This is a genomic window from Pseudomonas cichorii, from assembly GCF_019719005.1.
GTDB classification, from domain to species: Bacteria; Pseudomonadota; Gammaproteobacteria; order Pseudomonadales; family Pseudomonadaceae; genus Aquipseudomonas; species Aquipseudomonas cichorii_E.
Map to the genome: position 1 here is coordinate 57672 of NZ_JAIGPJ010000020.1, position 43009 is coordinate 100680.

At 59.2% G+C, this 43009-nt stretch carries 42 protein-coding genes, 3 tRNA genes and 2 pseudogenes (1 of these 47 running past the window's edge); 43 read left to right on the forward strand and 4 right to left on the reverse strand.

Features of this window, described 5'->3' with window-relative positions:
* The 6 genes in view from K5D32_RS15625 to murB are tightly spaced (at most 34 nt apart) and all read left to right on the forward strand, a layout consistent with a single transcriptional unit that may run on beyond the window.
* Positions 1-286: the end of a MotA/TolQ/ExbB proton channel family protein gene (locus K5D32_RS15625; RefSeq protein ID WP_025261023.1), read on the forward strand. Its footprint begins 389 nt before the window's first position; only the last 286 of its 675 coding nucleotides appear in the window; the start codon falls outside the window, past its left edge; the stop codon is at positions 284-286.
* Positions 283-714 (forward strand): biopolymer transporter ExbD, encoded by a 432-nt coding sequence (locus K5D32_RS15630; RefSeq protein ID WP_025261022.1) that lies wholly within the window; start codon positions 283-285, stop codon positions 712-714. Before K5D32_RS15625 ends, K5D32_RS15630 begins: the two co-directional genes overlap by 4 nt.
* Positions 714-1709: a tetraacyldisaccharide 4'-kinase gene (gene lpxK, locus K5D32_RS15635; protein ID WP_221600941.1), complete on the forward strand. Its 996-nt coding sequence runs from the start codon at positions 714-716 to the stop codon at positions 1707-1709. The genes K5D32_RS15630 and lpxK overlap by 1 nt, the downstream gene beginning before the upstream one ends.
* 17 nt (positions 1710-1726) lie before the next feature.
* Positions 1727-1912 carry a Trm112 family protein gene (locus K5D32_RS15640; RefSeq protein ID WP_095067411.1) on the forward strand — a complete coding sequence of 62 codons (186 nt, stop codon included), beginning with the start codon at positions 1727-1729 and terminating at the stop codon, positions 1910-1912.
* On the forward strand, positions 1909-2673 hold the full coding sequence (kdsB, locus tag K5D32_RS15645; RefSeq protein WP_221575606.1) for a 3-deoxy-manno-octulosonate cytidylyltransferase: 765 nt from the start codon (positions 1909-1911) through the stop codon (positions 2671-2673). The genes K5D32_RS15640 and kdsB overlap by 4 nt, the downstream gene beginning before the upstream one ends.
* 34 nt (positions 2674-2707) lie before the next feature.
* Positions 2708-3727, forward strand: a complete 1020-nt coding sequence (murB, locus tag K5D32_RS15650; RefSeq protein WP_221575607.1) for a UDP-N-acetylmuramate dehydrogenase — start codon at positions 2708-2710, stop codon at positions 3725-3727.
* Positions 3728-3820: 93 nt separating this feature from the next.
* Here murB and rne read toward each other — a convergent pair whose 3' ends face one another.
* Positions 3821-6943 carry a ribonuclease E gene (gene rne, locus K5D32_RS15655; RefSeq protein WP_221575608.1) on the reverse strand — a complete coding sequence of 1041 codons (3123 nt, stop codon included), beginning with the start codon at positions 6941-6943 and terminating at the stop codon, positions 3821-3823.
* A 722-nt stretch (positions 6944-7665) separates the two neighbouring features.
* Between rne and rluC the strand changes: the two genes are divergently transcribed.
* From rluC to sppA, 3 genes are read left to right on the forward strand one after another with little or no spacing between them, the layout of a single operon-like run.
* Positions 7666-8622, forward strand: coding sequence for a 23S rRNA pseudouridine(955/2504/2580) synthase RluC (gene rluC, locus K5D32_RS15660; RefSeq protein WP_221600943.1), 957 nt, complete (start codon positions 7666-7668; stop codon positions 8620-8622).
* Positions 8612-9274, forward strand: a complete 663-nt coding sequence (locus K5D32_RS15665) for an HAD-IA family hydrolase (protein ID WP_221600945.1) — start codon at positions 8612-8614, stop codon at positions 9272-9274. The genes rluC and K5D32_RS15665 overlap by 11 nt, the downstream gene beginning before the upstream one ends.
* A gap of 25 nt (positions 9275-9299) precedes the next feature.
* Positions 9300-10301 carry a signal peptide peptidase SppA gene (gene sppA / locus K5D32_RS15670; RefSeq protein ID WP_221594094.1) on the forward strand — a complete coding sequence of 334 codons (1002 nt, stop codon included), beginning with the start codon at positions 9300-9302 and terminating at the stop codon, positions 10299-10301.
* A 52-nt stretch (positions 10302-10353) separates the two neighbouring features.
* Here the strand turns inward: sppA and K5D32_RS15675 are convergent, their stop codons facing one another.
* Positions 10354-10932 carry a nucleoside triphosphate pyrophosphatase gene (locus tag K5D32_RS15675; protein WP_221600947.1) on the reverse strand — a complete coding sequence of 193 codons (579 nt, stop codon included), beginning with the start codon at positions 10930-10932 and terminating at the stop codon, positions 10354-10356.
* 106 nt (positions 10933-11038) lie between these two features.
* Here K5D32_RS15675 and K5D32_RS15680 point away from each other — a divergent pair, with 106 nt between their 5' ends.
* The 32 genes from K5D32_RS15680 to K5D32_RS15835 all read left to right on the forward strand — a co-directional run bounded on the left by K5D32_RS15680 (position 11039) and on the right by K5D32_RS15835 (position 39549).
* The gene (locus tag K5D32_RS15680) at positions 11039-11566 is read left to right on the forward strand and encodes a YceD family protein (RefSeq protein ID WP_095067405.1); all 528 of its coding nucleotides are present in this window, start codon (positions 11039-11041) and stop codon (positions 11564-11566) included.
* Between the two features lie 12 nt (positions 11567-11578).
* Positions 11579-11761 (forward strand): 50S ribosomal protein L32, encoded by a 183-nt coding sequence (rpmF, locus tag K5D32_RS15685; RefSeq protein WP_003179396.1) that lies wholly within the window; start codon positions 11579-11581, stop codon positions 11759-11761.
* 4 nt (positions 11762-11765) lie between these two features.
* Positions 11766-12788, forward strand: coding sequence for a phosphate acyltransferase PlsX (plsX, locus tag K5D32_RS15690; protein WP_122320458.1), 1023 nt, complete (start codon positions 11766-11768; stop codon positions 12786-12788).
* A gap of 118 nt (positions 12789-12906) precedes the next feature.
* Entirely contained in the window at positions 12907-13845 is a 939-nt protein-coding gene (gene fabD, locus K5D32_RS15695) for an ACP S-malonyltransferase (RefSeq protein ID WP_221575613.1), read from the forward strand.
* Between the two features lie 15 nt (positions 13846-13860).
* A complete protein-coding gene (gene fabG / locus K5D32_RS15700; protein WP_025261009.1) occupies positions 13861-14604 on the forward strand; it encodes a 3-oxoacyl-ACP reductase FabG in 744 nt (247 codons plus the stop codon).
* Between the two features lie 191 nt (positions 14605-14795).
* Positions 14796-15032, forward strand: coding sequence for an acyl carrier protein (acpP, locus tag K5D32_RS15705; RefSeq protein ID WP_004884578.1), 237 nt, complete (start codon positions 14796-14798; stop codon positions 15030-15032).
* A gap of 109 nt (positions 15033-15141) precedes the next feature.
* Entirely contained in the window at positions 15142-16386 is a 1245-nt protein-coding gene (gene fabF / locus K5D32_RS15710) for a beta-ketoacyl-ACP synthase II (protein ID WP_221575614.1), read from the forward strand.
* Entirely contained in the window at positions 16386-17201 is an 816-nt protein-coding gene (gene pabC, locus K5D32_RS15715; RefSeq protein WP_221600949.1) for an aminodeoxychorismate lyase, read from the forward strand. The genes fabF and pabC overlap by 1 nt, the downstream gene beginning before the upstream one ends.
* Before the next feature lie 3 nt (positions 17202-17204).
* Positions 17205-18332, forward strand: coding sequence for an endolytic transglycosylase MltG (gene mltG, locus K5D32_RS15720; RefSeq protein WP_221575616.1), 1128 nt, complete (start codon positions 17205-17207; stop codon positions 18330-18332).
* A gap of 19 nt (positions 18333-18351) precedes the next feature.
* Positions 18352-18984 (forward strand): dTMP kinase, encoded by a 633-nt coding sequence (gene tmk, locus K5D32_RS15725; protein WP_221600951.1) that lies wholly within the window; start codon positions 18352-18354, stop codon positions 18982-18984.
* Positions 18977-19963, forward strand: a complete 987-nt coding sequence (locus K5D32_RS15730) for a DNA polymerase III subunit delta' (protein WP_198727202.1) — start codon at positions 18977-18979, stop codon at positions 19961-19963. Before tmk ends, K5D32_RS15730 begins: the two co-directional genes overlap by 8 nt.
* A 33-nt stretch (positions 19964-19996) precedes the next feature.
* Entirely contained in the window at positions 19997-20353 is a 357-nt protein-coding gene (locus K5D32_RS15735) for a PilZ domain-containing protein (RefSeq protein WP_025261002.1), read from the forward strand.
* Positions 20354-20367: 14 nt separating this feature from the next.
* Positions 20368-21156 carry a TatD family hydrolase gene (locus K5D32_RS15740; protein WP_221575617.1) on the forward strand — a complete coding sequence of 263 codons (789 nt, stop codon included), beginning with the start codon at positions 20368-20370 and terminating at the stop codon, positions 21154-21156.
* Positions 21157-21516: 360 nt separating this feature from the next.
* On the forward strand, positions 21517-22161 hold the full coding sequence (locus K5D32_RS15745; RefSeq protein ID WP_221575618.1) for a LysE family translocator: 645 nt from the start codon (positions 21517-21519) through the stop codon (positions 22159-22161).
* A gap of 121 nt (positions 22162-22282) precedes the next feature.
* Positions 22283-22936 (forward strand): TetR/AcrR family transcriptional regulator, encoded by a 654-nt coding sequence (locus tag K5D32_RS15750; RefSeq protein ID WP_200992455.1) that lies wholly within the window; start codon positions 22283-22285, stop codon positions 22934-22936.
* A gap of 172 nt (positions 22937-23108) precedes the next feature.
* Positions 23109-23711: a DUF4823 domain-containing protein gene (locus K5D32_RS15755; RefSeq protein WP_216703631.1), complete on the forward strand. Its 603-nt coding sequence runs from the start codon at positions 23109-23111 to the stop codon at positions 23709-23711.
* Positions 23712-23720: 9 nt separating this feature from the next.
* On the forward strand, positions 23721-24281 hold the full coding sequence (locus K5D32_RS15760) for a DUF1285 domain-containing protein (RefSeq protein ID WP_221575619.1): 561 nt from the start codon (positions 23721-23723) through the stop codon (positions 24279-24281).
* Between the two features lie 83 nt (positions 24282-24364).
* Positions 24365-25375 carry an aspartate-semialdehyde dehydrogenase gene (locus K5D32_RS15765; protein ID WP_221575620.1) on the forward strand — a complete coding sequence of 337 codons (1011 nt, stop codon included), beginning with the start codon at positions 24365-24367 and terminating at the stop codon, positions 25373-25375.
* A gap of 108 nt (positions 25376-25483) precedes the next feature.
* Entirely contained in the window at positions 25484-28330 is a 2847-nt protein-coding gene (locus K5D32_RS15770; RefSeq protein WP_221600953.1) for a FimV/HubP family polar landmark protein, read from the forward strand.
* 143 nt (positions 28331-28473) lie between these two features.
* Positions 28474-29298 (forward strand): tRNA pseudouridine(38-40) synthase TruA, encoded by an 825-nt coding sequence (gene truA / locus K5D32_RS15775; RefSeq protein ID WP_221575760.1) that lies wholly within the window; start codon positions 28474-28476, stop codon positions 29296-29298.
* Positions 29299-29358: 60 nt separating this feature from the next.
* Positions 29359-29979 carry a phosphoribosylanthranilate isomerase gene (locus tag K5D32_RS15780; protein ID WP_025260993.1) on the forward strand — a complete coding sequence of 207 codons (621 nt, stop codon included), beginning with the start codon at positions 29359-29361 and terminating at the stop codon, positions 29977-29979.
* A 239-nt stretch (positions 29980-30218) separates the two neighbouring features.
* The gene (accD, locus tag K5D32_RS15785) at positions 30219-31139 is read left to right on the forward strand and encodes an acetyl-CoA carboxylase, carboxyltransferase subunit beta (RefSeq protein ID WP_025260992.1); all 921 of its coding nucleotides are present in this window, start codon (positions 30219-30221) and stop codon (positions 31137-31139) included.
* Entirely contained in the window at positions 31136-32443 is a 1308-nt protein-coding gene (folC, locus tag K5D32_RS15790) for a bifunctional tetrahydrofolate synthase/dihydrofolate synthase (RefSeq protein WP_221600955.1), read from the forward strand. Before accD ends, folC begins: the two co-directional genes overlap by 4 nt.
* Positions 32427-33104, forward strand: a complete 678-nt coding sequence (locus tag K5D32_RS15795) for an SPOR domain-containing protein (protein WP_221600957.1) — start codon at positions 32427-32429, stop codon at positions 33102-33104. Before folC ends, K5D32_RS15795 begins: the two co-directional genes overlap by 17 nt.
* Positions 33105-33190: 86 nt before the next feature.
* Positions 33191-33778 (forward strand): CvpA family protein, encoded by a 588-nt coding sequence (locus K5D32_RS15800; RefSeq protein WP_025260989.1) that lies wholly within the window; start codon positions 33191-33193, stop codon positions 33776-33778.
* A gap of 12 nt (positions 33779-33790) precedes the next feature.
* Positions 33791-35299, forward strand: a complete 1509-nt coding sequence (gene purF, locus K5D32_RS15805; RefSeq protein WP_025260988.1) for an amidophosphoribosyltransferase — start codon at positions 33791-33793, stop codon at positions 35297-35299.
* Between the two features lie 19 nt (positions 35300-35318).
* Entirely contained in the window at positions 35319-36530 is a 1212-nt protein-coding gene (locus tag K5D32_RS15810; RefSeq protein WP_221600958.1) for an O-succinylhomoserine sulfhydrylase, read from the forward strand.
* An 11-nt stretch (positions 36531-36541) separates the two neighbouring features.
* Entirely contained in the window at positions 36542-37306 is a 765-nt protein-coding gene (locus tag K5D32_RS15815) for an SDR family oxidoreductase (protein ID WP_221575625.1), read from the forward strand.
* A gap of 389 nt (positions 37307-37695) precedes the next feature.
* Positions 37696-38967, forward strand: a complete 1272-nt coding sequence (locus tag K5D32_RS15820) for a family 16 glycosylhydrolase (protein WP_221600960.1) — start codon at positions 37696-37698, stop codon at positions 38965-38967.
* A gap of 175 nt (positions 38968-39142) precedes the next feature.
* Positions 39143-39218 (forward strand) — tRNA-Val (locus K5D32_RS15825).
* Between the two features lie 55 nt (positions 39219-39273).
* Positions 39274-39350: transfer RNA gene (locus K5D32_RS15830), tRNA-Asp, on the forward strand.
* Positions 39351-39472: 122 nt separating this feature from the next.
* A tRNA-Asp gene (locus tag K5D32_RS15835) sits at positions 39473-39549 on the forward strand.
* A gap of 129 nt (positions 39550-39678) precedes the next feature.
* Here K5D32_RS15835 and K5D32_RS15840 read toward each other — a convergent pair.
* The gene (locus tag K5D32_RS15840) at positions 39679-40557 is read right to left on the reverse strand and encodes an MBL fold metallo-hydrolase (protein ID WP_221575627.1); all 879 of its coding nucleotides are present in this window, start codon (positions 40555-40557) and stop codon (positions 39679-39681) included.
* Between the two features lie 106 nt (positions 40558-40663).
* On the opposite strand from K5D32_RS15840, the gene K5D32_RS15845 reads away from it, so the two are divergent.
* Together K5D32_RS15845 and K5D32_RS15850 are read left to right on the forward strand one after the other, a co-directional pair.
* Positions 40664-41566, forward strand: a complete 903-nt coding sequence (locus K5D32_RS15845; protein WP_221575628.1) for a LysR family transcriptional regulator — start codon at positions 40664-40666, stop codon at positions 41564-41566.
* A gap of 149 nt (positions 41567-41715) precedes the next feature.
* Positions 41716-42453 (forward strand): annotated as a pseudogene (locus tag K5D32_RS15850) (DUF2242 domain-containing protein); the annotation flags it as partial.
* A gap of 70 nt (positions 42454-42523) precedes the next feature.
* On the opposite strand, the pseudogene K5D32_RS15855 reads toward K5D32_RS15850, so the two are convergent.
* Positions 42524-43009: pseudogene (locus K5D32_RS15855) on the reverse strand (threonine dehydratase); the annotation flags it as partial.

The following is a 43009-nucleotide window of genomic DNA, read 5'->3' on the forward strand; positions in this document are numbered from 1 at the left end:
CGATATCTTCGGCTCGTTCAACAGCTCGGGTGCCACGGCCAATGCCGGTGCGCTGGCGGGCGGTATTTCCAAGGCGCTGATCTGTACGGCATCTGGCCTGATCGTCGCGATTCCTGCGATTTTCTTCCATCGCTTCCTGCAAAGCCGCGTCGATGAGCTGGTGGTCGGCATGGAGCAACAGGCCATTCGTCTGGTGGAAGTGGTGCAGGGCGATCGTGATGTCGATCTGGTGGATGCGCCGGTCGATCTGAAATCCCAGGCCCGTGCCGGGGGCAAGAAGAAGTGAAATTTCGCCGCCGCAAGCCTCGGGAGAACATCGACATCAACCTCGTGTCGTTGATCGACGTGGTGTTTATCCTGCTGCTGTTTTTCATTGTCACCACGACATTCACCCGTGAAACCCAGCTGCGCGTGGATCTGCCCCAAGCAGTGACCGGCACTCCGGATACCGAGGCCAACCTCAAGCATCTGGACATCGCCATCAATGCCGACGGTCTGTTCTCCCTCAACAACCAGTTGCTGCCGAAAAACGATCTGGCGACCCTGATCGAAGCACTGCAACGCGAGTCTGCGGGTGATACCAGCCTGCCGCTGTCGATCAGTGCCGATGGCAAGACTCCCCACCAATCGGTCATTACGGCCATGGACGCCGCAGGCAAGCTGGGTTTCAGCCATCTGCGCATGACCACGGTCGAGGCCAACCAGGCTAACTGATGGCACTTACCGATCGCTTGCTTGATGCCTGGTACAAAGGCCATCCGGCGCTTGCGCTGTTGCGTCCCCTTGAGAGTCTTTACCGGCGTGTCGTGAACGGCAAGCGCGAGCGCTTTCTGGCCGGTGAGGGCGATATCTACCGGGCACCGGTGCCGGTGGTGGTAGTGGGCAACATTACCGTGGGCGGTACGGGCAAGACGCCGCTGATCCTGTGGATGATCGAACACTGCCGAAGCCGCGGGCTGCGGGTTGGCGTGGTCAGTCGTGGCTACGGTGCCAAGCCGCCGAGCCTGCCTTGGCGGGTCTTGCCAGAGCAGAGCGCCGACGAGGCGGGCGACGAACCGCTGCTGATCGTGCAGCGTTGCGGCGTGCCGCTGATGATCGACCCTGATCGCAGCCGTGCCGTGCGCGCCTTGCTGGCTGCCGAGCCGCTGGACCTGATCCTCAGCGATGACGGTTTGCAGCATTATCGTCTGGCCCGTGATCTCGAACTGGTGCTGATCGATGCTGCACGCGGGCTGGGCAATCGCCGTTGCCTGCCTGCCGGCCCGTTGCGCGAGCCGATCGAGCGGCTGAACAGTATCGATGCCTTGCTTTATAACGGTGCTCTTGAAGATCGTGACGACGGCTATGGCTTTGTGCTCAAGCCCTCGGCACTGATCAACCTGCGCAGCGGCGAGCGTCAGCCGGTGGGTCATTTTCCGCCCGGTCAGGCGTTGCATGCCGTGGCCGGCATTGGTAACCCGCAACGTTTCTTCAATACCCTCGAAGGATTACACTGGCGGCCCGTACATCACCCTTTTGCCGACCATGCGGTCTACAGCGCTCAAACGCTCACTTTCACGCCATCGCTGCCCGTGGTCATGACCGAGAAGGATGCTGTGAAGTGCCGATCCTTCGCCGCCGATGACTGGTGGTATCTGGCGGTGGATGCGGTGCCGGGCGCTGCTTTCGTCAACTGGTTCGATGAGCAACTGACACGTCTTTTTCCCTAATTGCTTCAGGAGTCTCCATGGACACCAAACTGCTCGATATCCTCGCTTGCCCGATCAGCAAGGGACCGCTGAAGCTCAGCGCCGACAAGACCGAACTGATCAGCAAAGGCGCAGGCCTTGCCTACCCGATTCGTGATGGCATCCCGGTGATGCTGGAAACCGAAGCGCGCACCCTGACGGCCGAAGAGCGCCTGGATAAATGACAACGGCTTTCACGGTGGTCATCCCGGCACGTTTCGGCTCCAGCCGCTTTCCCGGCAAGCCCCTGAAAACGATTGCAGGCAAGCCGATGATCCAGCATGTCTGGGAGCAGGCCTGCAAAAGCAGTGCTGAACGTGTCGTGGTTGCCACCGATGACGGACGTATTTTCCAAGCCTGTCAGGCATTCGGTGCCCAAGTCCTGATGACACGTGACGATCACAACTCCGGTACCGACCGTCTGGCCGAAGTGGCCGGGCAGTTGGGGCTGGCGGCTGATGCCATTGTGGTCAATGTCCAGGGTGACGAGCCGATGATCCCCCCAGCGGTCATCGATCAGGTAGCGGCCAATCTTGCGGCGCATCCTGAAGCGGGGATTTCGACCCTGGCCGAGCCCGTGGACGATGTGGCTGCACTGTTCAATCCCAATGTGGTCAAGGTGGTCGCGGATGTAAACGGTCTGGCCCTGACGTTCAGCCGGGCGCCATTGCCCTGGGCGCGTGATGCTCTGGCCAGCAGCCGGGAGGTATTGCCTGAAGGCGTGCCTTATCGCCGACATATTGGTATCTATGCCTACCGTGCCGGTTTCCTGCATGACTTCGTCAGTTGGGGGCCGTGCTGGCTGGAGAACACCGAAAGCCTGGAGCAGTTGCGAGCGCTCTGGAATGGCGTGCGCATTCATGTGGCCGATGCCGTGGAAACGCCGCCTGCCGGTGTCGATACGCCAGAAGACCTGGAGCGTGTAAGGCGCTTGCTGGAGATTTGATGTCAGTCTGTCTTGTTCAATCGAAGGTAAACCCATGACCTTGCAGGTGCAGTCCGGGGTTTCCCTCAAACCCTTCAATACCTTTGGCGTTGATGTACAGGCGCAACTCTTCGCCGAGGCCCGTGACGATCAGGAAGTGCGTCAGGCTCTGGCGTATAGCGCCGAACATGATGTGCCTTTGCTGGTGATTGGCGGCGGCAGCAACCTGTTGCTGACTGACGATGTCCGGGCGCTGGTGCTGCGCATGGCCAGTCGCGGGATTCGCGTCATCAAGGAAGATTGCGCTCAGGGCATTATCGAAGCAGAGGCGGGCGAGCCCTGGCATCCATTCGTGCAGTCATGCCTGCAACTGGGCTTTTCCGGTCTGGAAAACCTGAGCCTGATTCCCGGTACGGTGGGCGCTGCCCCCATGCAGAACATCGGTGCCTATGGCGTCGAGATCAAGGATGTTTTCCATAGCCTGACGGCGCTTGATCGCCAGAGCGGCGAGTTGTGCGAGTTTTCCCTGGAAGACTGCCGGTTCGGCTACCGCGACAGCGTATTCAAGCAACAGCCTGATCGCTGGCTGATCCTGCGGGTGCGCTTTACCTTGCAGCGTGCGCCTTCCCTGCATCTGGAGTACGGGCCGGTTCGCCAGCGCCTGGACGATATGGGCATCAAGGAGCCAAGCCCCTTTGATGTCAGTCGTGCCATCTGTGCGATCCGCAGTGAGAAGCTGCCGGACCCTGCGGTACTGGGTAATGCCGGGAGCTTCTTCAAGAACCCGTTGGTGACGGCCGGGCAGAGCGAAGCCATCAAGCGCAATTATCCGGGCGTGGTGGGTTATCCCCAGGCCGATGGTCGCGTGAAACTGGCGGCTGGCTGGTTGATCGAGCAGGCTGGCTGGAAGGGGTTTCGTGAAGGTGACGCTGGCGTGCATGCGCTTCAGTCGCTGGTGCTGGTCAATCATGGACAGGCCACAGGGCTGCAATTGCTGAGCCTTGCCCGTCGCATTCAGGCGGACATTGTCGAGCGTTTTGGCGTGGAGCTGGAGATGGAGCCCAATCTGTATTGAGGCTTTGCTTTCGCAAGAGCGTGCTGCGCTGAAACGGCAGATACAAAAAAGCCCTACCTGCTCACACAGGTAGGGCTTTTTCATGGGAGAGGATCAGACGAGCGGTTTAGGCTCGGTCTCTTCCTCGGCTTGAGGCTGTTGCTGTGCAGCAACGGCTTCTTCAGCCTTTTCTTCGGTTGCCGCCTGGGCAGGTGCCGCAGCCTGTTCGGCTTCCTGGCGACGACGCTCTTCTTCCTCGCGCTTGCGGCGACGAACTTCGCGTGGATCGTTCGGTGCGCGACCATTGCTGCTGACCGGCAGGGCTGGAGTTTCAGCGACTACGGCAGGAGCAGGCTCTGCTTGCGGTGCCGGCTCTGGCTCCACGGCCTGTGCTGCTGCATAAGGAGCAGGCTCCTCCTGAACAAGCACAGGCTCGGCGGCTGGTGCGGGCACTGGCAGCTCGGCGGATTCGGTAGCGGGTACTTCTGCCGGAGCAGGCGCTTCTACCGCAACTTCCGGGGTCGGCTCTGGTGTCGGCGTGAACGGCACGACATTTTCAGTCTTTGGCGCTTCGAACAGTTCAGCCTGGGCCGCACGTACCGGGGCTTCGACTGCTGCTGGTTGCACTTCGACTTCAGGCGCGGCTTCGGCTTTTACAGCGGTTTCGGCAACAGGTGCTTCAACGGCCGGGGCTTCTACAGCCTGAGCTTCTGCAGCAGGTGCTTCGACAACAGGCGCCGGTGTTTCTTCGGCAGTTGTCTCGGCAGGTGTTTCAGTTGCTGCGTTGGCAATTTCTGCCTGGCGGTTGGCTTGCGCCTCGGCCGGAGCACTGATTACGCCAGCAGCGACCGCAGCAGTCACGACCTGATCAGCATCGTCATTGCCTTCGTTTTCTTCGGAGCCTTCGATCACGTTGCCGTTTGCATCACGCTGACGCTCGCGACGGTTGCTGCGACGGCGCTGACCGCGGGAGCGACGACGAGGGCGTTCGCCTTCGCTGCCTTCCTGGTTGTCTTCGCTGGCCAGTTCTTCGTTGTTCAGCAGTTCTTCTTCGCTGACCGCTGCTGCGGCCTGCTCTTCGCGTGGCTGACGCTCTTCACGAGGCTGGCGTGGCTGGCGTTCTTCACGTGGAGCGCGCTCAGGGCGTTCTTCACGGGCGGCGGCTGGCGCTGCATCCAGAGGTTCACGCAGTTCGCGTACCGGACGGTCTTCACGTGCTTCGCGTGGCTTGCGCTCACGAGGTGCGCGTTCTTCGCGTGGTGCGCGAGCCGGACGCTCTTCGCGTGGCGCCGAATCGTCACGGACTTCGCGAGGCTCGCGTGGAGCGCGTTCTTCACGAGGGGCACGTTCTTCGCGTGGGGCGCGCTCGGCACGCTCTTCACGTGGCGCACGTTCTTCACGCGGCTTGCGCTCTTCGTCGCGACGATTGTTGCGGCCACGGCTCTGTTGGCGACCGTTGCGACGCTCTTCGTTGCGGGCAGGGCGCTCGGCGGCCGGTTTTTCCACGACAACCGGTGCGGCAGGCTCTTCCTTGGTAGCGAACAGGCTCACCAGAGATTTCACCAGGCCCTTGAACAGGCTTGGCTCGTGAGCGACAGGTGCTGCAACCGGAGCGGCAGCCTGGGCTGGAACCGGTGCATTGGCGCGGGCTGGTGCAGTCTTGACCGCTGCTTCCTGGCGAACCAGGGTGCGGGTGGCAGCAGCTTGTGGTGCAACATCTTCCACTTCGGCAGCGGCAGCGGCGATTTCGTAGCTGGTCTGGTTGTTGTGGGCTTCCGGGCTGTCATCGCGCAAACGCTGGACTTCGAAGTGCGGCGTTTCCAGATGATCGTTCGGCAGGATGATGATGCGGGCGCGAGTGCGCAGCTCGATTTTGGTGATCGAGTTGCGTTTTTCGTTGAGCAGGAAGGCGGCGACCGGGATCGGCACCTGGGCGCGTACTTCGGCAGTACGGTCTTTCAGGGCTTCTTCTTCGATCAGGCGCAGGATAGCCAGCGACAGGGACTCGACGTCACGGATGATGCCGGTGCCGTTGCAACGCGGGCAGACGATGCCGCTGCTTTCACCCAGGGAAGGGCGCAGGCGCTGACGGGACATTTCCAGCAGACCGAAACGCGAGATGCGACCAACCTGAACGCGGGCGCGGTCGGCTTCCAGGCTTTCGCGGACTTTCTCTTCCACGGCGCGCTGGTTCTTGGCAGGGGTCATGTCGATGAAGTCGATGACGATCAGGCCGCCGATGTCGCGCAGGCGCAACTGACGGGCGATTTCTTCGGCGGCTTCAAGGTTGGTCTGCAGGGCGGTTTCTTCGATGTCGCTGCCTTTGGTGGCGCGCGCCGAGTTGATGTCGATGGACACCAGGGCCTCGGTCGGATCGATGACGATGGAGCCGCCGGAAGGCAGTTCGACAACGCGCTGGAAGGCGGTTTCGATCTGGCTTTCGATCTGGAAGCGGTTGAACAGCGGAACGCTGTCTTCGTACAGTTTGATCTTGCTGGCGTACTGCGGCATCACCTGGCGGATGAAGGTCAGGGCTTCTTCCTGGGCTTCGATGCTGTCGATCAGGACTTCACCGATGTCCTGGCGCAGGTAGTCGCGGATGGCGCGGATGATGACGTTGCTTTCCTGGTAGATCAGGAATGGCGCGGCACGGTCCAGGGACGCTTCCTTGATGGCGGTCCAGAGTTGCAGCAGGTAGTCGAGGTCCCACTGCATTTCTTCGCTGCTGCGGCCGAGGCCGGCAGTGCGAACGATCAGGCCCATGTCGGCCGGTGCGATCAGGCCGTTGAGGGCTTCACGCAGTTCGTTGCGCTCTTCGCCTTCGATGCGGCGCGAAATGCCACCGGCACGCGGGTTGTTGGGCATCAGGACCAGATAACGGCCAGCCAGGCTGATGAAGGTGGTCAGGGCGGCGCCCTTGTTGCCACGCTCTTCCTTTTCGACCTGGACGATGACTTCCTGGCCTTCGCTCAGGACGTCCTTGATGTTCACGCGGCCTTCAGGAGACTTCTTGAAGTATTCGCGGGAGATTTCCTTGAGGGGCAGGAAGCCGTGGCGCTCAGAGCCGAAATCGACAAAGGCAGCCTCCAGGCTTGGCTCGATGCGGGTGATCCGGCCTTTATAGATATTGGCCTTCTTCTGCTCGCGTGCGCCGGACTCGATGTCCAGGTCGTAGAGGCGCTGGCCGTCTACCAGAGCAACACGCAACTCTTCGGGTTGAGTTGCGTTAATCAGCATTCTTTTCATGTAGTACCGTCGGTTTCCGGGCTGCCGGAAACGGCGTTCGGCACACACGACTTCTCACGGTCGGTGTCAGGGCGCGTCAAGAGTGTGTGGACACTCCATTGTCTAGCGATGTTCTCGATAAGGAATCGAAGAGTCGCGACGACGTTTCCTGTTTGCTGGGGTGACAAAAGGCACCCTTTACAGCAAAAACTTTGTCAGGAGGAGGAATCGACCATCGGTAGCGGACGAGATGAAGCGTCTAGAACAAGCCTTGTGCTACACAGTCCGATGGTTGTGCATCTCCACCCTACACGTATCCCTGATAATTCGGGTGCTGCCGTGCGCAGAATCCGCAGCGGGTTGGCATTTACCGCGAGCTTCTATGGGAAGTTCGCGCATCATTGCTTGAGGCGTTGTTCCCGAAACATTCGCTCGTAGCGTCTGGAAGCGACTGCACTTTGTGAACTGGCCGTGAATTGTGCGCGCGGAAGGCGAGTGGTTGCTCTGCGATCTGGCGTGTTTCAGGCCTCATGTCACCTGCGCTCGTTACGTTTCCAGCGTGCTCCGTTGTCACCGAACGCCTCGTAGGACGGCCTCCCGTCCTCGTGAATTGCGTTGGTCAGGGCCGGTTGTCAACCGTTTGTCCGCTGTCCGGCCGCTTTTGGCGGCGTTCGCGACTATAGCAGCAATCATTAAGTGCTTCAAATCCATAAAAAATTGTTATGATTTGCCGCATGACGAATATTGCCCCCCCAACCCCCGGCGTTCAGCTGGTAGAGGTTGCCCCGGAACTTGCCGGTCAACGCATCGATAACTTTCTGATCACTTATCTCAAGGGTGTGCCCAAGACCTTGATTTACCGCATTTTGCGCAAAGGCGAAGTGCGTGTGAACAAGGGGCGGATCAAGCCCGAGTACAAGTTGCAGGCGGGCGACATCGTGCGCGTTCCGCCTGTGCGTGTGCCTGAGCGTGATGAGCCTGTACCGGTTGCACAAGGTCTTTTGCAGCGCCTCGAGGCAGCCATTGTCTACGAAGACAAGGCCCTGATCGTGCTCAACAAGCCGGCCGGCATTGCCGTGCATGGCGGCAGCGGCCTGAGTTTCGGTGTCATCGAAGCCTTCCGCCAGTTGAGACCCGATGCCAAGGAACTGGAGCTTGTACACAGGCTGGACCGCGACACTTCCGGTCTGCTGATGATCGCCAAGAAGCGCAGCATGTTGCGCCACCTGCATGCTGCCCTGCGCGGCGACGGTGTCGACAAGCGCTACATGGCGCTGGTTCGCGGGCACTGGGCGACCGCCCAGAAGCAGGTCAATGCGCCGCTGCTCAAAAGCAACCTGCGTTCCGGTGAGCGCATGGTCGAGGTCAATGACGAAGGCAAGGAGGCCCTGACGATTTTCAAGGTCCTGCGCCGTTTCGGTGACTTTGCGACCATGGTCGAGGCCAAGCCTGTCACGGGGCGTACCCACCAGATTCGTGTTCACACATTGCATGCCGGGCATTCGATTGCCGGCGATACCAAGTATGGCGATGAAGATTTCAGTCGCGAGATTCGCGACCTGGGCGGCAAGCGCCTGTTCCTGCATGCCTATATGCTTACCGTGCCATTGCCCGATGGTGGCGAACTGAAGTTGCAGGCTCCGGTCGATGAGATGTGGGCCAGGACCGTGGAGCGTTTGAGTGCGTCGTGATTATGATCTGCTGATTTTCGATTGGGACGGTACGTTGGCCGATTCGGTCGGTCGTATCGTTCAGGCCATGCGTACAGCGGCAGAGCAGGGCGCGATGGAGGTCCGTGACGATCCGGCGATCAAGGGCATTATCGGCCTTGGCTTGCCGGAAGCGATTCGCACGCTGTACCCGCACATCACGCCGAGCGATCTGCTTGAGTTTCGCCAGCGCTATGCCGACAGCTACATGGAAATGGACAAGGTGCCGTCGCCTCTGTTTGAGGGCGTGCGCGAGTCCATCGAGGCCTTTCGCGAGGAGGGCTATCGCATTGCCGTTGCCACGGGCAAGGCGCGTCGCGGTCTTGATCGGGTCCTGAAGTCCAACGACTGGCTGGATTACTTCGATATCACCCGGGCTGCCGATGAGACCGCCAGCAAGCCGGATCCGTTGATGTTGCATGAGATCATGGCTCATTGTGGTGTGGGGCCGGAGCGTTCGCTGATGGTGGGTGATTCGTCCTTCGATCTGCTGATGGCGCGCAATGCTGGCATGGATTCGGTGGCGGTCGGTTATGGCGCTCAGTCCATGGCTTCGCTGCGCGAGTTTCAGCCGCGTCTGTCCATTGAGAGTTTTCCTGAGTTGCGCACCTGGTTGAGTGGGCGTGGCGTTTAGTCTTTGCGGTTGGAGTGAGTGAGATATGTCTGACGAATGGAAAGCGCCTGCCTCGCAAAAAGCGGATGACGCCGCTGGCAAGGAAGATGCAAAAAGCTGGAAGCTACTGGAAAAGACGCTGCTGGCGGGTGTTCAGGAGCAGCGTCGAGCGCGCCGCTGGGGCATCTTCTTCAAGTTTCTGACCTTTACCTATCTGTTCGGCATGTTGCTGCTGTTCACGCCGCTGCTGGATATGGAAAAGAGTGCTTCGCGCGGGGCAAGCCACACCGCACTGATCGAGGTGCAGGGCATGATCGCGGACAAGGAGTCGGCCAGTGCCGACAATATTGTCGGCAGCCTGCGCACCGCTTTCGAGGACGCCAAGACCAAGGGTGTGATCCTGCGCATCAACAGCCCGGGCGGCAGTCCTGTGCAGTCGGGTTATGTCTACGACGAAATCCGTCGTCTGCGTGCCGAGAAGCCGAATATCAAGGTCTATGCGGTCATTACCGATCTGGGCGCTTCGGGTGCCTATTACATTGCCAGTGCCGCTGACCAGATTTACGCCGACAAGGCCAGTCTGGTGGGCTCCATTGGTGTGACGGCAGCCGGTTTCGGTTTTGTCGGAATCATGGAAAAGCTGGGTGTGGATCGTCGGACCTATACCTCGGGCGAGCACAAGGCATTTCTTGACCCGTTCCAGCCGCAGAAGGCTGACGAAACGCAGTTCTGGCAGAGTGTGCTGGACACGACGCATCGCCAGTTCATCGCCAGCGTCAAGCAGGGGCGTGGTGACCGCCTGAAGGACAAGGAGCATCCTGAGCTGTTCTCGGGGCTGGTCTGGACTGGCGAGCAGGCTCTGGCGCTGGGTCTGATCGACGGCCTGGGCAGTTCGAGCTATGTGGCGCGTGAAGTGATTGGTGAGAAAGAGATCGTCGACTACACCATTCAGGAGTCGCCTTTTGACCGGTTCTCCAAGAAGCTGGGCGCCAGTATCGCGGAGCGGATTGCAATGTGGGCCGGCTTCAACGGGCCGACGTTGCGCTGATCCCTGATGTGCCAGACAGCCCGGCCAATGGTCGGGTTGTCTGTTTCTGGCATCAGGGAATGCTCACGCCTTCATTTATAAGCATGTCCACCAGGCGAATCAGTGGCAGGCCTATCAGGCTGGTGGCGTCGCTGCCTTCGGTGCTGCGAAACAGGCTCACCCCAAGCCCTTCGGCCTTGAAGCTGCCTGCGCAGTCGAAAGGTTGTTCGGCGTGCAGATAGCGCTCGATGCTGGTCTGGTCCAGGTTGCGCATGTGGACGCTGAATGGCACGTAGTCGATCTGGCAGTGGCCGGTCCTGCTATTGAGCAGGGCCAGGCCTGTGAAAAAGGTGACGGTGTTGCCGCTGGCGGCTGACAGTTGTTCCAGGGCGCGCTCGAAGGTGTGAGGCTTGCCCAGAATCTGGTCGCCGAGTACGGCAATCTGGTCGGAGCCGATGATCAGGTGGTCCTGATATTCGCTGGCAAGTGCCTGTGCCTTTTCCCGGGCGAGACGCTGTACAAGGTCGATTGCGCGCTCTTCGGGATGACGGCTTTCGTCGATATCCGGTGATTTGCAGACGAATGGCAGGCGCAGGCGACCCAGCAGTTCGCGGCGATAAGGGGAGCTGGAGGCGAGAAGCAGGGATGGCATACGGTTCTCCTTGGGCTGAGTGCCAATTCTAATGAGAGGCCTGAGTTGCGAACAGGCCTGAATTTCCTTTGACATGCCAAGGGGGCATCCCTAGAATGCTGCGCCTATGTTGAATGACCCGATTCCACCTCACGTTGACCCGCGCAAATTGGCTGATCGTGGCACTACCCTTCAAGGTGAAGTGCTTCTGGCCGATTTGGAGAGACTCTGCGACCCGCTTTCCGACAATGTCGGTACGGTGCAGGCTAAATTCGTTTTTGAGCGTGACGAGCGCCGGTCTGTGGTTATCCACAGTTCCATCGACGTCTCGGTCAAGATGGTTTGCCAGCGTTGTCTTGAGCTGGTCACCCTGCCGATCCACAGCGAGTGCAGTTACGCTGTAGTGAAGGAGGGTGCGAATACCCAGTCGTTACCGAAAGGTTATGACGTGCTGGAACTGGGCGAAGATCCATTGGATCTGCTGGCATTGATCGAGGAGGAGCTTTTGCTCGCCTTGCCGATTGTGCCTGCTCATCATCCGGAAGAATGCCAGCAACCGGCGGGTCTCGATGAGCCCGAACCGAGCGTGGACGAGGTAACGCGGTCCAACCCGTTCAGTGTATTGGCGCAGTTAAAGCGTGACCCAAACGTTTAGGAGTTAATCATTATGGCTGTTCAGCAGAACAAAAAATCCCGCTCTGCCCGTGACATGCGTCGTTCGCACGACGCTCTTGAGGCAAGCACTCTGTCCGTAGAAAAGACCACTGGTGAAGTTCACCTGCGTCACCACGTATCGCCAGAAGGCGTATACCGTGGCCGTAAAGTGATCGACAAGGGCGCTGACGAGTAATTTCTTGTCCGCTCCGATCATTGCGATCGACGCAATGGGCGGGGACTTCGGTCCCCGCAACATTGTTCAGGCAAGCCTCGCGTGTCTGACTGCTACGCCCTCGCTTCATCTGGCCCTTGTCGGCCAAGCTCCCTTGATTGAAGAACTGATAGCCCGCCATTCCGGTGTGGATCGCTCGCGCCTGCATATTGTCCATGCAAGTGAAGTGGTCACCATGGATGAGCGTCCGTCCCAGGCATTGCGTGGCAAGCCTGATTCCTCGATGCGCGTGGCGCTCGGGCTTGTGGCTGACGGTCAGGCTCAGGCCTGTGTCAGTGCGGGCAATACTGGTGCATTGATGGCGCTGTCGCGTCTTGTGCTCAAGACCTTGCCGGGTATCGACAGGCCGGCAATGGTCGCCGCCATTCCCACGCGCAGCGGCTATTGTCAGTTACTGGATCTTGGGGCCAACGTCGATTGTTCGGCCGAGGCTCTTTACCAGTTCGCAGTCATGGGTGCTGTCACGGCCGAGGCGCTCGGGGTTGCAAGCCCCAGGGTCGCCTTGCTCAATGTCGGCACCGAGGACATCAAGGGCAATCAGCAGGTGAAGCAGGCTGCCGTCTTGTTGCAGGCAGCCAGAGGAATCAACTACATCGGTTTCGTCGAGGGTGATGGCCTGTATCGCGGCGAAGCTGATGTGGTGGTCTGTGACGGCTTTGTTGGCAATGTGCTGCTCAAGTCCAGCGAAGGGCTGGCGACCATGATTGTGGCGCGAATGGATGAGCTGTTCAGGCGCAGTCTGATGGCCAAGGCGGTCGGGGTTCTGGCGATGCCTTTATTGAAGCGTCTGCAGACCGAGCTGGCGCCTGCAAGGCACAACGGCGCAAGCCTGCTGGGTTTGCAGGGCATTGTGGTCAAGAGTCATGGTTCGGCGAGCGCCCAGGGGTTCGAGAGTGCGATCCAGCGGGCGCTGATCGAGGTTCGGGAAAACCTGCCGCAACGCCTGCGAGGGCGGCTTGAAGTGTTGCTGCAAAGTAGTGATTCCTGAAAATGTGACGCAATTGACTGGCCAGTCATCCAAACGTGCAGTCATGCAAATTTGAATTCCTGCGTTCGGCATGCCCGGACGCCTATTTTTCGACGACAACAATTCAGGGGCCTGTTACATGTCTGCATCCCTCGCATTCGTCTTTCCGGGTCAAGGATCGCAATCGCTCGGCATGCTCGCCGAGCAGGGCGCACAGCATCCGTTGATCCTCGACACTTTTGAACAGGCATCCGATGCCCTGGGCTATGACCTCTGGGCATTGACCCAGCAAGGTCCGGTCGAGTCTCTCAACCAGACCGACAAGACCCAGCCTGCCATCCTGACGGCGTCCATTGCCCTGTGGCATGTGTGGCTGGCCGAAGGTGGTGCGGTTCCGGCGTTCGTGGCCGGTCACAGCCTGGGCGAATACAGTGCGCTGGTTGCTGCGCAGAGCCTCAGTCTTGCCGATGCGGTCAAGCTGGTGGAGCGTCGCGGTCAACTGATGCAGGAAGCGGTCCCGGCCGGTCAGGGCGGCATGGCTGCCATCCTGGGTCTGGACGATGCCGATGTTATCGCGGCCTGCGCCGAAGCTGCGCAGGGCGAAGTGGTCAGTGCCGTGAATTTCAACTCGCCAGGCCAGGTCGTCATTGCCGGTGCCGCCGAGGCGGTGAAGCGCGCAATGGAGCTGTGCAAGGCCCGTGGCGCAAAACGTGCATTGCCTTTGCCGGTCAGCGTTCCTTCCCACTGTGAGCTGATGCGTCCGGCGGCCGAGCGCTTTGCCCAGTCCATCGAGGCTATCGAGTGGCAAGCGCCTGTCATCTCTCTGGTGCAGAATGTCAGCGCCGCTGCCGTGAACGATCTGGCTACGCTCAAGCGTGATCTGCTGGAGCAGCTGTACAAGCCGGTACGCTGGGTGGAATCCATCCAGAGCCTGGCGAGCCATGGTGCGACCCAGTTGGTGGAATGTGGGCCGGGCAAGGTGTTGGCTGGTCTGAACAAGCGTTGCGCCGAAGGCGTGATTACCTACAACCTGGATACCCCGGACGCCTTTGCCGCCGCTCGTGCGGCACTGGCCTGATTAGGAGAAGCTTGCATGAGCCTGCAAGGTAAAGTTGCACTGGTGACTGGCGCCAGTCGTGGAATTGGTCAAGCCATTGCCCTGGAGTTGGGCCGCAATGGTGCAGTCGTTGTGGGTACCGCGACCTCTGAGTCCGGTGCCGAGCGCATCTCTGCTACATTCAAGGAAAACGGCATCGAAGGCTTCGGCCTGGCGCTGGATGTGTGCAATGCCGAGTCCGTGGATTCGGTGCTGTCCACCATTCAGGAGCGTGTCGGTGCGCCGCTGATTCTGGTGAACAATGCCGGTATTACCCGGGACAACCTGATGATGCGCATGAAAGATGACGAATGGCATGATGTAGTAAACACCAACCTGAACAGTCTGTTCCGCCTGTCCAAGGGCGTATTGCGTGGCATGACCAAGGCTCGTTGGGGTCGTATCATCAGCATTGGTTCGGTTGTCGGTGCCATGGGTAACGCAGGTCAAGTAAACTACGCATCTGCCAAGGCCGGTCTGGAAGGTTTCAGCCGTGCTCTGGCTCGTGAAGTCGGCTCCCGTGCTGTGACCGTGAACTCGGTAGCGCCAGGCTTCATCGATACGGACATGACGCGCGAGCTGCCTGAAGCTCAGCGTCAATCCCTGATCACTCAGATCCCTCTGGGACGTCTGGGTCAGGCTGAAGAGATTGCACATGTTGTCGCTTTTCTTGCGTCGGAAGGCGCAGGCTACGTTACCGGGGCTACAATCCCGGTCAACGGCGGGATGTACATGAGCTAAGAGTGGATGTTCGTTTCAAAAAGTGTCATGCGAGCTGTCTAAAATCCGTTGTAAAACTGCAATCTACAAATAGGCAATTGGCGGGTGAGGTTCGGTGGAGGAGCGTGAAGCTTGAAATCAGCAAAACCTCTTCTATACACTTACCCTCTGGCCAGATGCCTGAATATTTCCACTAGGAGTTAAAACTAGGTATGAGCACCATCGAAGAGCGCGTCAAGAAAATCGTTGCCGAGCAACTTGGCGTCAAGGAAGAAGAAGTCGTTAACACCGCTTCCTTTGTTGAAGACCTGGGTGCTGACTCCCTGGACACCGTTGAGCTGGTAATGGCTCTGGAAGAGGAATTCGAGACCGAAATCCCTGACGAAGAAGCGGAAAAGATCACCACCGTTCAAGCTGCTATCGATTACGTCAACAGCCACCAGGCTTAAGACTTTGTAATCGTTGTTGCTGTGATGTGAAAACCGCACTGCTCTTACCGGCGTGCGGTTTTTTCTTTGAAAAAGCGATGTTTTGTCAACAATAGAGAAGGAGAGTCCTGTGTCGCGTAGACGCGTCGTGGTCACCGGGATGGGCATGCTTTCGCCATTGGGCAATGATGTGCCCAGCAGTTGGCAAGGGATTCTGGCGGGCCGCAGTGGCATCGGCCTTATCGAGCACACTGACCTTTCGGCCTTCACCACCCGTTTCGGTGGTTCGGTCAAAGGCTTCAATGTCGAAGAATACCTGGCGCCGAAGGAAGCGCGTCGGCTCGATCTCTTTATTCAATACGGCCTGGCAGCCAGCTTTCAGGCTGTGCGCAATGCAGGTCTTGAGGTCACGGATGCCAACCGCGAGCGCATTGGCGTTGCCATGGGTTCGGGTATCGGTGGTCTGACCAACATCGAAAACAGCAGTCGTCTGCTGCACGAGCAGGGGCCAGGGCGGATTTCTCCGTTTTTTGTGCCGGGCTCGATCATCAATATGATTTCCGGGTTCCTGTCCATCCATTTGGGGGCACAGGGTCCTAACTACGCCATTGCCACGGCTTGCACCACGGCTACCCACTGCATCGGCATGGCGGCGCGCAATATCGCTTACGACGAAGCTGACGTCATGATCGCCGGTGGCGCCGAAATGGCAGCCTGTGGTCTGGGCATGGGCGGCTTCGGTGCTGCACGTGCGCTGTCTACCCGCAACGACGACCCGGCGCGTGCCAGTCGTCCGTGGGACAAGGGGCGCGACGGTTTCGTCCTCTCCGATGGTGCAGGTGCTCTGGTACTCGAAGAGCTTGAGCATGCCAAGGCGCGTGGCGCGACCATCTATGCCGAGCTGGTTGGCTTTGGCATGAGCGGTGATGCTTATCACATGACTTCGCCACCCGAGGACGGTGCCGGTGCGGCCCGTTGCATCGCCAATGCGCTGCGCGATGCGAAGCTCAATGTCGAGCAGGTCCAGTACATCAACGCTCATGGCACTTCGACGCCAGCTGGCGACCTGGCTGAAGCGTCGGCGGTCAAGTCGGTATTCGGCGATCACGCCTACAAGCTGGCAGTCAGCTCTACCAAGTCCATGACCGGTCACCTGCTGGGTGCCGCTGGTGCGGTCGAGGCGATTTTCAGTGTCCTGGCGATTGCCGATCAGGTTGCGCCACCGACCATCAACCTGGATGAGCCGGACGAAGGCTGTGATCTGGACTTCGTGCCTCATGAGGCGCGTCGCATGCCGATCGATGTTGCGGTCTCCAACTCCTTCGGATTTGGCGGTACCAATGGCTCGCTGGTGTTCCGTCGGTTCAGCGAGTGATGCTCGCCTGGGTTGACGGTTGCCCCGAAGATTCTCTGTCCCTCAGGGACAGAGGTCTGGCTTATGGCGATGGAGTGTTTGAAACCATCGCCGTCAGCAAGGGCCAGCCGTTGCTGTTCGAGCGGCATCTGCAGCGCCTTGAAACATCCTGTGACCGTTTGGCCATCCCTGTCGATCAGGTGCTGCTTCGTACTGAAATGACCCGCTTCGCTGCGCAACTGGGCGAGGGAGTCATGAAACTGATCCTGACCCGCGGCGACAGCCAGCGCGGTTACGCGCCAGCACCCGATACCCAGTCGCGACGCATTCTGCAGGGCTCTGCGGCTCCCGCGTACCCATCGGCCCATGCCGAGCAGGGCGTACGTCTTTTCCCGTGCAAGACCCGTTTGGCTGAGCAGCCGTTGCTGGCCGGTCTCAAGCATCTGAACCGCCTGGAGCAAGTGCTGGCCCGCTCCGAGTGGCAGGACAGCGAGCATGCCGAAGGCCTGATGTGCGATACCTCCGGCCGCGTGATCGAAGGCGTCTACAGCAATCTGTTTCTGGTTCGCGGCGGTGCTCTGCTGACGGCTGATCTGAGTCGTTGCGGCGTGGCAGGTGTGATGCGTGCCGAATTGCTGGATCAGGCACGAAATCAGGGGATTGCTGTCGATATCCGTGACCTGCACTTGTCCGACCTCGAACAGGCGGATGAGCTGTTTCTGTGCAATAGCGTTTATGGCGTGTGGCCGGTGCGTGGCTTTTCAAGGCTGAACTGGCCGGTTGGTCCGCTCACCCGTAAACTGCAAGATATTGCTCGAGCACTTCTGGATAACTGATTCGTGATCCGAAAAATACTGGTGTTGCTGGAAATCGCTGCAGTCCTGGCAGGCCTGACGCTGGGCTTTGCCTGGTGGAAGCAGCGGGAAGCGTTGAACCAGCCTCTGAATGTCACTCAGGAACAGCTGCTGGACGTACCTGCCGGATCGTCGCCTTCTCTGGTTCTCAATCGCCTTGAGAATGACGGCGTGATCAAGGACGCCTTCTGGTTGCGTGTTTACTGGCGTTTCAATCTGGCCGAACAGCCGCTGCACAGTGGCGAATACCGCATGACGCCGGGCATGGACGTGCAAGCCCTGTTTGGCGTCTGGAAGCGCAAGGAAGTCGTGCAGTACAGCCTGACGCTGGTGGAAGGCTGGAACTTCCGTCAGGTTCGCGCCGCACTGGCCAAGCAGCCCAAGCTCGAACAGACCCTGGCTGGAGTGAGCGACAAGGACTTGATGGTCAGGCTCGGGCATCCCGATGTCTTCCCTGAAGGCCGCTTCTTTCCCGATACCTACCGCTATGTGCGCGGCATGAGCGATGCCGATCTGCTCAAGCAGGCCTACAACCGTCTGCAAGATGTGCTGGAGGAGGAGTGGAGCAAGCGTGCTGCAGATTTGCCTTACAAGGATCCTTACGAGGCCTTGATCATGGCTTCGCTGGTGGAAAAGGAAACCGGCGTGCCTCGCGAGCGTGGTGAAATTGCCGGTGTGTTTGTCCGTCGTCTGGGGTTGGGAATGATGCTGCAGACCGATCCGACGGTGATCTACGGCATGGGCGAGCGCTACAACGGCAAGCTGACCCGCGCCAATCTTAAAGAGGCGACGCCCTACAACACCTACGTCATTTCCGGCCTGCCGCCGACACCGATTGCTCTGGCCGGACGCGAAGCCATCAATGCGGCCCTCAACCCCGTATCGGGCACCAGCCTGTACTTCGTGGCGAAAGGGGATGGCAGCCATGTATTCTCCGACGATCTGGATGCCCATAACGCCGCGGTGCGCGAATACCAGCTCAAACGCCGTGCAGATTACCGATCCAGCCCGGCACCGACTCCGGTAGCGCCTGCCGGGTCCGGCTCGACTCCCACAGAGTCCGAACCCGCGGCTGCGCCCGATGCGCCGCCCGGCGATTCAGCCTCGCAATGAAAACAACTAAGGATTGCCTGTGACTGGCTTGTTCATCACCCTTGAAGGCCCGGAAGGTGCTGGCAAAAGCACCAATCGCGATTACCTGGCGGCTCAGTTGCGTGCCCAGGGCATTGAGGTGCTGTTGACCCGTGAGCCCGGAGGTACGCCATTGGCCGAACGTATTCGCGAATTGCTGCTGGCGCCCAGCGACGAAGCCATGTCTGCCGATACCGAGCTGCTGCTGGTCTTTGCTGCACGCGCCCAGCATCTTGCCGAAGTCATTCGTCCTGCTCTGGCCCGTGGTGAAGTGGTCTTGTGTGATCGTTTCACGGATGCGACCTATGCCTACCAGGGCGGCGGGCGCGGCTTGTCCCATGAGCGTATTGCCGCACTGGAAAGCTTTGTCCAGGGTACCTTGCGGCCTGACCTGACGCTGGTGTTCGACCTGCCGGTCGAAGTGGGTCTGGCGCGTGCCGCTGCACGAGGCCGACTGGATCGTTTCGAGCAGGAAGGTCGTGCGTTCTTTGACGCCGTGCGTAGTACTTATCTGGCGCGGGCACATGCCGAGCCTGCGCGTTACCGGTTGGTGGATGCGTCTCTGACACTGGCTCAGGTCCAGTCGTCCCTGGATGCGTTGCTGCCCGAGTTGCTGGAGCGGCACCGTGGCTGAAGCCTATCCGTGGCAGACGTCTCTGTGGCAACAGATGGCCGGTCGTTCCCAGCATGCTCATGCCTATCTGTTGCATGGTCCTGTGGGGATCGGCAAGCGTGCGCTGGCCGAGCGTCTGATGCACACCTTGCTGTGCCAGCGCCCCGAGGGGCTCGATGCCTGCGGGCAGTGCAAGTCCTGTCTGCTGCTGGCGGCTGGCAGCCATCCTGATAATTACGTGCTGGAGCCGGAAGAGGCAGACAAGCCCATCAAGGTCGATCAGGTTCGCGATCTGGTGAGTTTCGTCGTGCAGACCGCACAAATGGGCGGGCGCAAGGTAGTGCTGGTCGAGCCGGTCGAGGCGATGAACATCAACGCGGCCAATGCGCTGTTGAAAAGTCTTGAAGAGCCTTCGGGCAATACGGTCCTGCTGCTGGTCAGTCATCAGCCGAGCCGGTTGCTGCCGACCATCAAGAGCCGCTGTGTCCAGCAGGCCTGCCCGCTGCCGAGTGGGCAAGCCAGCCTGGAATGGCTGGCAACGGCCTTGCCGGACAGCTCAGAAGAAGAGCGGGTGGAGTTGCTGACCCTTGCGGCCGGTTCGCCTCTGGCAGCGGTTTCGCTTCAGGCTCAGGGTATTCGCGAACAGCGTGCCCAGGTGGTGGAAGGCGTTAAAAAGCTGCTCAAGCAGCAGCAATCGCCGACCCAGCTTGCGGAAGGCTGGAAGGATATCCCGCTGTTGCTGCTGTTCGACTGGTTCTGCGACTGGTCGCACCTGATCCTGCGTTACCAGTTGACTGAAGATGAGGAAGGCCTTGGCTTGAGCGATATGCGTAAGGTCGTGCAGTATCTGGCGCAAAAGACGCCCCGCACCAAGGTGCTGGAAATTCAGGACTGGGTGCTGGCGCAGCGACAGAAAGTCTTGTCCAAGGCCAACCTCAATCGCGTGCTGCTGCTCGAAGCCTTGCTGGTGCAGTGGGCAGGTCTGCCCGGACAGGCGTAGACTCGCAGACTTGGGAACCTATGAGGAGTAGCAATGAGCTTGCCACCTAGTACAGGTCCGCGGAACGGCATTCTGTCCCTGACCATCAAGGACAAATCCGTGCTGTATGCGGCTTACATGCCTTTTATCAAGAATGGCGGCCTGTTCATTCCTACCAGCAAAAGCTACAAGCTGGGTGATGAAGTGTTCATGCTGCTCAATCTGATGGATGAGCCGGAGAAGGTTCCGGTGACCGGCAGGGTGACCTGGATCACTCCCAAGGGCGCACAAGGCAACCGGGCCGCCGGTGTCGGCGTGCAATTCAACGACGGTGACAATACCGCTCGTAACCTGATCGAAACCTATCTGGTTGGTGCTCTGAAGTCCGACCGTCCCACTCATACGATGTAGTTGCCTTTTTACCCATGCTTGTAGATTCGCATTGCCACCTCGACCGCCTTGACCTCACCCAGCACGATGGCTCTCTGGACGCTGCCCTTGAAGCGGCGCGTGGCAGAGGTGTCGGGCATTTTCTGTGCATCGGCGTCAGTGCCGATAATGCCGGCGCTGTAAAAGCCCTGGCCGAGCGTTATGACGACGTGGACTGCTCGGTGGGCATTCACCCGCTGGATCTCAAGCCCGGCGAAGCGCCTGCTCTGGACTGGCTGCTGTCCGAGCTGAATCACCCGCGGGTAGTGGCCATCGGTGAAACCGGCCTGGATTATCACTATGAGCCTGAGGCTGCCGAGCTTCAGCAGGCTTCCTTTCGTCTGCACCTGCAGGCGGCCAGTGTCACCGGCAAGCCGGTCATCGTGCATACACGCGGGGCGCGTGCCGATACCCTGAATCTGTTGCGTGAGGCTGCACTGCCGCAGGCAGGTGTGCTGCATTGCTTCACCGAAGACTGGGAAATGGCAAAGGCAGCGCTGGATCTGGGTTTCTATATCTCCCTGTCGGGCATCGTGACCTTCCGCAATGCCGATGCGCTGCGTGATGTGGCGCGTCAGGTGCCTGCCGATCGCCTGCTGGTCGAGACCGATTCCCCTTATCTGGCGCCGATTCCTTATCGCGGCAAGCCAAACCTGCCGCAATACGTGCGTGAAGTGGCCGAGTTCCTGGCGATGTTGCGCGGCGAGCCTTATGAGCGTTTTGCCGAGCAGACCACAGAAAACTTTGCCCGGCTGTTTCCTCTGGCCCGGGTATCGAAGCCGTGACACACCCTTGAATCGCAGGCAAAAAAAACCCGGATTCTGGGGGGTGAAGCCGGGTTAAGACCATTAGGAGTAAAACAAAGGCACACGGTCCTTTGGCGCCTCTACCGGCAGGTCACTTGGGGGATGTATGACATGCCAGCGCTTTAAGTATCGATCAGTATTGTGACGCGTCCAGTACAGGCTGTTCGTTTTTTAAACAGTTTTGGAATACTAAACCGGTTATTGATTGCTCAATGAGCGGCGCTGTTCAGGGAGATTTTATCTCTTGGCTGAAAGTCCCTGATTTGAATGAAATTGATCTTTTCCTGTCCTGATTGCCTGTATTGCACGGCAAGAGCGGTTGGGTTTTCGAGGGTTTAAATGGAGTTTTCCAACGGCTTTTTGCTGAGTCTTTCGCTGTGCCTGGATATCGGGCTGGCCAATATCGCGATGATCACGCTTTCCATGCAGCAGGGCTTTTCCCGGGGCTTGTGGCTCGGCTTGGGGACTTGCATCGGTGATCTGGTGTACGCGGTCCTGGCAATGCTGGGCATGGCTGTCCTTCTGCAATATGAAGCGGTGCGCTATGTGCTCTGGCTGGGAGGCTCGGCGGTTCTGGCTTACCTGTGCTTCAAGATGATGAGAAGTGCAGTGGGCGTCAGTGCCGGTATCGAAAGCCAGGGCGGGCAATGGGGCAGGACGGCGCCCTCGCTGTTCTTTCGCGGCATCTTCCTGGCCATGTCATCCCCCAGCGCTATCCTGTGGTTCGCGGCGGTTGGCGGGGCGTTGATTGCCCGGCAGGGCTCGGACATGTCGAGCGCCTCGTCCTTTCTGGCGGGGTTCCTCGCGGCAGGTGTGGTCTGGTCTATTACCCTGTGTGCGCTGGCCCATCAGGGCGGGCGGCTCATGGGCGAGAAGATGCTGAAGTGGTCCTATATCGCCTCGGCGTTGATCTTTGCCTATTTCACCCTGTATGTCGTGATTACCGGCTACATGGAGTTCGTAGGGCAACCTGCGCTTTCGTAACCAGAACGGCCATTTTGGTCTGAATTACTCCATATGCGTTGAGATGGTCGGATGATCCGTGCAATCTGTCGCCATTTGGGCATAATACGCGGCTTCGATTTTGATCCCTACAGATCTCCTTATGCAGAAAGAACCTCGTAAGATCCGTGAATTTCGCCGCCGTGAGCAGGAGATTCTCGACACCGCGCTAAAGCTGTTCCTCGAACAGGGTGAAGACAGTGTCACCGTCGAGATGATCGCGGATGCCGTGGGCATAGGCAAAGGCACGATCTACAAGCACTTCAAGTCCAAGGCCGAGATCTACCTGCGCCTGATGCTCGACTACGAGCGCGACCTGAACGAGTTGCTGCACTCGGCCGATGTCGACAAGGACAAGGAGGCGCTGTCGCGTGCCTACTTCGAATTCCGTATGCGCGATCCTCAGCGCTATAGACTCTTTGATCGTCTGGAAGAGAAAGTCGTCAAGGGCAATCAGGTTCCCGAGCTGGTCGAAGAGCTGCACAAGATCCGGGCTTCCAACTTCGAGCACCTGACCCTGCTGATCAAGGGCCGGATCACCGAAGGCAAGCTGGAAGACGTGCCTCCCTATTATCACTATTGCGCGGCCTGGGCGTTGGTGCATGGCGCAGTTGCGCTGTATCACTCGCCTTTCTGGAGCAACGTGCTGGAAGATCAGGAAGGCTTTTTCCACTTCCTGATGGATATCGGCGTGCGCATGGGCAACAAGCGCAAGCGCGACAGTGATCCCTTGCCGGATGTAAAACCAGCCGAGTAGGAGCGGATTTATCCGCGAAACGGCATTCCAGACAGATACATCTGTATGAGGTGTACTGGCCTCTCGCGAATGAATTCGCTCCCACGTTGACTCTCTCGCGGCTTGTTTGGCGCGGAAGCTGCATCCGACGACCATTCGCCGGTTTTCCGTCACCGGCATCTGGGAGGATATGATGCGTAGCCTGGTCTTATTGCTGACGCTGTTGGCGTTGAGTGGTTGCATGAAAGTCAGTGATATGGGGGAGGGCGTTCGTGAGCAATTCAGTGATGCTGGCCTGCTCGATCACAGCGAAACCCGTCGCCTGGGCAACTGGCGCGTTCAGCCGGACTCCTTCATCTATATCGCCCAGGGCCCATTCGTACCGCCAGGCCGTGCTTATCCGCGTCCCAATGTGGTCGCCGAAGAGGCGTTCAAGGGTTTTGTCGAATACTTCCCCATGGTCCGCCGTGCTGCTGCGCCGGTAGGCCTGGACGACGCCATGATCGAAGCCCGTAGCGCCGGCGCGCATTACTTGCTCTACACGCGCTTTGCCAAGGCCGATGACCGTATCGGCACCACCGATGAATGGTCCGATCAGGAAGCGCTGGATCGCCTGGGCATAGACAGCGGCGTCATTCAGTTGATGCTCATCGAAACCAGCACCCGTTATCTCATCGACAGCGCTCGCATTCGCAGCCGTGGCGGATTGCTGACACTTTACGATACCAAACCTCAGGATTTGCTTGGTCCGCCCCTTCGGGACTACGCTCGTAAACTGTTGGGTGTGGAAAACTAGGGGCAGGACATGAGTGATTCAGGCAAGGCCACCGATCTGCTCTCGCAGATTCCTGCAAGCAAAGGGCTGCCGCCTGTTCATTTGTGGAATCCGGATTTCTGTGGCGATATCGACATGCGTATCGCCCGGGACGGCACCTGGTACTACCTGGGTACGCCGATTGGCCGCAAGCCGATGGTTCGCCTGTTTTCCACGATCCTGCGTCGCGATGGCGATGACTACTTCCTCATCACTCCCGTGGAGAAGGTGGGAATCAAGGTCGATGATGCTCCTTTCGTAGCGGTTGGCCTGCAAGTGAGTGGTGAAGGCGAGGCGCAGATCCTGCGCTTTATCACCCATGTAGAGGATGAGGTCGAGGCCGGGCCTGAGCACCCGATTCGGGTCCTGATCGATCCTGTCACCCAGGAACCTTCGCCCTATGTGCATGTGCGCAGCAATCTTGAAGCCCTGATTCATCGCAATGTGTTTTATGAACTGGTCGAACTGGCGGTTTCACGTCAGTTGAACGGCCAGACCTGGCTGGGTGTATGGAGCCATGGCTCATTCTTCCCGATTGGCCTGGAACCCTGAGACTGTTTGCCTCTGCAGGCTTGATTGCCTGCTGGCATCGCGACAGTTAAAGTGCCGCTCCCTGTTTTGCCTGAGGTTTTTGCATGAGTCAGTCCTTTGATATCGCCGTAATTGGTGCCACCGGTACTGTCGGCGAAACCATCGTCCAGATTCTGGAAGAACGCGATTTCCCGATCGGCAATCTGCACCTGCTGGCCAGCATCGAATCTGCCGGCCATTCCGTGCCGTTCAGGGGCAAGAACGTACGTGTGCGCGAAGTCGATGCGTTCGATTTCAGCCAGGTTCGCCTGGCATTTTTCGCCGCCGGCCCAGCCGTCAGCCTGAGTTTCGCTTCCCGCGCCATTGCCGCCGGTTGTTCGGTGGTGGATCTTTCCGGTGCGCTGCCTGCCAGTCAGGCGCCGCGTCTGGTTCCCGAGGTCAATGGTGACCTGCTTGTCGAGAATGCCGGACCGCATCTGGTGAGCAGCCCGAGTGCGTCGGCCACGGCGCTGGCGTTGGCACTCGCGCCTTTGCGCAGTGTTCTGGATATCGTGCGAATCAACGTCACAGCCTGTCTGGCTGTTTCTACGCTGGGGCGCGAAGGGGTTGCCGAGCTGGCACGCCAGACCACCGAGCTGCTGAACGTTCGCCCGCTGGAAACACGTTTCTTTGATCGGCAGATGGCATTCAACCTGTTGGCACAGGTCGGCACACCGGACGAGTCGGGCCATGTCCCGCTTGAGAAGCGCCTGGTTGAAGAAGTGCGCGAACTGCTGGCGCTGCCTGAACTCAAGGTGTCTGCCAGTTGCATCCAGGTGCCGGTTTTCTTCGGTGACAGCTTCAGTGTTTCGGTCCAGGCCGCAGGCCCGGTGGATATCGCGGCGATCAATGAATTGCTCGATTCCGCGCCAGGTATCGAACTGGTCGACGCGGGTGATTACCCGACGCCGGTGGGTGATGCCGTAGGTCAGGACGTTGTTTATATAGGTCGTGTCCGTGGCGGAATAGACGATCCAGAGCAACTTAATTTGTGGGTTACTTCCGATAATGTTCGAAAAGGAGCCGCTTTGAATGCTGTGCAGGTTGGCGAATTGTTGATAAAAGGCTATGTGTAAAAGATACTTGGCAACAATTTGAAGAATATTTCTAGCGGCGCTATGCCTTACACCCAATGCAGGACTACCTCCCCGGATGCCGGGGGATCTTTAAACAAGGGATGGGCTATGGTTCAGGTTCGTAAACTGGTATTAGCAATTGCTGCGGCTTCGGCGCTGTCATCAGGTATGGCGCAGGCGTTGGGGCTCGGGGAATTGTCGGTAAAGTCGACCCTGAACCAGCCTCTGGTAGCCGAGATTGAATTGACTCAGGCACAGGGCCTCGATGCTGCACAAGTTGTCCCGAGTCTGGCAACTACTGCAGATTTCGCTCAGGCGGGTGTCACGCGACAGGCATTTCTCAATGACCTGACTTTTACCCCGGTCATCAATGCCAGTGGTAAAAGCGTGTTGCGCATTACTTCCAGCAAGCCGGTGCGCGATCCCTATGTGAAGTTCCTGGTTCAGGTGCTCTGGCCTAATGGCCGGTTGCTGCGTGAATACAGCCTGTTGCTGGATCCGCCGAAGTTCTCGCCAGAGGCCGCCGCGGCTGCTGCTGCCGCAGCTCCTTCCGCCCCGGCAGCAGCGCCTGCGCAATTGCCAGCGGTTGCGCCGCCAGCCGCCGCACCTGCACCTGCTGCGCCGCCTGCTCCAGCCCAGACACCTGAAGCCGCCTTGCCGCCTCCTGCTGCGGACAAGCCTGCGCAATACGTCACCACCAATAACGATACCTTGTGGGAAATCGCCGCCAAGGTTCGTACGGCGGGCACGGTTCAACAGACCATGCTGGCGATCCAGGCGTTGAACCCCGATGCGTTCATCGGCGGCAACATCAACCGCCTGAAAAAGGGTCAGGTGCTGCGTCTGCCGACGCCTCAGCAAACCACCGCTCTGCCTCAGCCTCAGGCTCTGGCGGAAGTTTCCCAGCAATATCGCGCCTGGCGCGAAGGGCGTCGTCTGCCTGCGGGTACCCGTCAGGTGGATGCTACCCGGCGTACGCGAGCCGGTGAGGCTCCGTCGCAGGTTGAAACCCGTGACAACCTCAGCCTGGTTTCTGCCAGTGGCAAACCTGCTGCCAAAGGTGCGTCAGGTGACGCCGATCTGAGCAACAAGCTGGCTGTGGCCCAGGAAGCGCTGGATACCTCGCGTCGTGACAATGCCGAGCTGAAAAGCCGCATGAACGATCTGCAAAGCCAGCTCGATAAACTGCAACGCCTCATCGAACTCAAGAACGATCAACTGGCCAAGGTGCAGGCCGGGGCAGCAGCGCCTGCCGCGCCCGTCAATCCGGCAGTGCCGGCTGCACTGGTCGACGCCAATGGTGCGCCGCTCAAGCCTGCGGGCGAAGTGGCTCCCGAGGATGCATTGGCCGCTCAGGTGGCGATACCGGCTGCCGATCAGCCTCTGGCCGTTGAACCTGTCGCAGCCCAGGAAGAAGATCCACTCAACGCCATCCTCAACAATCCGGTCCTGCTGGGCCTGATCGGTGGTGGGGTTCTTCTGATCCTGGCGCTGTTGCTGCTGTTCCTGGCTCGTCGTCGCAATGCCAAGGCCGAGGCTGAAAAGCACAAGCGCATGGCACGTGCCCTGGCAGAAGAGTCCGACTTCGTTTCCGATATGGACATGGACGTGCCTCAGGCCAGCTTCGACGGGCTTGATGTGCCGCCGCCGAACGTCAAGATGGGCGCAGCTCCGGCCGCCGCCGCTGCTGCCTCCCGTGAGCGTCCGGCCGATCCGCTGGTTCAGGCCGAAATCCATATCGCTTACGGTCGCATGAATCAGGCGATCGAGCTGCTCGAAGAGTCCGTCAAGGAAGATCCTTCGCGTGACGACATTCGCCGCAAGCTGATGGAAATCTACGCCGAGCAGGGTAACAACAAGGCCTATGCGGCCCACGAACGGAAGCTGGTGGCTGCGGGAAAGCGTAATGCTGAGGTCGAGCAGCTAAAGGATCGATACTCGACCGAGAAGGCCCCGGAACCTGTAACGGCACCGGTGGCTGCTGAGCCTGTTCAGGCACCGGCTGCGCCGCAGCCTGCTCCAGCACTGGAGCCAGCGCCTGCAGTTGCTCCTCAGGTTGCCGTTGCAGCCGCTGCGGCAGCGGTCACGGCGGCTGCCGTGGCGGCGGAGCTGGATGCCAAGTATGTCGAAGAGCTTCTGGCCGAGGATCCCGAAGATCCAACGCCTGTGCTTGCTCCTGAACCAGAGCCAGAGCCAGAGCTTGAGCTGGAACCCGAGCCTGAGCAGCCTGCACCTGTAGTGGCTGAACCTGTTGTCGAAGAAGACAATCCGTTCGATCACGATTTCGATCTGAGCCTGGATGAGTTCGACGAAACGCCTGTGGCCGAGGTTTCCACGATCAACGATCTGGACGACCTGTTGCTGGATGAACCGGGCATTTCGGCTGCAAGTGACGACGAAGAATTGAGCTTCGAGTCGATCATGCAGCAGCAGAAAGATGCCCAGGCAGCGGCCGGTGTCGATGATCTGGCCGATTTCGATCTGGATCTTTCGTCGCAAGAGCCAGCGCTCAAGGCCGAGGATGATCAATTGCTGAGTCTGGGTGACGATCCTCTCGATCTGGGTGAGCCCGTACCTTCAGTCGAGGAGGATCTGGAGCTGCCTGAAGATTTCGATCTGTCGCTGGCCGATGAGATTGAAACCGATCAGGCGACCCAGGCGTTCGCTTCCGAGATCGAAGACGTCAACGCCGAGCTGGATCGTCTTTCCCAGAATCTGGAGCATCCACCGCTCGATGAGCCTCGCTTCACGGCTGAAGATGCTGCACTGGAAGACGAACCTGAGTTCGACTTCCTGTCGGGTACCGATGAGGCGGCGACCAAGCTGGATCTGGCGCGTGCCTATATCGACATGGGGGATGCCGACGGCGCTCGGGATATTCTCGATGAAGTGGTCAGCGAAGGGGATGACGGTCAGAAGAGTGAAGCACGCGAGATGTTGTCGCGACTGGCCTGATTCAACCTGCGCTATACAGCAACGGCCGCTTTTGCGGCCGTTTGCTTTACTGGCGTCTTTTTTCGGCGCCCGTATAATGGCCGCCTTTTCGCGGACTCACAGGCTGTAGCACCTTGGCGAACATAGATAACCCGGCCGCCGAGATGGCCGCCGAGGGCTTTTCCCGAATCGCGCTGGGCGTGGAATACAAGGGTTCGCGCTATTGCGGCTGGCAGCGTCAGGCGTCTGGCGTTCTGACGGTGCAGGAAACCCTTGAGGATGCCTTGTCCAAAGTGGCGGCCTCACCTGTTTCGCTGATGTGCGCCGGGCGTACCGATGCGGGTGTGCATGCCTGCGGCCAGGTTGTGCATTTCGATACAAAAGCCGAGCGTACGATGAAGGCCTGGGTCATGGGGGCCAATATCAACCTGCCCCACGATATCAGCGTCACCTGGGCCAGGGTCATGCCGTCCCATTTCCATGCGCGCTTCAAGGCCATTGCCCGCCGCTATCGTTACGTGATCTACAACGATCAGATTCGCCCGGCGCACCTTGGCCAGGAAATCACCTGGAATCACAGGCCGCTGGATGTCGAGCGGATGGCCGAGGCTGCCGCGTATCTGGTCGGCACCCATGACTTCAGCGCCTTTCGTGCCGGGCAGTGTCAGGCCAAGTCGCCGGTCAAGCAATTGCATCATTTGCGCGTCACCCGGCATGGCAAGATGATCGTCATCGATGTGCGGGCCAATGCCTTCCTGCACCATATGGTGCGCAATATCGCGGGCGTGTTGATGACCATCGGGGCAGGGGAGAGGCCGGTGGAGTGGGCGCGTGATGTGCTCGAAAGCCGTGTCCGTCGCACCGGTGGTGTCACGGCGCATCCTTACGGTCTGTATCTGGTGCAGGTGGAGTACCGGGACGAGTTCCCGTTGCCGGAGCGCTATATCGGCCCGCACTTTCTTACAGGCTTCAGCGAACTTGGCGGCTGACGTCCGGAACAGCATTTGCTAACATCCGGGACTTTCCGAAAGGTCTGAGGTTTTCACCACATGTCAGCCGTTCGCAGCAAGATCTGCGGGATTACCCGCATAGAGGATGCATTGGCGGCCGTCGAGGCGGGTGCCGATGCCATCGGTCTGGTGTTCTACTCCAAAAGTCCCCGGGCTGTGAATGTGCAGCAGGCGCGAGCCATCATTGCCGCCTTGCCGCCTTTCATCACCACTGTCGGCCTGTTCGTCAACGCCAGCCGTTGCGAGCTCAACGAAACCCTGGATGCCGTGCCTCTGGACCTTCTGCAGTTTCATGGCGATGAAACGCCTGAAGAGTGCGATGGCTACCATCGTCCGTATATCAAGGCTCTCAGGGTCAAGGCGGGTGACGATATCGCAGCGGCCTGTCGTGCCTATGGCAAGGCCAGCGGAATCCTGCTTGATACCTATGTAGCCGGTGTGCCCGGTGGTACGGGTGAAACCTTCGACTGGGCGCTGATCCCCGACAACCTGGACAAGCCGGTTATTCTGGCAGGCGGGCTGACTTCGGCTAACGTGGCACAAGCCATTGCCCAGGTCCGGCCGTATGCCGTCGATGTCAGTGGCGGGGTCGAAAAGAGCAAGGGCATCAAGGATCGCGACAAGATTCTTGCCTTCATGAGTGCGGTCCACGGCGCCTGATGTGACGGTTGTCGATTTGCCGCCGTCCATAAGCCTGTCCCCGCCATAAGTATGCGGGTCGGATTGAACAAGCGATTGCACCTGCGTGCGTCGCCGATTAACAGCGGGGTCGAGGGTAATGCAGGTCAGGCTGACCGCTGCCCGTCAATCACCGCCACCTATACGAATTTAAGTCAAGGGCGTGCGCCTGGTGTTGATCGCCAGGTGCGGGAGCCAAACCGGTACTGGAGAAATAAAGCATGAGCAACTGGTTGGTAGACAAACTGATCCCTTCGATCATGCGTTCCGAGGTCAAGAAAAGCTCGGTTCCCGAGGGGCTTTGGCACAAATGTCCTTCCTGCGAAGCGGTGCTTTATCGCCCTGAGCTGGAAAAGACCCTGGACGTCTGCCCCAAGTGCAACCACCACATGCGTATTGACGCCCGTGCCCGCCTGAACATCTTCCTGGATGTCGAAGGCCGTGCCGAGCTGGGTGCCGATCTGGAGCCGGTGGATCGTCTGAAATTCCGCGACAGCAAGAAGTACAAGGATCGTCTGGTCGGTGCCCAGAAGCAGACCGGCGAGAAAGACGCCCTGATTTCCATGAGCGGCACCCTGCTGGGCATGCCGGTCGTGGTTTCCGCGTTCGAGTTTTCCTTCATGGGTGGTTCGATGGGCGCCATCGTGGGCGAGCGTTTCGTGCGCGCTGCCAACTATGCGCTGGAAAACCGCTGCCCGATGATCTGTTTTGCTGCTTCCGGCGGTGCCCGGATGCAGGAAGCCCTGATTTCCCTGATGCAGATGGCCAAGACTTCGGCTGTTCTGGCGCGTCTGCGTGAAGAAGGCCTGCCGTTCATTTCCGTACTGACCGACCCGGTCTACGGTGGTGTATCTGCCAGTCTGGCAATGCTGGGCGATGTCATCGTTGCCGAGCCGAAGGCTCTGATCGGTTTCGCAGGTCCCCGCGTCATCGAGCAGACCGTTCGCGAAAAACTGCCTGAAGGCTTCCAGCGCAGCGAGTTCCTGCTGAACCATGGCGCCATCGACATGATCATCGCGCGCAGTGAGCTGCGTCCGCGCCTGGGTAACCTGCTGGCTCAGATGATGAACCTGCCGACTCCCAAGTTCGTCGCGCCAGTCATCGAGCCAGTCGTCGTTCCACCGGCACCGGCCACTGTATGACCCCTGCAACCCTGGGCGACTGGCTCGCCTATCTGGAGCAACTGCATCCTTCTGCCATCGACATGGGGCTGGATCGTTCGCGACAGGTGGCGCAGCAGTTGGGGCTTACCCGTCCTGCGCCCCGGGTAATCACGGTAACCGGCACCAACGGCAAAGGCTCGACATGCGCATTCGTCGCAGCCTTGCTTCAGGCCCAGGGTCTGAAAGTGGGTGTCTACAGCTCTCCACATCTGCTGCGCTATAACGAGCGCGTGCAGGTGCAGGGCGTCGAAGCGTCCGATGCCCAATTGTGCAAGGCCTTTGCCGCTGTCGAAGCGGCGCGTGGCGATACCACCCTGACGTATTTCGAGATGGGCACGCTGGCGGCTTTCTGGCTGTTCGAGCAGGCGCGCCTGGATGCCGTCGTGCTGGAAGTCGGTCTGGGCGGGCGTCTGGATGCGGTGAATCTGGTGGATGCCGATCTTTCGCTGGTGACCAGCATCGGTATCGATCATGCCGACTGGCTGGGCGATAGCCGTGAGTCGGTCGCTTTCGAGAAGGCCGGTATCTTCCGTGAGGGCCGTCCGGCGCTTTGCGGTGATCTTGATCCTCCTGCGCCATTGCTGGAGCAGGCGGATAAGCTAGGCTGTCCCTTGTCATTGCGTGGTCGCGATTTCGATCTGACCGTGACCCGTGAGGCGTGGAACTGGCGTGGTCGTGACAAGGCGGGGCAGGTGGTCGAGCTTTCCGGTCTGCCTTTGCTGGATCTGCCCATGGAGAATGCCGCTCTGGCGCTTCAGGCTTATCTGTTACTGGATATGCCATGGCAGGCCGAGGTCATCCACTCTGCGCTGGCAGGTGCGCGCATTACCGGTCGTCTGGATCGGCGTGTATTTCAGTGGCAGGGCAAGACCCTCAATCTGTTGCTCGATGTTGGCCACAACCCCCATGCTGCGCAGTTTCTGGCGCAGCGCATGGCTCAGCGGCCAGTGGTCGGCAAGCGCCTTGCGGTGTTTGGTCTGCTGTCGGACAAGGATCTTGACGGGGTGGTGAGCGAGCTGGTTTCCAGTGTCCAGGACTGGGCCGTGGCACCTTTGCCGACACCTCGTACCCGGCCTGTCGCACAATTGCAGTCGGCCTTGCAGAACCTTGGCGCTGAAGAAGCGTCTTACGACAGTGTTGCGCTGGCGCTTGAAGCGCAATGCGCACGTGCGACGGCTGATGACGAGATTTTGCTGTTCGGATCTTTTTACTGTGTGGCCGAGGCCCTGGAGTGGTTGGCCCGGTACACCGATGAGGAAGCTGCAAATGGCTTTGCTGGATAAAGTATTCAAGCAGCGAATGGTTGGCGCCCTGGTTCTGATTGCGGTGGCGGTCATCTTCCTGCCGATGCTGTTTACCCGTCAGGATGAAGTGCGTCAGGTGCAGGTTGAAGCACCTGCTGCGCCACAGGCTCCGGTTGCCCCGCAGGTCAAGGTGGATCCGGTGCCGGTTCCCGAGCCGCAGATCCTGCCTCAGGAGCCGGTACCCGGTGAAGAGGACATGAGCACTGCCAGCCAGTTGCCGCCTTCGATGCCGATCGCGCCTGCTCCATCTGTCGCTTCTGCCCCGGCGCAAGCACCGGCACAGGCAGCAGCGCCTGCGCCAGCACCCAAGCCTGCCAAACCGGCTCCGGCCACAGCGCCTGCTGCTCCTGCTCCGGCAACAACTGCCAAGGCAGCGCCGAGCGGTGTCGATGCCAACGGGCTTTCGGTGAGCTGGTCTGTTCAGTTGGCCAGCATGTCCAATCGCGCCAATGCCGATAACCTGCAAAAGACTCTGCGTGCCCAGGGTTACAACGCCTACATTCGTACCGCCGATGGTGTGAATCGGGTGTTTGTCGGACCGTTGATCGAGCGTGCCGAGGCCGATCGTCTGCGTGATCAGTTGGACAAACAGCAGAAACTCAAGGGTATTGTGGTGCGCTTTCAGCCAGAGCGTGGCTAAAAGTCGCAACGCATCGCGAATCGCAGCTTACCGGCAGGCGGGCGCTCTGCTAAAATGCGCCGCCTCATCAGTCTGTAGGCTGCACCGTGCCATTTACTCCGGTTGACTGGGCGATTATCGGAATTGTCGCCATTTCCGCTCTGATCAGCATCAAGCGCGGCTTCGTCAAGGAAGCCCTGTCTCTGCTGACCTGGATCATCGCGGGCGTCGTGGCCTGGATGTTCGGTGCGGGGCTGTCCCTCTATCTGGTCAATTACATCGATACACCTTCAGCCCGCGTGATCGCGAGCTGCATCATTCTGTTCGTCGCCACATTGCTGGTCGGCGCCATGGTCAACTTTCTTATCGGCGAACTGATTCGCGTCACCGGGCTTTCCGGGACCGATCGTTTTCTGGGTATGGTCTTCGGCGCTGCGCGCGGAGGGCTGCTTGTCGTGGTAGCGGTCGGGCTGCTGAGCCTGGGCCCTGTACAACAGGATCAATGGTGGCAGGAATCAAGGCTGCTGCCGCAATTTCTCATGGTTGCTGACTGGTCGAAAAACCTGATTCTCGGGATGTCCAGCCAGTGGCTCGCCAGCGGCATCAGCATTCCTGCTGAGCTGCCGTTCAAGGAGCAGATCCTGCCGGCTACCATGCCGCAGGAAGTGCTTGGTAAATCAAGTTCCACTAAGTAGGGGTTGTGTCGCATGTGTGGCATCGTCGGTATCGTCGGTAAGTCGAACGTCAATCAGGCGCTGTATGACGCGCTTACCGTCCTCCAGCACCGCGGCCAGGACGCTGCCGGTATCGTGACCAGTCATGAAGGCCGGTTATTCCTGCGCAAGGACAATGGCCTGGTGCGTGATGTGTTCCATCAGCGCCATATGCAGCGTCTGGTCGGGCACATGGGCATTGGCCATGTGCGTTACCCGACCGCGGGCAGCTCGACTTCGGCCGAAGCCCAGCCGTTCTACGTCAACTCGCCTTACGGCATCACGCTGGCGCACAACGGCAACCTGACCAACGTCGAGCAACTGGCAAAGGAGATTTACGAATCCGACCTGCGCCACGTCAACACCAGCTCCGACTCGGAAGTGCTGCTCAACGTCTTCGCCCATGAACTGGCAGTGCGTGGCAAGTTGCAGCCTACCGAAGAGGATATCTTCGCGGCCGTGACTGACGTGCACAACCGTTGCCGTGGCGGCTATGCCGTGGTGGCGATGATCACCGGTTACGGCATTGTCGGTTTCCGCGACCCTGACGCCATTCGTCCTATCGTGTTCGGCCAGCGTCATACCGACGAAGGCGTCGAGTACATGATCGCCTCCGAAAGCGTGTCCCTGGACGTGCTGGGCTTTACCCTGATTCGCGATCTGGCGCCGGGTGAAGCGGTCTACATCACTGAAGACGGCAAGCTGTTCACCCGTCAGTGTGCGGCCAACCCCAAATATGCTCCGTGCATCTTCGAGCACGTCTATCTGGCGCGCCCCGATTCGATCATCGACGGTATCTCGGTCTACAAGGCGCGTCTGCGCATGGGCGAGAAACTGGCGGACAAGATCCTGCGCGAGCGCCCGGATCACGATATCGACGTGGTCATCCCGATTCCGGACACCAGCCGTACCGCTGCGCTGGAGCTGGCCAACCACCTGGGCGTCAAGTTCCGCGAAGGTTTCGTCAAGAACCGTTACATCGGCCGTACCTTCATCATGCCCGGTCAGGCTGCACGCAAGAAGTCCGTGCGCCAGAAGCTCAATGCCATCGAGCTGGAATTCCGCGGCAAGAACGTGATGCTGGTGGACGACTCCATCGTGCGCGGCACCACCTGCAAGCAGATCATCCAGATGGCTCGCGAAGCGGGCGCCAAGAATGTCTACTTCTGTTCGGCTGCGCCAGCAGTGCGTTACCCCAACGTCTACGGCATCGACATGCCGAGTGCTCACGAACTGATCGCCCATAATCGCTCCACCCAGGACGTTGCCGACCTCATCGGTGCCGACTGGCTGGTCTATCAGGATCTCACCGACCTGATCGAAGCGGTCAGCGGCAGCAAAAAGATCAAGATCGATAACTTCGACTGCTCGGTGTTCGATGGCAAATACGTCACCGGCGACATCGACGAGCATTATCTGAACAGGATCGAGCATGCGCGCAACGACGCTTCCAAGGTAAAAAGCCAGGCAGTGAGCGCTATTATCGATCTGTACAACAACTAATCGAGCAAGGAGTGACGGCATGACTCAGGAATGGGATGCCGGTCGGCTGGACAGCGACCTTGAAGGCGTGGGTTTCGATACCCTCGCCGTACGTGCCGGGCAACATCGCACGCCGGAAAGCGAGCATGGCGATCCGATGTTCTTTACCTCCAGCTACGTATTCCGCACGGCTGCCGATGCAGCCGCGCGTTTTGCGGGCGAGGTGCCGGGTAACGTCTATTCGCGTTACACCAACCCGACAGTGCGCTCCTTCGAGGAGCGCATCGCCGCTCTGGAAGGCGCAGAGCAGGCCGTTGCCACGGCAACCGGCATGGCCGCGATTCTTTCGGTGGTCATGAGCCTGTGCAGCGCGGGTGACCATGTACTGGTGTCGCGCAGTGTGTTCGGTTCGACCATCAGTCTGTTCGAGAAGTACTTCAAGCGTTTTGGCATCGAAGTCGATTACGTACCTCTGGCGGACCTGTCCGGCTGGGATGCGGCAATCAAGAGCAATACCAGGATGCTGTTCGTCGAGTCACCGTCCAATCCGCTGGCCGAGCTGGTAGACATCGCCGCACTGGCAGAAGTCGCCCACGCCAAGGGTGCGCATCTGGTGGTGGATAACTGCTTCTGCACGCCGGCACTGCAACAGCCGTTGCGCCTGGGTGCGGATATCGTTGTTCACTCGGCCACCAAGTTCATCGATGGCCAGGGCCGTTGCATGGGCGGTGTGGTTGCTGGACGCAGTGGCCAGATGAAGGAAGTGGTCGGCTTCCTGCGCACTGCCGGGCCGACGCTGAGCCCGTTCAACGCCTGGATTTTCCTCAAGGGGCTCGAAACCCTGAGCCTGCGCATGCGCGCTCATTGTGCCAATGCCCAGGCCGTTGCCGAGTGGCTTGAGCAGCAGGATGGCATCGAGAAGGTTCACTACGCCGGGCTCAAGAGCCATCCGCAACATGAGTTGGCCCAGCGTCAGCAAAAGGGTTTCGGGGCGGTGGTGAGTTTCGAGGTCAAGGGTGGCAAGGAAGGCGCATGGCGTTTCATCGATGCCACTCGCCTGATTTCCATCACTGCCAACCTGGGTGACAGCAAGACCACCATCACTCATCCGGCGACCACGTCCCACGGTCGCCTGACGCCTCAAGAGCGTGAGTCGGCAGGCATTCGTGACAGCCTGATCCGGGTTGCGGTCGGCCTGGAAGACGTTGCTGACCTTCAGGCTGACCTGGCACGCGGTCTGGCGGCGTTGTGAGCGATTGGGCGATGAAATTCGCCAGTACCAACAACGGCCGTGTGGCTCTGGTGACCGGAGCGGCACGCGGGATCGGCCTGGGCATCGCTGCCTGGCTGATCACCGAGGGCTGGCAGGTGGTGCTGGCTGACCTTGATCGTGCCCGTGGTGCGAAAGTGGCCGGTGTGCTGGGTGACAATGCCCTGTTCATTGCCATGGACGTTGCCAGTGAGGATCAGGTAGCCGCGGGTGTGGCCGAAGTGCTCAGGCGCTTTGGTCGCCTTGATGCGCTGGTGTGCAATGCGGCCGTTGCCGACCCCCATAACACCACTCTCGAAAGCCTCGATCTGTCTCACTGGAATCGAGTGCTGGGTGTGAACCTCAGCGGTCCGATGCTGCTGGCCAAGCATTGTGCGCCCTATCTGCGCGCTCATTGCGGCAGCATCGTCAATCTGAGCTCGACCCGTGCCAGACAGTCCGAACCCGATACCGAGGCCTACGCGGCGAGCAAGGGCGGTCTTCTGGCCCTGACTCATGCACTGGCCATCAGTCTCGGTCCGGAGATTCGCGTCAACGCCGTGAGTCCTGGCTGGATCGATGCGCGGGATCCTTCCCAGCGTCGTGCCGAGCCGTTGACCGATGTCGACCATGCCCAGCACCCGGCGGGGCGTGTAGGCAGCGTGGAGGATGTCGCTGCGATGGTTGGCTGGCTGCTGTCGCGTCATGCCGGTTTCGTTACCGGGCAGGAGTTCGTGGTGGACGGTGGTATGAGCAAGAAGATGATTTACGCCGACTGAGTCCCGATCACCGCGGTTCGCGACCAGGATCGCTCCTATCCCATTTGCCGCATGCCTATTTGCGGCATGCTGGCCTTGCCCGGTACGGCAGGAGCGAGCGGACGGCTATTCGCTTTGCTTACGAAGCACGGACGAGGTCATGGTGCTGCCAGGCGGCGAGCATCACTGATCGTCCCTGGCGGCGCTCAGGGCCTCCGTTTGTCTTGGCTGTGTTGAAGACCGTTGTTGTTCGGAGCAGCATCGGTGCAGGGGCGAAGACGCGGCTGTACTGCGATGAATGGCATTCCCCGGAGTTGTCGATTTACCGGTAGTTGATACACCGTTTGAACGGTGAACGACGAACAGTTGAATGGACTCACGTACGGTGAATAACAATGGAAATGTCAATCATGGCAGGCCTCAGAGCGCTATCTGTAGCGGTACTGAGTGCAATGCTCAACCCTGTCTTCGCAGTATCTCCAGCTGTCCAGGCATTACAGGACCAGGATGCCAGTGATGCACCTGCACCCGCGCAGATCGAGTTTCCGGATCGGGTCAGGACCGGGCTTGTCAACGAACGCGCTGGGTCCAGGTTGTGCATGGACCTGTCCGCCAATAACCAGGTCGTGATTTTCAATCCCTGCGATCAATCGGTCAGGCAGGCATGGATCATCGAAAAACAAGTGGGTGAGCTCAGCACGATCAAGAACGTAGGTGCCGGCGATAACCTGTGTCTGTTCAGCTCGACCGATGCCAGTGTCGTCAACATGACTGCCTGTAACAGCGAGAACTACACCTCGCACGTCTACTGGACCCGGATACTAAGGCCCTCCGGTATGTATTCATTGGTCAGTAAAGTGCAGAACGACTACGGTCGACTTGGCGAGCTGGCCCTGCGCGCCGACAACAGTTTGACCGTTACAGACCCGGATGCAGCATCGGGAACGTGGGGCTGGCAACTCAATGGTCGGCTGCCTGAGGGTATCGCTTCAACGCCGATCTTCGCTGACGAGTTCGAAGGCGATCAACTGGATGGCGCCAAATGGAGTCATCGGTTACCGGGCATTCGTAACAACTGCAAGAATATTCCGGAAACGGTCAGCGTCAGGTCAGGGTATCTCACCATCAAAACCTACAGTGGGCTGAGCAACGGGATACTTCAGAATTACTGCGGCATGATTTCCACGGCTGACACTTTCCTTTCAAGCCAGGGTTACTGGGAGGCGTCGGTCCGGTTCAAGCGGGCTTTCGGTGTACAGGTTGCTTTCTGGGTTCAAACCCCAGCCATGGAAGTGGGCAAGCCGGAGCAGGGCGTTGAGATTGACGTCTTTGAGCATGGGTCTGGTGCAGAAAGTAAAAACTATAACCATGCCATTCACTGGGATCTCTACGGGGAGCATCACAAGTATTGGGCCTGGGCCGGGTTACTGGATAGTCTGGACGACGGGAAGTTTCACAGGTTTGGCGTGTTGTGGGGCAGGGACCGGTATGAGTTCTATGTGGATGGGGTCATGACGAAAACGGTGCCACCTTCGGTCGCGCCGATTTCACTGGGTGACGAATTAGTCATCCTGAGTTCCGAAGTGCCCAGGCAGTTTCCTCCTGAGGGGTTCGGTGACCAGTACAGCGCTCAGACCGATTTCAACGTCGACTATGTCAGGGTTTATCCATTGAGCGACTGACCGCCTCAATGGATTCGCGAAAGGTTCTTCACAAATCAGACAGGAGCAGGCTCTCTCGTGCCCCGGCCCAACCTCGAATGCTGAATCCCTATTTTAAGTTTTTTGGAAAAAATTCAATGGGGGTATTGACTTAGGTACGGTAGGTGCGTAAATTTCGCGGCCTCAGCGAAGCAAAGGGTGATTAGCTCAGCCGGGAGAGCATCTGCCTTACAAGCAGAGGGTCGGCGGTTCGATCCCGTCATCACCCACCATCGTTGAGTCTGGAAGCTGTTTCACGAGGGCTTTCAGGATTGAAGCAACACATGCGCAGCGGTAGTTCAGTCGGTTAGAATACCGGCCTGTCACGCCGGGGGTCGCGGGTTCGAGTCCCGTCCGCTGCGCCATATTATCCAGATCCGGTTTTCCGGGTCCGGGATTGAAAAACCAGATGGTTGTTCAATCAGGCAGTGATTCAAACTACCGAAAGTTTGTTTCAGGTCGATTAAAAGAGTTTCACAAGCGATACGCAGCGGTAGTTCAGTCGGTTAGAATACCGGCCTGTCACGCCGGGGGTCGCGGGTTCGAGTCCCGTCCGCTGCGCCATACAAAGCTTCAAGGCCTTGAACTCCTTGAAGCAAAAGAAAAAGCGACCTTGACCGGTCGCTTTTTTTTTTGCCTGCGATTCATGCAAAAAAAAGCTGCGCTCATTACAAGCGCAGCTTTGTCATTCATTCACCACTTCATTTCGCCCTTGGCTACTTTGGCACTCAACTCCAGTGAAGATTCTTCACCCAGTTTCGGGTAATGAGCTTTCATGGCCTTGATCAGTGCTGCGGAATCCTTGGCCTTGGCGGTTTCGGCATCGAAGGTCTTGATGTAGTTCGCGGTAAAGGCGGGCGCCTGTTCCGATTTCAGTTCGCCACTCAGGAAATGACCGGGAACGATGGTTACAGGTTTGAGCTTCTCGATGGTGGCCAGTGTTGCCAGCCAGTCCTGATGCGACTTGGTGCTCTGGGTGTCGGCCATCCACACATGAATGTTATTGGCCAGTACCACGCCGCCGATCACCGCCTTGATGGACGGCACCCACACGAACGTCCGGTCAGGCTGCGGGCCGTCAAGGCCGACGATCTGCAGGTCCTGGCCTTCAAGCTTCAGATTGTTGCCCTGAATGACTTCGGGAACGATGATCTTGCTCGGTGCGCCATCGCCCAGCTTGGGTCCCCAGTAGGCCAGCTTGCCTTCCATGGTTTCCTTGATGTGAGCGACGGTTTCGGCGCTGGCAACGACCTTGGCTTTTGGGTAGGCCTCGGTAATGGTTTGCAGGCCGAAGTAATAATCCGGGTCGCCATGGCTGATGTAGATGGTGGTGAGGTTCTTGCCGCTCTTGCGGATCTTCTCCACGACCTGTTCGGCCTGAGGCTTGCCAAACTGTGCGTCCACCAGGATTGCATCTTTCTCGGCAGTGACCAGTACCGATGACACCGGGAAGATGGCCTCGGCTCCCGGGTTGTAGACATCCAGCTTCAACGGCTGGGCCGCCAGGCTGGTGCCAGCGAAGCTGAGCAGGGCGATGCTGGCAACAAAGCGTCGTGCAAATAGCGGTAGCATGAAAATCTCCATCCGGGCTGTATTGAAAGAAGGCCAGATTAGTTGAGATTTATAGTCTGAAAAACGCTAGATTAGGCCCATATTTGTTGCGTAAACCGGTCGAATAATGGACAAATTACAGGCCATGCAGGCTTTCGTCACAGTCGTCGACTGCGGCAGTCAGACTACGGCAGCGGACAAGCTCGGTCTTTCACGACCGGTTATCTCCAGATTGCTCGCCGAGCTTGAAGAGTGGACCGGTGCGCGGTTGATGCACCGTACGACCAGACGACTGAACCTGACTGCGGCGGGTGCCGAGGTTCTGCCGCTGTGTCGGCGCATGCTCGACCTGGCAGACGACATGCGCGCTGTTGTGGCTGCGCCCGAGAGTGAGCCCAAAGGCTTGCTGCGCATTACCTCCAGCACCTCGTTTGGCCAGTCCCAGCTCACCCAGGCCGTCACCGAATTTGTGGGGCGCTACTCCCAGGTGCGTATCGACATGGTGTTGCTTGATCGCACGGTGAATCTGGTGGATGAAGGGCTGGATCTGGCGATTCGCATCACCAACGACCTGGACCCCAACCTGATTGCCCGCCGCCTGACGACCTGCCGGTCGGTGGTCTGTGCTTCGCCTGCTTATCTGGAAGAGCATTCGATCCCTGACAGCCTTGAAGACCTGGCCTTGCACAACTGCCTGACCCATACCTATCACAGCAGCAGCCTCTGGCATTTCACCCGCAAGGGCGTGCCCCATAGCGTGGCAGTGAAGGGCAATCTCAGCACCAATGACTCCATCACCACTCTGCAGGCGGCTCTTTGCGGAGCGGGCATTGCGCTGCTGCCAACCTATCTGGCTGCGCCGCTCATCAAGAGCGGGCGCCTGGTGCCGTTGCTGATGCGCTATGAGCCCATGGAAATGAGCATTCATGCGGTCTACACCTCCCGCAAACATATGTCATCGGCCTTGCGGGCGCTGCTGGATTTCCTGGCCGAACGCTTTGCGCCTGAACCGGTGTGGGATCTGGCTTGATGCGGCTCGCCACGCCTCGACACGAAAGTTTTGTCATTTGTATCAGCATCTTTTCACTGTCTGCGTTGATCCTGTGCTGGCCTTGTTGCAGACTTACCGACGTTTTCCCGCTACAGCCCTGCTGACAGCTATCTTCCCCAGGATCCTCGATGTTTAAGTTACTGAACCTTCGTACCGCATGCTGGACGTCCGTCCTGCTGGTCATGGCTGGCTGTTCGTCGCCCAAGCAGGCTGTTTACGATCACGAGCATTTCGATGACGCCGGGACTTTCTCCAGAAGCTATCCGGCCAGCGATGATTCGTCCTGTGAAGCGGGGCGGCGTGCATTGCTGAGCCAGGGCTACATCATCACCAGCAACGATCCGAAAATGATCAGCGGGCGCAAGAGCTTCCAGCAGACGGGCGAGACGCATATCGAGATCAGCTTCAATCTGGTTTGCGCAGCCGATGTAGGGGGCGCTGGTTCAACCATGTTCGCCAACGCCCTGCAGGACCGTTACGCGCTGAAGAAGACCAATAACTCGGCCAGCCTGGGTGTGGGCGTGCTGGGTTCGGTATCGATGCCGATCGGCTCGACCGACGATTCCATGGTCAAGGTTGCCAGCGAAACCGTTGCTTCGGCCAAGTTCTATGAACGCTTCTTTGCGCTGGTGGAAAATTTCCTGCCGCCAGAAGTGAAGCAGGCTGCGCATATCGTCGAGAAGCCCAAGGCTGATCTGGGTGTGCCTGAAGTCGCTCCAGCGCCAGTTCCGGCACCGGCCCCCGTAGCGCCTCAACCGGTCGAGGCTGAGCCAAAAGCCGAAACTGTTCCGCCTGAGTCTCCTGCTACGCCTGTCAGCAGCGAACCTGTTGCTGCACCTGCGGAGCCAGCGACTTTCAGCGCTGAAGATCAGTAATCCCGTAGGAGCGAATTCATTCGCGAAAGGCTTCGCGAATGAATTCGCTCCTACAGTTTGTTTACCCCATAAAGAGCTTGTACGCCGGATTCTGGCTCTCATCCCAATACGGATAACCAATCTCGTCCAGCGCTGCACCCACCAGATGCCGTTCTTCTTCCGGCACCACCAGCCCGGCCACCACGCGGCCATCTGCTGCGCCGTGGTTGCGGTAGTGGAACATCGAGATGGTCCAGCGCCCGCCCAGTTTGTTCAGGAAGTTGAACAGCGCACCTGGCCGCTCCGGAAACTCGAAGCGCAACACCACTTCATCGCTGACCCGCTCGGCATGGCCGCCGACCATATGGCGGATATGCAGTTTGGCCAGTTCGTTGTCGGTCAGGTCCAGCACCGGGAACCCTTGTTCTGTCAGGCTTGAAATCAAGGCGCTGCGCGGGTCGTTGTCCGGGTGGGTCTGCACGCCGACGAAGATATGAGCCTCGCGGTCGGTGTGGTAGCGATAGTTGAATTCGGTGATCTGGCGTTTGCCGATGGCCTGGCAGAACGC

Excerpts from the sequence above, each read along its gene's own strand:
- murB (WP_221575607.1), top strand. The coding sequence starts at position 2,708 with ATGACCTTGCAGGTGCAGTCCGGGGTTTCCCTCAAACCCTTCAATACC.
- K5D32_RS15840 (WP_221575627.1), bottom strand. The coding sequence starts at position 40,557 with ATGCTACCGCTATTTGCACGACGCTTTGTTGCCAGCATCGCCCTGCTC.
- K5D32_RS15845 (WP_221575628.1), top strand. The coding sequence starts at position 40,664 with ATGGACAAATTACAGGCCATGCAGGCTTTCGTCACAGTCGTCGACTGC.
- K5D32_RS15780 (WP_025260993.1), top strand. The coding sequence starts at position 29,359 with ATGTCAGCCGTTCGCAGCAAGATCTGCGGGATTACCCGCATAGAGGAT.
- acpP (WP_004884578.1), top strand. The coding sequence starts at position 14,796 with ATGAGCACCATCGAAGAGCGCGTCAAGAAAATCGTTGCCGAGCAACTT.
- K5D32_RS15640 (WP_095067411.1), top strand. The coding sequence starts at position 1,727 with ATGGACACCAAACTGCTCGATATCCTCGCTTGCCCGATCAGCAAGGGA.
- K5D32_RS15765 (WP_221575620.1), top strand. The coding sequence starts at position 24,365 with ATGAGTCAGTCCTTTGATATCGCCGTAATTGGTGCCACCGGTACTGTC.
- accD (WP_025260992.1), top strand. The coding sequence starts at position 30,219 with ATGAGCAACTGGTTGGTAGACAAACTGATCCCTTCGATCATGCGTTCC.
- lpxK (WP_221600941.1), top strand. The coding sequence starts at position 714 with ATGGCACTTACCGATCGCTTGCTTGATGCCTGGTACAAAGGCCATCCG.
- rluC (WP_221600943.1), top strand. The coding sequence starts at position 7,666 with ATGACGAATATTGCCCCCCCAACCCCCGGCGTTCAGCTGGTAGAGGTT.
- K5D32_RS15820 (WP_221600960.1), top strand. The coding sequence starts at position 37,696 with ATGGCAGGCCTCAGAGCGCTATCTGTAGCGGTACTGAGTGCAATGCTC.
- folC (WP_221600955.1), top strand. The coding sequence starts at position 31,136 with ATGACCCCTGCAACCCTGGGCGACTGGCTCGCCTATCTGGAGCAACTG.
- K5D32_RS15810 (WP_221600958.1), top strand. The coding sequence starts at position 35,319 with ATGACTCAGGAATGGGATGCCGGTCGGCTGGACAGCGACCTTGAAGGC.
- rne (WP_221575608.1), bottom strand. The coding sequence starts at position 6,943 with ATGCTGATTAACGCAACTCAACCCGAAGAGTTGCGTGTTGCTCTGGTA.
- kdsB (WP_221575606.1), top strand. The coding sequence starts at position 1,909 with ATGACAACGGCTTTCACGGTGGTCATCCCGGCACGTTTCGGCTCCAGC.
- K5D32_RS15735 (WP_025261002.1), top strand. The coding sequence starts at position 19,997 with ATGAGCTTGCCACCTAGTACAGGTCCGCGGAACGGCATTCTGTCCCTG.
- K5D32_RS15815 (WP_221575625.1), top strand. The coding sequence starts at position 36,542 with ATGAAATTCGCCAGTACCAACAACGGCCGTGTGGCTCTGGTGACCGGA.
- fabG (WP_025261009.1), top strand. The coding sequence starts at position 13,861 with ATGAGCCTGCAAGGTAAAGTTGCACTGGTGACTGGCGCCAGTCGTGGA.
- K5D32_RS15740 (WP_221575617.1), top strand. The coding sequence starts at position 20,368 with ATGCTTGTAGATTCGCATTGCCACCTCGACCGCCTTGACCTCACCCAG.
- K5D32_RS15755 (WP_216703631.1), top strand. The coding sequence starts at position 23,109 with ATGCGTAGCCTGGTCTTATTGCTGACGCTGTTGGCGTTGAGTGGTTGC.
- K5D32_RS15680 (WP_095067405.1), top strand. The coding sequence starts at position 11,039 with ATGTTGAATGACCCGATTCCACCTCACGTTGACCCGCGCAAATTGGCT.
- sppA (WP_221594094.1), top strand. The coding sequence starts at position 9,300 with ATGTCTGACGAATGGAAAGCGCCTGCCTCGCAAAAAGCGGATGACGCC.
- fabD (WP_221575613.1), top strand. The coding sequence starts at position 12,907 with ATGTCTGCATCCCTCGCATTCGTCTTTCCGGGTCAAGGATCGCAATCG.
- purF (WP_025260988.1), top strand. The coding sequence starts at position 33,791 with ATGTGTGGCATCGTCGGTATCGTCGGTAAGTCGAACGTCAATCAGGCG.
- rpmF (WP_003179396.1), top strand. The coding sequence starts at position 11,579 with ATGGCTGTTCAGCAGAACAAAAAATCCCGCTCTGCCCGTGACATGCGT.
- K5D32_RS15745 (WP_221575618.1), top strand. The coding sequence starts at position 21,517 with ATGGAGTTTTCCAACGGCTTTTTGCTGAGTCTTTCGCTGTGCCTGGAT.
- pabC (WP_221600949.1), top strand. The coding sequence starts at position 16,386 with ATGCTCGCCTGGGTTGACGGTTGCCCCGAAGATTCTCTGTCCCTCAGG.
- K5D32_RS15760 (WP_221575619.1), top strand. The coding sequence starts at position 23,721 with ATGAGTGATTCAGGCAAGGCCACCGATCTGCTCTCGCAGATTCCTGCA.
- truA (WP_221575760.1), top strand. The coding sequence starts at position 28,474 with ATGGCCGCCGAGGGCTTTTCCCGAATCGCGCTGGGCGTGGAATACAAG.
- K5D32_RS15770 (WP_221600953.1), top strand. The coding sequence starts at position 25,484 with ATGGTTCAGGTTCGTAAACTGGTATTAGCAATTGCTGCGGCTTCGGCG.
- K5D32_RS15795 (WP_221600957.1), top strand. The coding sequence starts at position 32,427 with ATGGCTTTGCTGGATAAAGTATTCAAGCAGCGAATGGTTGGCGCCCTG.
- K5D32_RS15750 (WP_200992455.1), top strand. The coding sequence starts at position 22,283 with ATGCAGAAAGAACCTCGTAAGATCCGTGAATTTCGCCGCCGTGAGCAG.
- K5D32_RS15675 (WP_221600947.1), bottom strand. The coding sequence starts at position 10,932 with ATGCCATCCCTGCTTCTCGCCTCCAGCTCCCCTTATCGCCGCGAACTG.